The sequence below is a fragment of the Microbacterium sp. S1037 genome (assembly GCF_048381605.1).
GTDB classification, from domain to species: domain Bacteria; phylum Actinomycetota; class Actinomycetes; order Actinomycetales; family Microbacteriaceae; genus Microbacterium; species Microbacterium testaceum_B.
Window position 1 is genome coordinate 420637 of record NZ_JBLWIG010000001.1, and the last position, 57412, is coordinate 478048.

General features: G+C 70.6%; 52 protein-coding genes and 1 tRNA gene (2 of these 53 running past the window's edge). 26 read left to right on the forward strand and 27 right to left on the reverse strand.

Going from position 1 to position 57412, the window contains the following annotated elements:
* Positions 1–1164, reverse strand: partial view of an HAD-IC family P-type ATPase gene (locus ACMW4R_RS01790; protein WP_418298978.1) — the beginning only. It extends 1278 nt beyond the left edge of the window; the window shows 1164 of its 2442 coding nt (coding positions 1–1164); the start codon lies at positions 1162–1164; its stop codon lies beyond the left edge, outside the window.
* Positions 1165–1216: 52 nt separating this feature from the next.
* A complete protein-coding gene (locus tag ACMW4R_RS01795) occupies positions 1217–2164 on the reverse strand; it encodes an SDR family NAD(P)-dependent oxidoreductase (protein ID WP_058595265.1) in 948 nt (315 codons plus the stop codon).
* 192 nt (positions 2165–2356) lie between these two features.
* Between ACMW4R_RS01795 and ACMW4R_RS01800 the strand changes: the two genes are divergently transcribed.
* The 7 genes from ACMW4R_RS01800 (at position 2357) to ACMW4R_RS01830 (ending at position 8107) form a co-directional block, all read left to right on the forward strand.
* Positions 2357–2527, forward strand: a complete 171-nt coding sequence (locus ACMW4R_RS01800) for a CsbD family protein (RefSeq protein ID WP_058595264.1) — start codon at positions 2357–2359, stop codon at positions 2525–2527.
* A gap of 90 nt (positions 2528–2617) precedes the next feature.
* Positions 2618–3448 (forward strand): HAD-IIA family hydrolase, encoded by an 831-nt coding sequence (locus tag ACMW4R_RS01805; protein ID WP_058595263.1) that lies wholly within the window; start codon positions 2618–2620, stop codon positions 3446–3448.
* A 33-nt stretch (positions 3449–3481) separates the two neighbouring features.
* Positions 3482–3637, forward strand: coding sequence for a hypothetical protein (locus ACMW4R_RS01810; RefSeq protein WP_241490354.1), 156 nt, complete (start codon positions 3482–3484; stop codon positions 3635–3637).
* Entirely contained in the window at positions 3634–4701 is a 1068-nt protein-coding gene (locus ACMW4R_RS01815; RefSeq protein WP_058626189.1) for a LacI family DNA-binding transcriptional regulator, read from the forward strand. The genes ACMW4R_RS01810 and ACMW4R_RS01815 overlap by 4 nt, the downstream gene beginning before the upstream one ends.
* Before the next feature lie 104 nt (positions 4702–4805).
* A complete protein-coding gene (locus ACMW4R_RS01820) occupies positions 4806–6134 on the forward strand; it encodes an MFS transporter (RefSeq protein WP_058613678.1) in 1329 nt (442 codons plus the stop codon).
* Between the two features lie 15 nt (positions 6135–6149).
* Positions 6150–6926: an alpha/beta hydrolase family protein gene (locus ACMW4R_RS01825; protein ID WP_418298979.1), complete on the forward strand. Its 777-nt coding sequence runs from the start codon at positions 6150–6152 to the stop codon at positions 6924–6926.
* Entirely contained in the window at positions 6923–8107 is a 1185-nt protein-coding gene (locus tag ACMW4R_RS01830; RefSeq protein ID WP_418298980.1) for a GDSL-type esterase/lipase family protein, read from the forward strand. Before ACMW4R_RS01825 ends, ACMW4R_RS01830 begins: the two co-directional genes overlap by 4 nt.
* A 4-nt stretch (positions 8108–8111) precedes the next feature.
* Here the strand turns inward: ACMW4R_RS01830 and pyrE are convergent, their stop codons facing one another.
* Entirely contained in the window at positions 8112–8690 is a 579-nt protein-coding gene (pyrE, locus tag ACMW4R_RS01835) for an orotate phosphoribosyltransferase (protein ID WP_058595258.1), read from the reverse strand.
* Positions 8691–8955: 265 nt separating this feature from the next.
* Here pyrE and ACMW4R_RS01840 point away from each other — a divergent pair, with 265 nt between their 5' ends.
* From ACMW4R_RS01840 to ACMW4R_RS01850, 3 genes are all read left to right on the forward strand, one after another.
* Positions 8956–9801: an exodeoxyribonuclease III gene (locus tag ACMW4R_RS01840; protein WP_058595256.1), complete on the forward strand. Its 846-nt coding sequence runs from the start codon at positions 8956–8958 to the stop codon at positions 9799–9801.
* Between the two features lie 412 nt (positions 9802–10213).
* Complete coding sequence (locus ACMW4R_RS01845) at positions 10214–10642, forward strand: YciI family protein (RefSeq protein ID WP_058595255.1); 429 nt, start codon at positions 10214–10216, stop codon at positions 10640–10642.
* Entirely contained in the window at positions 10639–11880 is a 1242-nt protein-coding gene (locus ACMW4R_RS01850) for an RNA polymerase sigma factor (RefSeq protein WP_418298981.1), read from the forward strand. Before ACMW4R_RS01845 ends, ACMW4R_RS01850 begins: the two co-directional genes overlap by 4 nt.
* Before the next feature lie 76 nt (positions 11881–11956).
* Here ACMW4R_RS01850 and ACMW4R_RS01855 read toward each other — a convergent pair whose 3' ends face one another.
* Entirely contained in the window at positions 11957–12529 is a 573-nt protein-coding gene (locus ACMW4R_RS01855) for an NADPH-dependent FMN reductase (protein ID WP_058595253.1), read from the reverse strand.
* Between the two features lie 142 nt (positions 12530–12671).
* Here ACMW4R_RS01855 and ACMW4R_RS01860 point away from each other — a divergent pair, with 142 nt between their 5' ends.
* The 5 genes from ACMW4R_RS01860 to ACMW4R_RS01880 all read left to right on the forward strand — a co-directional run bounded on the left by ACMW4R_RS01860 (position 12672) and on the right by ACMW4R_RS01880 (position 18023).
* Positions 12672–13955 carry a sensor histidine kinase gene (locus ACMW4R_RS01860; protein ID WP_418298982.1) on the forward strand — a complete coding sequence of 428 codons (1284 nt, stop codon included), beginning with the start codon at positions 12672–12674 and terminating at the stop codon, positions 13953–13955.
* A complete protein-coding gene (locus ACMW4R_RS01865; RefSeq protein ID WP_418298983.1) occupies positions 13948–14616 on the forward strand; it encodes a response regulator in 669 nt (222 codons plus the stop codon). The genes ACMW4R_RS01860 and ACMW4R_RS01865 overlap by 8 nt, the downstream gene beginning before the upstream one ends.
* Before the next feature lie 140 nt (positions 14617–14756).
* Positions 14757–15641, forward strand: coding sequence for an ABC transporter ATP-binding protein (locus ACMW4R_RS01870; RefSeq protein ID WP_058629710.1), 885 nt, complete (start codon positions 14757–14759; stop codon positions 15639–15641).
* Positions 15638–16756, forward strand: coding sequence for an ABC transporter permease (locus ACMW4R_RS01875; RefSeq protein ID WP_418298984.1), 1119 nt, complete (start codon positions 15638–15640; stop codon positions 16754–16756). Before ACMW4R_RS01870 ends, ACMW4R_RS01875 begins: the two co-directional genes overlap by 4 nt.
* A gap of 109 nt (positions 16757–16865) precedes the next feature.
* Complete coding sequence (locus ACMW4R_RS01880; RefSeq protein ID WP_418298985.1) at positions 16866–18023, forward strand: hypothetical protein; 1158 nt, start codon at positions 16866–16868, stop codon at positions 18021–18023.
* Between the two features lie 7 nt (positions 18024–18030).
* On the opposite strand, the gene ACMW4R_RS01885 is transcribed toward ACMW4R_RS01880, so the two are convergent.
* The 3 genes from ACMW4R_RS01885 to ACMW4R_RS01895 all read right to left on the reverse strand — a co-directional run bounded on the left by ACMW4R_RS01885 (position 18031) and on the right by ACMW4R_RS01895 (position 21063).
* Positions 18031–18411, reverse strand: coding sequence for a VOC family protein (locus tag ACMW4R_RS01885; protein WP_058629706.1), 381 nt, complete (start codon positions 18409–18411; stop codon positions 18031–18033).
* A gap of 14 nt (positions 18412–18425) precedes the next feature.
* A complete protein-coding gene (locus ACMW4R_RS01890; RefSeq protein WP_058595247.1) occupies positions 18426–19103 on the reverse strand; it encodes a hypothetical protein in 678 nt (225 codons plus the stop codon).
* Between the two features lie 187 nt (positions 19104–19290).
* Positions 19291–21063: a glycoside hydrolase family 15 protein gene (locus tag ACMW4R_RS01895; RefSeq protein ID WP_418298986.1), complete on the reverse strand. Its 1773-nt coding sequence runs from the start codon at positions 21061–21063 to the stop codon at positions 19291–19293.
* A gap of 113 nt (positions 21064–21176) precedes the next feature.
* Here ACMW4R_RS01895 and ACMW4R_RS01900 point away from each other — a divergent pair, with 113 nt between their 5' ends.
* The 3 genes from ACMW4R_RS01900 (at position 21177) to ACMW4R_RS01910 (ending at position 24345) form a co-directional block, all read left to right on the forward strand.
* A complete protein-coding gene (locus ACMW4R_RS01900) occupies positions 21177–22538 on the forward strand; it encodes a glucose-6-phosphate dehydrogenase (protein WP_418298987.1) in 1362 nt (453 codons plus the stop codon).
* Between the two features lie 395 nt (positions 22539–22933).
* Entirely contained in the window at positions 22934–23518 is a 585-nt protein-coding gene (locus ACMW4R_RS01905) for a nitroreductase family protein (protein ID WP_418298988.1), read from the forward strand.
* Positions 23519–23712: 194 nt separating this feature from the next.
* Complete coding sequence (locus ACMW4R_RS01910; protein WP_418298989.1) at positions 23713–24345, forward strand: YdcF family protein; 633 nt, start codon at positions 23713–23715, stop codon at positions 24343–24345.
* Positions 24346–24521: 176 nt separating this feature from the next.
* On the opposite strand, the gene ACMW4R_RS01915 is transcribed toward ACMW4R_RS01910, so the two are convergent.
* The 11 genes from ACMW4R_RS01915 to ACMW4R_RS01965 all read right to left on the reverse strand — a co-directional run bounded on the left by ACMW4R_RS01915 (position 24522) and on the right by ACMW4R_RS01965 (position 41473).
* Positions 24522–26729, reverse strand: a complete 2208-nt coding sequence (locus tag ACMW4R_RS01915) for an ATP-dependent Clp protease ATP-binding subunit (RefSeq protein ID WP_418298990.1) — start codon at positions 26727–26729, stop codon at positions 24522–24524.
* A gap of 724 nt (positions 26730–27453) precedes the next feature.
* Positions 27454–28443: a GlxA family transcriptional regulator gene (locus tag ACMW4R_RS01920; protein WP_418298991.1), complete on the reverse strand. Its 990-nt coding sequence runs from the start codon at positions 28441–28443 to the stop codon at positions 27454–27456.
* A gap of 239 nt (positions 28444–28682) precedes the next feature.
* Positions 28683–30014 (reverse strand): glycosyltransferase, encoded by a 1332-nt coding sequence (locus tag ACMW4R_RS01925; protein WP_418298992.1) that lies wholly within the window; start codon positions 30012–30014, stop codon positions 28683–28685.
* 4 nt (positions 30015–30018) lie between these two features.
* Positions 30019–31263: a glycosyltransferase gene (locus ACMW4R_RS01930; RefSeq protein WP_058597018.1), complete on the reverse strand. Its 1245-nt coding sequence runs from the start codon at positions 31261–31263 to the stop codon at positions 30019–30021.
* A 192-nt stretch (positions 31264–31455) separates the two neighbouring features.
* The gene (locus ACMW4R_RS01935; RefSeq protein ID WP_058597017.1) at positions 31456–33486 is read right to left on the reverse strand and encodes an ABC transporter ATP-binding protein; all 2031 of its coding nucleotides are present in this window, start codon (positions 33484–33486) and stop codon (positions 31456–31458) included.
* Entirely contained in the window at positions 33483–35210 is a 1728-nt protein-coding gene (locus tag ACMW4R_RS01940; RefSeq protein ID WP_418298993.1) for an ABC transporter ATP-binding protein, read from the reverse strand. The genes ACMW4R_RS01935 and ACMW4R_RS01940 overlap by 4 nt, the downstream gene beginning before the upstream one ends.
* A 261-nt stretch (positions 35211–35471) precedes the next feature.
* Positions 35472–36614 carry an imidazolonepropionase gene (gene hutI / locus ACMW4R_RS01945; protein WP_418299881.1) on the reverse strand — a complete coding sequence of 381 codons (1143 nt, stop codon included), beginning with the start codon at positions 36612–36614 and terminating at the stop codon, positions 35472–35474.
* A gap of 29 nt (positions 36615–36643) precedes the next feature.
* A complete protein-coding gene (locus ACMW4R_RS01950; protein ID WP_418298994.1) occupies positions 36644–37960 on the reverse strand; it encodes a formimidoylglutamate deiminase in 1317 nt (438 codons plus the stop codon).
* Entirely contained in the window at positions 37957–39159 is a 1203-nt protein-coding gene (locus tag ACMW4R_RS01955; protein WP_418298995.1) for an allantoate amidohydrolase, read from the reverse strand. Before ACMW4R_RS01955 ends, ACMW4R_RS01950 begins: the two co-directional genes overlap by 4 nt.
* Positions 39156–40811: a urocanate hydratase gene (gene hutU / locus ACMW4R_RS01960; protein ID WP_058597014.1), complete on the reverse strand. Its 1656-nt coding sequence runs from the start codon at positions 40809–40811 to the stop codon at positions 39156–39158. The genes ACMW4R_RS01955 and hutU overlap by 4 nt, the downstream gene beginning before the upstream one ends.
* Entirely contained in the window at positions 40808–41473 is a 666-nt protein-coding gene (locus ACMW4R_RS01965; RefSeq protein WP_058597013.1) for an IclR family transcriptional regulator, read from the reverse strand. Before ACMW4R_RS01965 ends, hutU begins: the two co-directional genes overlap by 4 nt.
* A gap of 61 nt (positions 41474–41534) precedes the next feature.
* Here ACMW4R_RS01965 and ACMW4R_RS01970 point away from each other — a divergent pair, with 61 nt between their 5' ends.
* A complete protein-coding gene (locus ACMW4R_RS01970) occupies positions 41535–42128 on the forward strand; it encodes a hypothetical protein (RefSeq protein WP_058614171.1) in 594 nt (197 codons plus the stop codon).
* Between the two features lie 22 nt (positions 42129–42150).
* Here the strand turns inward: ACMW4R_RS01970 and ACMW4R_RS01975 are convergent, their stop codons facing one another.
* From ACMW4R_RS01975 to ACMW4R_RS01995, 5 genes are all read right to left on the reverse strand, one after another.
* A complete protein-coding gene (locus ACMW4R_RS01975; RefSeq protein ID WP_058597011.1) occupies positions 42151–42588 on the reverse strand; it encodes a heat shock protein transcriptional repressor HspR in 438 nt (145 codons plus the stop codon).
* Positions 42589–42665: 77 nt separating this feature from the next.
* Positions 42666–43655 (reverse strand): DnaJ C-terminal domain-containing protein, encoded by a 990-nt coding sequence (locus ACMW4R_RS01980; RefSeq protein ID WP_058597010.1) that lies wholly within the window; start codon positions 43653–43655, stop codon positions 42666–42668.
* A gap of 11 nt (positions 43656–43666) precedes the next feature.
* Positions 43667–44293: a nucleotide exchange factor GrpE gene (locus ACMW4R_RS01985; protein ID WP_058597009.1), complete on the reverse strand. Its 627-nt coding sequence runs from the start codon at positions 44291–44293 to the stop codon at positions 43667–43669.
* A 9-nt stretch (positions 44294–44302) separates the two neighbouring features.
* Positions 44303–46174 (reverse strand): molecular chaperone DnaK, encoded by a 1872-nt coding sequence (dnaK, locus tag ACMW4R_RS01990; RefSeq protein WP_058597008.1) that lies wholly within the window; start codon positions 46172–46174, stop codon positions 44303–44305.
* Positions 46175–46568: 394 nt separating this feature from the next.
* Positions 46569–48317 carry a DEAD/DEAH box helicase gene (locus ACMW4R_RS01995; RefSeq protein ID WP_058614173.1) on the reverse strand — a complete coding sequence of 583 codons (1749 nt, stop codon included), beginning with the start codon at positions 48315–48317 and terminating at the stop codon, positions 46569–46571.
* Positions 48318–48443: 126 nt separating this feature from the next.
* Between ACMW4R_RS01995 and ACMW4R_RS02000 the strand changes: the two genes are divergently transcribed.
* Positions 48444–49817 (forward strand): MFS transporter, encoded by a 1374-nt coding sequence (locus tag ACMW4R_RS02000; RefSeq protein WP_418298996.1) that lies wholly within the window; start codon positions 48444–48446, stop codon positions 49815–49817.
* Between the two features lie 206 nt (positions 49818–50023).
* On the opposite strand, the gene ACMW4R_RS02005 is transcribed toward ACMW4R_RS02000, so the two are convergent.
* Positions 50024–50530 (reverse strand): MarR family winged helix-turn-helix transcriptional regulator, encoded by a 507-nt coding sequence (locus ACMW4R_RS02005; RefSeq protein ID WP_418298997.1) that lies wholly within the window; start codon positions 50528–50530, stop codon positions 50024–50026.
* A 107-nt stretch (positions 50531–50637) separates the two neighbouring features.
* On the opposite strand from ACMW4R_RS02005, the gene ACMW4R_RS02010 reads away from it, so the two are divergent.
* Positions 50638–51468, forward strand: a complete 831-nt coding sequence (locus ACMW4R_RS02010) for a MarR family winged helix-turn-helix transcriptional regulator (protein ID WP_418298998.1) — start codon at positions 50638–50640, stop codon at positions 51466–51468.
* A gap of 137 nt (positions 51469–51605) precedes the next feature.
* On the opposite strand, the gene dcd is transcribed toward ACMW4R_RS02010, so the two are convergent.
* Positions 51606–52211: a dCTP deaminase gene (gene dcd / locus ACMW4R_RS02015; RefSeq protein WP_058597005.1), complete on the reverse strand. Its 606-nt coding sequence runs from the start codon at positions 52209–52211 to the stop codon at positions 51606–51608.
* A gap of 191 nt (positions 52212–52402) precedes the next feature.
* Between dcd and ACMW4R_RS02020 the strand changes: the two genes are divergently transcribed.
* The 3 genes from ACMW4R_RS02020 to ACMW4R_RS02030 all read left to right on the forward strand — a co-directional run bounded on the left by ACMW4R_RS02020 (position 52403) and on the right by ACMW4R_RS02030 (position 54111).
* Positions 52403–52473, forward strand: a tRNA-Gly gene (locus ACMW4R_RS02020).
* Between the two features lie 664 nt (positions 52474–53137).
* On the forward strand, positions 53138–53368 hold the full coding sequence (locus tag ACMW4R_RS02025) for a hypothetical protein (protein ID WP_418298999.1): 231 nt from the start codon (positions 53138–53140) through the stop codon (positions 53366–53368).
* A gap of 167 nt (positions 53369–53535) precedes the next feature.
* Complete coding sequence (locus ACMW4R_RS02030) at positions 53536–54111, forward strand: YdeI/OmpD-associated family protein (protein WP_418299000.1); 576 nt, start codon at positions 53536–53538, stop codon at positions 54109–54111.
* Positions 54112–54204: 93 nt separating this feature from the next.
* On the opposite strand, the gene ACMW4R_RS02035 is transcribed toward ACMW4R_RS02030, so the two are convergent.
* Positions 54205–54837, reverse strand: a complete 633-nt coding sequence (locus ACMW4R_RS02035; RefSeq protein WP_418299001.1) for a Pr6Pr family membrane protein — start codon at positions 54835–54837, stop codon at positions 54205–54207.
* A 212-nt stretch (positions 54838–55049) separates the two neighbouring features.
* A complete protein-coding gene (locus tag ACMW4R_RS02040; protein WP_418299002.1) occupies positions 55050–56039 on the reverse strand; it encodes a LacI family DNA-binding transcriptional regulator in 990 nt (329 codons plus the stop codon).
* A 99-nt stretch (positions 56040–56138) separates the two neighbouring features.
* Between ACMW4R_RS02040 and ACMW4R_RS02045 the strand changes: the two genes are divergently transcribed.
* Positions 56139–56846: a ThuA domain-containing protein gene (locus tag ACMW4R_RS02045; RefSeq protein ID WP_418299003.1), complete on the forward strand. Its 708-nt coding sequence runs from the start codon at positions 56139–56141 to the stop codon at positions 56844–56846.
* Positions 56819–57412: the 5' portion of a Gfo/Idh/MocA family protein gene (locus ACMW4R_RS02050; protein ID WP_418299004.1), read on the forward strand. Its footprint extends 495 nt past the window's final position; 594 of the gene's 1089 nt are visible here — the first part of the coding sequence; the start codon lies at positions 56819–56821; its stop codon lies off the right edge, out of view. Before ACMW4R_RS02045 ends, ACMW4R_RS02050 begins: the two co-directional genes overlap by 28 nt.

Below are 57412 nucleotides of genomic sequence, written 5' to 3' on the forward strand. Positions count from 1 at the left end.
GAACGACACCGCGCTCCACTTACGCGCCGACGAGAAGGGGATGCGGCGCGCGGGCTCGAGCGGGGAATCCACGGGGAAGGGGTCGCGCAGGCACCGCGCGGTCGCATTGGCGTCGTCGGCCGCGCCGTACCACCCGAGGGTCTCGCGCCAGCCGTCGCGCTCCGCGAGGGTCAGCGCATCGTCGAAACGGATCTCGCCCGCGGTCAGCGTTCCCGTCTTGTCGAGGCAGATCACGTCGACGCGAGCGAGTCCCTCGACGGCGGGCAGCTCGTTCACGAGCACCTTCTTGCCGGCGAGACGGGCCGCGCCGACCGCGAACGCGATCGAGGTCATGAGCACGAGGCCGAGCGGGATCATCGCCGTGAGCGAGGCGATCGTGTTGACCACCGCTTGTGACCACGTGCCCTGCCGGAAGGCCTCGGCCCACCCGCCGGCGACCATCATCTGCGCGTTCAGCACGAGCAGCCCCACGGGACCGATCCCCCACCCCACCCACTTCAGGACGCGGTCGATCGAAGTGCGCAGCTCGCTCGACACGAGCTGGAACTTCTTCGCCTCACTCGCGAAAGTGTTGGCGTACGACGCCGCGCCGACACGGGTCGCCCGCGCGGTGCCCTCTCCGCCGACGACGATCGAGCCCGAGAGCGCCTCGTCTCCGGGGCGCTTGTCGACGGCATCCGACTCGCCCGTCAGCATCGATTCGTCGATCTGCAGACCCTGCGAGGCGACCACGCTCGCGTCGGCGGGGACCTGGTCGCCCGCGCGCAGCACCAGCAGGTCGTCGCGGACGACGTCGCCGGGCGCGATCTCGGCGTCGGCGCCGTCTCGCCGCACGCGGGCGCGCGGCGCGTTCAGCAGTGCGAGACGGTCCAGGGCGGCCTTCGCGCGGAACTCCTGCACGCAGCCGATCACCGCGTTCGAGAGCGCGGCGATGCCGAACAGGGCGTCCTGCCACCGCCCGAGCAGGAGCAGCACGAGGAAGCACGCGGCGACGATCCCGTTGAACAGCGTGAAGACGTTGGCGCGGACGATGTTCCACGCGCTGCGACTCGTGTCGGCGGCGTACACGTTGGTCTGCCCGGCGGCGACCCGTTCGGCGACGGCGGCGGCGGTCAGACCGCGGACGTCGTCGGCGTCGATGCTCTCGGCGGTCGCCTGGTCCATTCGATCACTGTAGGGGTAGCCCCCAACACGGACACGTCGGATCCCGACGGATTCAGGATGCCGCGCGTCGCGCCCGGTCGAAGGGCCACCGCACGTGGGTCGCCGTCTCGCAGTGCTGCCAGAGGTCTGCACCGAGATCGGCCCCCCGCGACCGTCGCGACGGCGTCGCGGGGCGGGGCAGCCCGCGCGCGACGAGCGTGGGACCGTACATGGTGCCGCCCTCGGCCGTCGGATCGACGAGCGCGCGCACCAGCGACCACGCGCCCTGCTCTTTCGACTGGGTGATGGGTGCCTGGAGATTATCGACGAAACGCGACAGGCGGCTGGGTTCGTTGACACCCCGGATGCCACGCGTCCGACCGCTCGTGGAGTACCCGGGGTGGGCGATGAGACTCTCCACCGGCACACTGTGCGCGCGCAGGCGACGGTCGGCCTCGAGCCCGAGCGCGGTCGTCGCCGCCTTGGACTGCACGTACGCGCGCCACGGCGAGTATCCCTCGACGAGTTCGGGATCGGTGGGCACGTGGTTCCACAGCGAGGTCGACATGCTCCCCACCCAGACCATCCGGCCTCGCGCGGCGGCGAGCGGCTTGAGCATCTCGCCGGCGAGGGCGAAGTGTCCGAGCACGTTCGTGGCGAAGACCAGTTCGTGGCCACCGGCGGTCTCGCGCGTCTTCGGCGGGTGCACGATGCCCGCGTTCAGCAACAGGCCGTCGAGGCGCCCCCGGGCGCGAGCGGTCGCCGCGGCCGCCCGTACCGATCCGAGGTTGCTCGTGTCGAGCAGAAGCGTCTCGATCGAGGCATCCGGGTTCGTCCTCTTCACCGCCTCTTTCGCGGTCTGGAGCTTGTGCGGGCTGCGCCCGGTGAGCAGCACGTGCGCGCCGGCCGCGGCGATCTGCTCGCACGCGAAGAAGCCGAGCCCGCGCGTGGCGCCGGTGACGAGATAGGTCCGGCCCGAGAGGTCGGGCAGGTTCCGAGGGTCCCAGTCCGCGCGCGTCACCCTCCGACCCTAACGAGAGAAGTCGGCGGCGTCACGGGTGCATTCCCGATTCGGCATACCGGTGCGCGAGAAAAAGTTCGATGCGGGACGTGACGAATCCGTCGCTCGTTCCGTCTTCACTGTGAGCACACCCGCTCCGCCGCGAGAACGCAGGGTTCCGCGACGCCGACACACCCCGAGAGGAAATCGATCATGGGACTCGACGACAAGATCAAGAACGCCGCCCAGGACATCGTGGGCAAGGCGAAGGAAGCCATCGGCAACGCGACCGACAACGACCGGCTCGCGGCCGAGGGCAAGCTCGAGCAGACCGAGGCGCACGCCAAGAAGGCCGGCGAGGACGTCAAGGACGCGTTCAAGTAAGCCATGCGACCGACGGGAGGGCGCGGTGGCGGCCGCGCCCTCCCGTCGCCTGCCAGTGGCGCTGTCGGACGTCGCGGCTAGGCTGACCCCATGCGAACCCGTGCCGAGATCGAGTGCTGGCTCACCGACATGGACGGGGTCCTCGTCCATGAGAACACCCCCGTTCCCGGAGCAGCCGAGCTTTTGGCGCAGTGGCGCGCCGAGGGCACGCCGTTCCTCGTCCTCACGAACAACTCGATCTTCACGCCGCGCGACCTGAGCGCGCGGTTGCGGGCGTCGGGGCTCGTCGTCCCCGAGTCGTCGATCTGGACCTCCGCCCTCGCGACGGCCGACTTCTTGAAGTCGCAGATGCCCGGCGGCTCGGCTTTCGTCATCGGCGAGGCGGGCCTGACGACCGCGCTGCACGAGGCCGGTTTCATCATGACCGAGACGGCGCCCGACTACGTCGTGGTCGGCGAGACGCGCAACTACTCTTTCGAGGCGATCACCAAAGCGATCCGCTTCATCCGCGGCGGCTCGCGTTTCATCGCGACGAACCCGGATGCCACGGGCCCCTCGACCGAGGGCGTGCTGCCCGCGACGGGGGCGATCGCCGCGCTCATCACCAAGGCGACCGGACGCGAGCCGTACATCGTCGGCAAGCCGAACCCGATGATGTTCCGGTCGGCGCTGAACCGGATCGGTGCGCACAGCGAGAACACCGGCATGATCGGCGACCGCATGGACACCGACATCGTCGCGGGCATCGAGGCCGGACTCCACACTGTGCTGGTGATGACGGGAATCAGCGACGAGAGCGAGATCGAGCGGTACCCGTTCCGCCCCGATGAGATCCTCGGCTCCGTCGCCGAGCTCGTCCGCGACGAGCCGATCGAGAGCGACCTCGCCGACGGCGAGGACGGGCTCGCCGAGGGCCTCTGACCCACCCCACGCCCGCTCCGTCAGGATGGACGCATGGACGACCGCACCCTCTGGCTGATCACGGCCCTCATCATCACGGCGGGCAGCCTGGTCGCCCTCCTCGTTCAATGGCGACGCTCACGCCGTGGCGGTGGTCGGCGCGACCCGTTCGACGGACCGGGCGACGGCCACGGCGGCGGGCCGGCGTGACAGATTCGCCCCCGTCCGGCACCCGACGGGTGACGCTCTCGCAGGTCGCGGAACGGGCGGGCGTCTCGCGGTCGGCAGTGTCGTTCGTGATGAACGGCCGGACCGACCAGAGACTGTCGGCCGACGTGTTCGAGCGAGTGCGTCGCGCGGCGGAAGAGCTCGGCTACCGCCCCAACCAGACGGCGAAGACCCTGCGTACCGGCCGGTCGGGGACCATCGCGCTCGTGTCCGACTTCGTCAGCAGCACGTCGTACGCCAACGCGATGGTGCGCGGTGCCATGCGGGCTCTGCGCGAGCGCGACATCCTGCTCTTCACCGTCGACACCGAGGGCGACCCACAGGTCGAGGAGCGCCTGCTTCACAGCCTGTTCGGGCGGGACATCGACGGCGTCATCTACACCTCGATGTTCACGCGAATCGTCGACCCGCCGCCGCTCCTCGCGGCGACCCGCACCGTGCTGCTCAACTGCCGCGCGCGCGGCGAAGACGACGTGGCCGTCGTGCCCGACGAAGTCGAGGCCGGCCGCGAGGCAGCGCGCCTGCTCGTCGCGGCCGGGCACACCGACGGCATCTGGTTCGTGGGCGACCTGCCACCCGGACGGCGGGGAGGCCTGCTCTGGAACGAGTGGGGCCCACTGGCCCTTCCGGAGCGCCTCGAGGGGATCGAACGCGAACTCGCGTCGTCGGGCCTCTCGCTCGCGGGGCACGCGGCCGTCGACGACGACTGGGATGCCCCGAACGGGCAGCGCGCCGTGGAACGACTGCTGGAGGACGGAGCGCGGCCCTCCGCCCTCATCTGCGTGAACGACGCGGTCGCCGCGGGCGCCTATCGGGCCCTGCACGCGGCGGAATGGCGGATTCCCGACGACGTCTCGGTCATCGGATTCGACGGCAGCCCCCTCGCCGGAATGCTGGAACCGTCGCTCACCTCGATCTCGCTCCCCCACGAGGATCTCGGCCGCCGGGCGGCGACCCTCCTCCTGTCGGACGACGCGACGCCGCGCGTCGAGCGCGTCCGCATGCCCGTGCACCTCGGTGCGTCGGTCGGCTCCCCCACGCGCTGAACCCTCGACGATTCTGTGCTTTACTCCTGCTGCTATATCGGTATAGCATCCCTCTGCCGGCCACAGAGGGTCGGCCGCTGGCGTCATCGACAAAGGAGTGCGACATGACCCACACCCCCTCCCGTCTCTCGCGGGCTCCCCACGCCTGGTGGGTCGGCTTCGTCTGCGGAATGGCGACCTTCGTCGACACCGCGGCGACCACCGGCATCGCCGTCGCGCTCGTGCTGTTCCAATCCATGGCGCCCGGGGCACCCGGACTCACGCCGGATCAGATCGGGCTGCTCACCGGCGTGCTGACCGCGGGCGTCGCGGTGGGTTCGCTCGTCGGCGGCCGACTGGGCGACCGCCTCGGCCGACGCCGCGTATTCCTCGTGACCATGGCGCTCATCGTCGTCGGCTCGCTCACCCCGTTCTTCGGGGTCTCGTTCGAGATCCTCCTCCCCGGCATCGCGCTCATCGGCCTCGGAGTCGGCGCCGATCTGCCGGTCGCCCTCGCGACGATCTCCGAAGCGGCAACCGATCGGAACCGCGGGAAGATCCTGGTCTTCTCGAACCTCCTCGGGGGTTTCGGCATCCTGATGGCCGTTCTGATCGGCATCTTCTACGGCTCGCTGGGCCCCGTCGGCGGACAGATCATGTTCGGCGCCTTCGGCGGGATCGGACTCGTCGTGCTGGCACTTCGTCTGACCATCCCGGAGTCGGCGATCTGGCTCGCCGCCCGCGACGAGCGTCGCGCGGGAGTGCAGACCGTCCGGGCCGAGCGCACGCGCCTGCGGGACTTCGGTCGCACGCCCTACCGCCGCCCCTTCGTGACGCTGCTCGTCTACTACACGCTCGCCTCGCTCGCGATCAGCGTCGCGGGAAGCTTCGGCACCTTCGTCGCGGTCAACGTGGCCGGCATCCCGGTCAACGAGTACCAGGGCTGGACCCTGCTCGCGATGCCCGCCGCGATCGTCGGCGCCGTCTGGTTCATGAGCGTGGCCGACACCCGGTTCCGCATGAACTGGTTCGTGATCGGCGCCGTGGGCGTCGTCGTGGCCAACCTCGTTCCGGTCGTGTTCGGGTTCACGCTGCCCGCGCTGATCGTCTCGGTCGTCGGGTCGACGTTCGCCGGCGCGTTCTGCTTCGAGACGATCATGAAGGTGTGGACGCAGGAATCGTTCCCCACGATGATGCGCTCCACCGCGCAGGGCACGATCTACGCGGTCGCACGCTTCGCGACCGCCGGACTCAACGTCGTGACCCCCGCGCTGCTCGCCCTGAACCCGTCGGGCGTGTACGTCGGCGTCTCGATCGTCGCGGCCCTCGGCTTCCTGATCGGGTGGATCGGATTCCGGCGCGCCACGCGATCGTCCTTCGACGTCGAGAGTGAACTCGTCGCCGACGCGTCCGCGACCGACCGCCCCGCGCCCGCCACGCCGGCGACCGCCTGAACCCGAAAGACCCCGATGATCCTGCAGCCCTTCGACGTCTCCGTCCGTGGTCTTGCTCTGCGCGGCGTGCACTACCGACCCGATCGCGACGGCGACGCGCCCACCGTCGTGCTGTTCCACGGCTTCGGAGGCTCGCGGGTCGAGACGACCGGAGTGTTCGTCACCCTGGCCCGCGCCCTCACCGCGCGCGGGCTCGGGGTGATCGCCTACGATCGCGCCGGGCACGGCGAGAGCGACGGCGACTTCTTCGACACGACCGTCTCGGGAGACATCGCCGACGCCCACCTCGTGCTCGAGGCCGTGCGTCGGAGGGAAGGAGTGGATGCCGAGAACCTCCACCTCGTCGGAATGAGCCTCGGCTCAGTCGTGGCATCCGTCGTCGCCTCCGAGAACGAGCACGCCTTCCGCTGTCTCACGATGTGGTCCACCGCGGCGCTGTTCGTCGACGAGATCAGCGGCGGCACCCTGCAGGGACGCTCGCTCGAGGGCCTCGCCCGCGACGGCTTCTTCGACTTCCTGGGGATGCGACTGGGGCCGGCGCTGCGCGACGACGCCGTGACCTTCGACGTCTACGGTCGAGCGGCGGGCTACGACGGTCCGGTCCTGCTGCTGCACGGGACGGACGACTTCATCCCCGTCTCGTACGCCGAGCGCTACCTCGCGGCCGACGTCTTCGGCGATCGCGGCCAACTCGTCGTCGTCGACGGCGCCGATCACGGGTGGGCGCAGCTTCCGCAGCGCGACGACCTGATCGCGCGCACCGTCGCCTTCATCACGGCGAACGCCCGATGACCCCCCGGGGCGAGGTCGTCGCTCTCGACGGCGGCCGCGTGCGGATCGTCGGGCACCTCGACACGCTGCGCGACCGCGGCATCCGTCCGGTGCGCATCCCCGTCGCGGCGTGGCCGCACTTCCCGCCCGCCGGCGAGAACCTGCGCGCGGTGTCGATGCAGGCGAGCGGCGTGCGTATCGCGCTGGTCACCGCGGCGACCCGTGTCGAGCTGGACGTGGTGTGCACGCGCTTCCAGGTGCAGGACTTCCTCGGTGCGCGCAACGCGTTCGTCGCCGAGATCGACGGGAAGCCGCACGCACATGTCGAGTCGCCGGTGAACGGCATCCTCCACGTGCCGCTCAGCGCCGACGCGCAGCGCACCGAGGAGTTCTCGCCGTCGGCGGTCGTCGTGTTCGACGACCTCCCCGAGGGCGAGAAGACCGTGACGGTGTGGCTTCCCCAGGGCATGATCGTCGATCTCCTCGACGTGCGGGCGGATCGGCCGATCGAGGCTCCGGAGCCCTCGACGCGTCCGGTGTGGGTGCACCACGGCAGCTCGATCAGCCACGGAGTCGAGACGCCGCTGCCCACCGGCACCTGGCCCGTCGTCGCCGCCCGCACAGCCGACCTCGACGTGATCAACCTCGGGTTCGGGGGCCAGTGCATGCTCGACCCCTTCGTCGCCGACGCCATCGCGGCGACCCCCGCGGACGTCATCTCCCTCAAGGTCGGCGTGAACATCGTGGGCGCCCGGTCCATGGATCAGCGCACCTTCGCGCCGGCGCTGCACGGGTTCCTCGACCGGGTGCGGCGGGGGCATCCCGAGACGCCGATCGTCGTGGCATCCTCGATCCTCTGGCCCGAGAGCGACGAACGTCCCGGCCCCTCCGACGTGGAGTTCCTCGACGACGGCATCCGATGCTTCACCGCGGGAGACCCGGCCGACATCGCGAAGGGCGCGCTCACGCTCGCGGAGTCGCGGCGTCACATCGCGGGAGTCGTCCGCACCCGCGCGACCGCGGGCGAGGCGGTCCATTACCTCGACGGGCTGGCGCTCTACGGTCCGGACGACGTCGCCCGTTTCCCTCTCCCCGACGGGCTGCACCCCGACGAGGCGCTGTACCGCGAGATGGGCGCGCGCTTCGCGGCCCTGGCGTTCGGCCCCGACGGGCTCGTCCCGCGCGAGAGCCTCGGCGACTGAGCCGTTACTGCGGCTGGAGGCCCAGGTCGTCGAGATCGATGGATGCCAGCCACCGCAGGCCCTCCGCCTCGATCGCCGCCTGAGCGCCCGTCTTGCGGTCGACGATCACGGCGACGGCGACGACCTCGGCGCCCTCGCGGCGCAGGGCTTCGACGGCCTTGAGCGCGGACTGGCCGGTGGTGGAGGTGTCTTCGACCACGACGACGCGCTTGCCCTTGACGTCGGCGCCCTCGATCTGGCGGCCGCGGCCGTGGTCCTTCGGCTCCTTGCGCACGACGAACGCGTCGAGCGGGTGGCCGGCGTGCACCGACTCGTGCATGACGGCGTTCGCGATCGGGTCGGCACCGAGGGTCAGTCCGCCGACGGCGACGACACCGTCGAGGTCCTTCACGAGGTCGAGCACGAGGCGGCCGATCGCGGGGGCAGCGCGGTGGTCGAGCGTGAGCTTGCGCATGTCGACGTAGTACGTCGCCTTCTTGCCGCTCGAGAGGGTGAAGTCGCCGTGGAACACCGCCTCGGCTTTGATGAGGCCGATGAGGGCCTGGCGGTCGGCTTCGAGCTCGGGCGTTGAGGCGGCGGTCACGCGATCGATTCTATTGGCCGATGTCGGCGCGGCCGAGGGATGTCGCCGCGCGGGGTTCGGCATCCGCCCGGCCGTGTCGCGGCGCGGGGGTTCGGCATCCGTCCGGCGGAGTTCGTCCGCGACACGCCGCGGCCGCGCCGCCTCGAGCGGCGTGTCGGGCACGAACTCCGCTCGACGGCACGGGCCCGACGCGACGGCACGACAGCCCACCCCACCCACCCCCACGAGACCGACGATGCCCCCGCCCGAAAGTAGGCTGGATGCCATGCGCCTGGCCACCTGGAACGTCAACTCCATCCGCGCCCGCGTCACCCGCACCGTCGAGTTCTGCGTGCGCGAGCACATCGACGTGCTGGCGATGCAGGAGATCAAGTGCAAGACCGAGCAGTTCCCCTATGCGGCGTTCGAAGAGGCCGGGTACCACGTCGCCGCGCACGGACTGAACCAGTGGAACGGTGTCGCGATCGCGAGCCGCGAGCCGCTCGAAGACGTCGAGATCGGCTTTCCCGGCATGCCCGGCTTCGAGAAGGGCAAAGAGGGGCCCGACCTCCCGCAGGAGGCGCGCGCGATCGGCGCGACCGTCGACGGCGTGCGGGTGTGGAGCCTGTACGTTCCGAACGGTCGCGGACTCGATGACCCGCACTACACCTACAAGCTCGACTGGCTCGAGAAGCTCCGCCAGTACACGGCCGAGACGCTCGCAGAGAACCCCGACCTGCCGCTCGCGCTGACCGGCGATTTCAACATCGCCCCGACGGATGCCGACAACGGCGACCCCACGGTCGTCGAGGGCGCGACCACCCACGTCTCGCCACCCGAGCGTGCCGCCTTCGCCGCCTTCGAGACGGCCGGGCTGACCGACGTCGTCCGTCCGCTCATCCCCACCGGCTACACCTACTGGGATTACAAGCAGCTGCGCTTCCCCCGCAACGAGGGGCTGCGCATCGACTTCATCCTCGGGTCGCGCGCGTTCGCCGACGCGGTGCAGGGCGCCGAGATCCACCGCAACGAGCGGAAGGGTGAGGTCCCGAGCGATCACGTCCCCGTCGTCGCCGACCTCGACCTGACGGATGCCGGAGACGACGACGATCTGCCGATGATCTTCGGCTGAGCGCCGGGGTGTGGCATCCGACTGACGGCGCGCCGCGCCGACGCGCGCGCTCCGACCAGGGCACCGGAATCGGACCGGCGCGACAGAATCGGACGGATGCCGCCACGGCATCCGAATCCGATGTTCCCCTCCGATTCTGGTGAGGCGCCCGCAAGCAGCACGGCCCCCGGTAGGGCGCCCGCGCCTGCCGCGCACACTCCGCCAGCGACGACAGCAGAATCGGACCAGCGCCACAGAATCGGACGCACACCCCCATGGGATCCGAATCCGTTGCATCCCTCCGACTCTGCCGAACCGCCCGCACACGGGCCCCGGAATTTTTTCCCGGGGCCTGTCGATTCCGCCCGTCGCCGTTCGACGCGATAGTAGGGGCAGGCATCCGCAGCCCTCGAAGCAGAGGAGAGAACCCACCATGACGAAGTACATGCTGATCATGCGCGGCACCGACGAGGCATACGCGGCGTACAAGAAGATCCCGTTCGAGCAGATCATCAACGACATGGGCGCATACAACGAGTCCATGATCAACGCGGGCGTGCTCGTCGCCGGCGACGGCCTGGCCGAGGACATGAGCCAGAACTTCGTCGTCGAGTTCGGTGGCGAGGAGCCGGTGGTCACCGACGGCCCCTACGGCGAGACGCACGAGCTGTTCAACGGCTTCTGGATCATCGAGGTGTCCTCGCGCGACGAAGCGATCGAGTGGGCGCGCCGAGCACCCCTCATCGCCGGCAACAAGCTCGAGGTGCGCCGCGTGACCGACGAGACCGACTTCGCGGCGTTCGCCGACAACGAGTACATCCAGAAGGAGGAGGGCTGGCGCGAGGAGCAGGCCTCGCGGTGAGCTCCGACCCCGACCTCTCGCGCCGCGTCGCGGCGATCTGGCGCATCGAAGGTGCCCGGATCGTCGCGACGCTGGCCCGCGTGGTCGGCGATCTCGCGACGGCCGAGGATCTGGCTCAGGATGCCGTGGCCGAGGCGCTCGTGCAGTGGCCGCGCGACGGCATCCCGAACAATCCGGGGGCGTGGCTCACCGCGGTCGCCAAGCGCCGGGCGATCGACGGGTGGCGACGGCAGCGGAACCTCGACGAGAAGTACCGGCTCATGGGTGCCGATCTCGACGAGATCTCGGATGCCGAGTGGCAGCCGATCGACGACGACGTGCTGCGGCTCGTGTTCGCGGCGTGCCACCCCGTCTTGTCACGCGAGGCACAGGTCGCACTGACCCTGAAGGTCGTCGGCGGTCTCGACACGGAGGCGATCGCACGACTCTTCCTCGTTCCGGTGCCGACGATGCAGCAGCGGATCGTCCGGGCGAAGAAGGCGCTGACGGCCGCACGCGTGCCTTTCGCGGTCCCCGAGCCGGCGGAGTGGCCCGCGCGACGGGGCGCGGTGCTCAGCGTGATCTACCTGATCTTCACCGAGGGGTACGCCGCGAGCGGCGGCGACGCCGTGCTGCGCACCGAGCTCGCGCACGAAGCCGTGCGACTCGGACGCGTGGTCAATCGGCTGATGCCCCGCGAGCCCGAGGCACTGGGGCTGTCGGCGCTCATGGAGCTGCAGGCCTCGCGCTTCGCGTCACGCGTCGATGCGAGCGGGGATGCCGTGCTCCTCGCCGAACAGGACCGGCGGCGTTGGGATCACTCGGCGATCACGCGCGGGCGGGCGCTCCTCGATCGCGCGGACGCGATGGGGAAAGGTCGAGGGCCGTACCAGCTGCAAGCGGCGATCGCGCTGTGTCACGCCGAAGCGCCGAGCGTGGACGCGACGGATTGGGACCGCATCGTCCTGCTGTACGAGATGCTCGGCCGCGTGGCACCGAGTCCTGTGGTCGAGCTCAATCGCGCGGTCGCCGTGTCGATGGCATCCGGACCGCTCGAGGGGCTCGCGATCGTCGACGACCTCGCCGACGCCGGGGTCTTGAAAGGGTCGCACCTCATCCCGTCGGTGCGCGGAGAACTGTTGGCGCGGCTGGGGCGCCACGACGAGGCGCGGGCGCAGTTGCTCGAGGCCGCCGATCGCACCCGGAACGAGCGCGCCGCAGCGCTCCTACGGCGCAAGGCCGAGGCTCTGGGGCGCTGAACCGAAGGACGCGGGGGCGGCTGAGCGCGACGACGGCGGGGCCGAGGCGAACCCCGACCCCGCCGTTGCGCGAGCGTCAGACCGCGGGGACCTCGGCGGGAGCGGTGCGCTGGATGAGCGTCACCAGCGCCTCGATGATCGAGCGGAGGAACGCCGCGGTGCCCTCGTCGGTCACGGTGCCGTCCTCTTCGAAGAGGCCGGGGGTCGACTGGATGTAGCCCTCGGGCTGGCCCAGGACGAGGGCGTTGTAGTGCAGGAGCACGGAGCGGAGGTGCTGCTGGCCCGCAGCGGTGGCGATGCCGCCCTGCGAGGTGCCGATCACGGCGGTCGGCTTGTCGTTGAACGACGCCTCGCCGTAGGGACGCGCCGACCAGTCGAGCGCGTTCTTGAGTACGCCGGGGATCGAACGGCTGTACTCGGGGGTCACGACGAAGACGCCGTCGGCATCCTCGATCGCCTTCTTGAACTCCTTGGCGACCTCGGGGAAGTTCCCGTCGTAGTCGGGCGAGTAGAAGGGGAGGTCCTTGATCGGGATCTCCTTGAGCGTCACGCCCTCGGGCGCGACCTTCTCGAGGGCCTTCGCCAGGCGGCGGTTGATCGAGGTGCTGGAGATGCTTCCGACGATGTAGCCGATCGTGTAGTCGGTCACGGTGATCCTCTCTGGGGACGGAGGGCGGCGCGCGCCCGGGTACATTCACCTGCAAGCATCGACGGTGAACCTGTATTCCCCCTCCTCTTGACTCCGTCCCGAGGGGGATGCAGGTGGCTGAGGTCCCCCGTAGCGTGAGGGGATGCCACCGCTCACCCGCACGTTCACCCGTGAGCTCACCCCTACTCAGCGACGCAACGACATCGTGCTCGCGATCGTGCTGCTGCTCGGCGGGTTGCTCAGCGCCGTGCTGTCGGCGGTCTCGGGCCTCTACGGCGACAAACAGGCGTCGCTCGCCCTCGCCGTCGGATATGTCTTCGTGCTCGCCCTGCCCATCGCGGTGCGGCGGCGATGGCCGTCGGTCACCGCCGTCGTCGTGTCGGTCGCGTACTTCCTCGCGGTGACCCTGCGGATCCCCGAGATCTACGCCGGCAACATCGCGATGTTCATCGCGCTGTACACCGTGGGCGCGTGGGAGCAGAACCGGCGGCGCGCGACGATCGTGCGGATCGCGATCATCGTCGGCATGTTCACGTGGTTGTTCGTCGTGATGTTCCAAGACGCGACCCAGCCCGTCGATCCCTCCGTCGAGGGGGCGTTCTCACGCGCGGGCGCCTTCTCGCCGTTCGTCGCCTACCAGTTGCTCATGATCGGCGTGAACGCGCTGTTCTTCGGCGGGGCGTACTACTTCGGGAACCGCTCCCACCAGCAGATGAGCGAGCGCGCCGCACTCGAGGAGCGCACCGCGGAACTCGAAGCCGAACGCGAGGTCACCGCGGCGCAGGCCGTCGCGCTCGACCGTGTGCGCATCGCGCGCGAGCTGCACGACGTCGTCGCCCACCACGTATCGCTCATGGGCGTGCAGGCGGGCGTTGCGCGAGCGCTATCGACCAAGGACCCCGACCGAGCACGCGAGGTGCTCGCGGGCATCGAGGACTCCGCCCGGACGTCGCTCCACGAGCTGCGCCAGCTGCTCGAGACGCTCCGCGCCCCCGGTAGCGAGTCCGACCCCGACACCGCGCCGACCACGCACGGTCTGACCTCGATCGCGGCGCTCGTCGACGAGGCGACCGCCGCGGGCCTCCCCACCACCTTCACCGTGATCGGCGAACCCGCGCACGATCCGCCCCCGCTCGTGCAAGTCAACCTGTACCGCATCGCGCAAGAGGCCCTCACGAACGCGCGCCGGCACGCCGGTCCCGGTGCCACCGCCGACGTCCGTCTGCGATTCGATCCGGATGCCATCGAGCTCGAGGTCTCGAACACGGGCCGCGCGGGCTCGAGAACGCCGGGGCTCGGTCAGCTGGGCATGCGCGAACGCGCGGCCGTCTCGGGCGGCACGATCGAGATCGGACCGCGCTCCCGCGGCGGCTACCTCGTGCGCGTGCGCGTCCCGGCCGTGCAGAACGAGGTGGCCCATGTCTGAGCTGCGGGTCCTCCTGGTCGACGACCACGCGATGATGCGCGCGGGCTTCCGCACGATCCTCTCGCTCGAAGACGACATCACGGTCGTCGGCGAGGCCACGACCGGCCGCGAGGCCATCGCCGCGGCGGCGGAGCTGCGTCCCGACGTGATCTGCATGGACGTGCAGATGCCCGACATGGACGGCCTCGAGGCCACGCGACTCCTCACCGCCGACCCCGCCTCGGACGCCGCGATCCTCATCGTCACGACGTTCGACCGTGACGACTACCTCTTCGCCGCGCTGTCGGCCGGCGCGAGTGGATTCCTGCTGAAGAACGCCGGCCCGGAAGAGCTCGTCTCGGCCGTGCGCGTCGTCGGCGCCGGAGACGCTCTGCTCGCGCCCGAGGTCACCCGCCGCGTCATCGAGCGCTTCGCCTCGGGACGCTCGCCCGAGCCCGCGGCATCCGTCCCTCCCCCGCTCACGCTCGCGGAACCGCTGACCGAGCGTGAGTCGGAGGTTCTGAGACTCGTCGCCGAGGCCCTGAGCAACGCCGAGATCGCCGCGCGACTGTTCATCGGCGAGGCGACGGTGAAGACGCACGTGTCGAACGTGCTGCAGAAGCTCGGCGCACGCGACCGGGTGCAGGCTGTGGTGTTCGCACACCGGCACGGCCTGGCCTGACGGCGCCCGGCCCCTTCGACGAGCTCAGGGACCTCCGCTAGCCCTCCCCCGAGAGGCGGAGGCGACGACCCCACCCGCGGCGGAGGTGCCGTGGCATCCGGATCCCTAGCGTGGGAAGCATCGAGAAGAAGGGATGCACAGTGCTCCAGTTGGACGGCATCACCAAGAGCTACGGCGGTCGCCGCGTGCTCGACGACGTGAGCTTCACCGTCGCCCCCGGGCGGCTGACGGGGTTCGTCGGCGGCAACGGCGCCGGCAAGACCACGACCATGCGCATCGCCCTCGGCGTGCTCGGAAAGGACGCCGGTTCGGTCGTGCTGAACGGCTCGCCGGTCACCACGTCCGACCGCCGCCGCTTCGGGTACATGCCCGAGGAGCGCGGGCTGTACCCGAAGATGAAGGTCGCCGAGCACATCGCCTACTTCGCGCGGCTGCACGGCTTCGGCAAGGCCGAGGCCACCGCCAAGGCGACGGCCCTTCTCGAGCGCCTCGGACTCGGCGAGCGCCTCGGCGACCTCGTCGAGACGCTCTCGCTGGGCAACCAGCAGCGCGCGCAGATCGCGGCATCCCTCGTCCACGAGCCCGACGTGCTCATCCTCGACGAGCCGTTCTCGGGCCTCGACCCGCTCGCCGTCGACGTCGTCGCCGGGGTGCTGCAGGAGAAGGCGGCCGCGGGCGCCGCGGTGCTGTTCTCGTCGCATCAGCTCGACGTCGTCGAGCGGCTGTGCGACGACCTCGTCATCATCGCCGGCGGCACCATCCGCGCGGCCGGGACCCGCGAGGGTCTCCGGGCCGAGCACGCCACGCACCGCTACGAACTGGTGTCGCGCGGCGATGCCGGGTGGCTGCGCGACGAGCCGGGGGTGACGGTCCTCGACTTCGACGGCGGTTACGCCCTGTTCGACGCCGCCGACGACGCCTCGGCCCAGCGCGTTCTGCAGGGTGCCGTCTCGCGCGGCGACGTCGTGAGCTTCGCTCCGCAGAGACCTACCCTCGCCGAGATCTTCAAGGAGGTCATCCAGTGAGCACCACGACCCCGACCACGCACCGCGCCCCCAGCGACCTGCAGAGCATCTGGCTCGTCGCCGAGCGCGAGATCGGTTCGAAGCTGCGCAGCAAGGCGTTCGTCATCTCGACGATCATCCTCGTGCTCGCCGCTCTCGCCTCGGTCGTCTGGGGCGGTTTCGCCGCGAACAACCTCTCGGGAAGCGGCATCCCGGTCGCCGTCACGTCGCAGACGCAGGCGGCGGTCGAGGGACTCGACGGACTCGAGGTCACCGTCGCCGACAGCGACGACGCGGCCACGGCCCTCGTCGAGGAAGGGACGGTGGATGCCGCCCTGGTGTCGGGTTCGTCGGACGCCTCGTTCGACTACACCGTCGTCGTGAAGGACTCGGTGCCCTCGACCCTTCTGCAGATGCTCAGCGAGACGCCCCCCGTTCAGGAGCTCGAGCCGGGAGCCGGCGCGGCGAGCGCGCTGCGCTACTTCATCGCCCTCGCGTTCGGGCTCGTGTTCCTCATCGCAGCGTCGACCTTCGGCGGCACGATCGCGCAGAGCGTCGTGGAAGAGAAGCAGACACGGGTGGTCGAGATCCTCATCTCGGCAATCCCCGTGCGCGCACTGCTCGCCGGCAAGGTGCTCGGCAACACGGTGCTCGCGATGGCGCAGATCGTGTTGCTCGCCGCGGTCGCGGTGATCGGCCTCGCCGTGACGGATCAGGCCGGGGTGCTCAGCGCCCTGGGCGCCCCGATCGCCTGGTTCGCGATCTTCTTCCTCTTCGGGTTCGTGCTGCTGGCGTCGCTGTTCGCCGCCGCCGCCGCGATGGTCTCGCGCCAGGAGGACATCGGGGCCACCACGACCCCGATCACGATGCTGATCATGGCGCCGTACTTCCTCGTGATCTTCTTCAACGACAACCCGGTCGTGCTGACGATCATGTCGTACGTGCCGTTCTCGGCGCCGGTGGGGATGCCGCTGCGCATGTACCTCGGTGACGCGCAGTGGTGGGAGCCGGTGCTGTCGCTTCTCGTCCTCATCGCGTCGTGCGTCGCGGCGATCGCCATCGGCGCGCGGATCTACCAGAACTCCCTCCTGCGGATGGGGGCGCGCGTGAAGCTCGCGGAGGCGCTGAAGGGCTGAGGTCGGCGCGTCGCGGCGAGGAAGAGGGGAGGGATGCCAGGGCTTCGGCATCCCTCCCCTCTTCCCTCCCCTCCTCGCCGTGTTCTCACGGGGCGATTAGGCTCTTTCGGTGCTCCGCCTTCTTGCTTTCGCCGCGCTGGGGGCAGCGATCGGCGGTCTCGTCGTCTCGCTTCTGGGGAATCCGGACCCGGGGATGCTCATCTTCGGCATCGCCATCGGGGTCTGCATCGCCGCGACCACCGTCTCGCGGCTGGGCGGGGGGCTCGCTGCGGCGCTCCCCTCCCCTGCCGCTGTGCAGGAAGCCCGCGATGCCCGGCGTCTCGGACGCGCGCGCATCGACGCGGTGCGCCAGACCGGCACGTTCGTCAACGAGCAGCCCGTGTGCGACATCGACGTCACGGTGGTGTCGCTCGCGGGGGACGCGTGGGCGACGACCATCCGCAGGCTCGTGCCCCTGACCGAGCTGCCCGCCTACCAGGCCGGCCTCGAGCGCGACGTCGCGATCCTCCTCGAGGGCGGGCCCGAGATCGCCTTCGCCGACGGGGAACTCTCGCCCGCCGAGATCGCGCGCCTCGTCGTCCCGCCCCGTTCCGAGGTCGACGTCCGCCCGATTCCCCCCGGGACGCGCATCGACAAGGGTCGCCGCCGCGGACCGCTGATCGGCATCGGCCGCCGTGGACGGCCCCTGCGCCTGGCGGTGTTCACGCTCGTCGCCGTGCTCGCGGGCGCCGTCGTCGTGCTGCCCTTCCGCGAGGCGGTCGGGCTGACCCTCGACGCCTGGTCGGACGGCCGGTGGAGCGTCGACATGCGGCACCCCGACGCGCTCAAGACCGCCGAAGGGGCGCTCCAGGACGCGATCGGGCACGACCGGGTCGTGTCGATCACGGTGATCCCGGATGCCGTCATCGTCGACGCCCCGATCCGCGTCGGGGCCGTCGAAACCGACGAGTGGACCTACCGCGGCGGCGTCGTGAGCCACGACGGGGCGGCTCACAGTCAGCCCGAGCTCGCGGAGGAGCAGTTCTCGTGGTCGGACGTGACCCTCGACCGGCTCTGGCCCGCGATGGAGCAGGCGTCCGCCCAGAGCGGGCTTCCCACCGACGGTGCGTCGGCTCGCATCGAGCGCGCGACCGACGACGATGTCCAGAGCCCGACGTTCATCCGCAACGTCGGCGCGCCGGAGATGTCCTTCGGGCTACGCGACGACTACCGCGACGCGTTCTTCCGCCTCGACGCCACCGGCACCGACCTGCAGCCGGCGGGCTGACGCGGCGTCACTCCTCGAGGACCGCGAGCACGTTGCCCGCCGGGTCGCGGAACCACGCGATCAGCGGTCCGCCCTCGCGCATGATCCCGCGCGAGTCGGTGGGGAAGTCCGCGTCGTCGTAGATCTTCGTCTCGACGCCGCGCGCCCGCAGGTCGTCGACGGCCGCCTCGACATCCGCGACGGGGAAGTTCAGCACCGTGAACGACGCCGGCGTGTGGTTCGGCTTGCCGTAGACGAGCACGCTCCCGCCCGAGGCGAGCTGCAGAGACAGGAAGCCCGTGCCGGCCAGGACCTCCACGGTGAGGCCGAGCGTGTCCGCGTAGAACCGATGGGCGGCGTCGAGGTCGTCGACGGCGAAGCCCGGGAAGGCACCGGCGGGATCGAACATGGGATCTCTTTCGTTCAGCGCGCCACGAATGCCGTGACGCTGTCGGACAGACGGATCGGGATGCCATCGACCCCCGACGAGACGGGCTCGCCGATCGCGACGGTGAGTCGGTCGTCGATGCCGAAGACAGCGGCCCCGACCTGCGCTCCGCTCGCGCATCCGGCCGACCAGGGACGGTTCTCGGTGGAGGTGAAGGTCGCGATGCAGCGCCCGTCGCCGTCGTCCGGCCGGGCGAGGTAGATGCGGAAGTCGCTCACGGTTGCGATGTAGCGCGTACTCGCCGGGTCGATGCCGCTGTCGCTCAGGATCTCGGCCGAGATGACGTCTTCGGCCGTCTGCGGGAAGGTGAGCTCGGGCAGGCTCGCCTCGGCGGGATCGGCGGTGGCCGCGGTCGACGGCGGGGCCGCGAACGTGGAGCCGATCGCGACGCCGAGCCCGACGAGGGCGACGGCGGCCACCGCGCCGAGCGCCCAGCGGAGGGCCGGACGACGGGCGGCCGGTTCGGCGACCTCTGCCACGGGGGCCGGAGGTTCGGCATCCGGTGTCTCGGCGGGAGGATCTTCCGCGACCGTCGGACGTCGCGTGCTCTCCTCGAGCTCGGCGAGCCGGGCGATCATCGCCGGCGTGGCGGCGGCACCGTCGACGCCGTAGACCTGCTCGCGCAGGCGGCGCAGCTCGACGTCGTCGTCCATGCGATGACTCTAGGGCCGCGCGGTGGGGGCGAGGGCGGTCTCACCCGCCCCGTGCGCGAGGTCCTTGAGCCCGTCGAAGGGACCGGCGGCTTCGCGCGACCTTCCTCTGCTCACGCGCCAGGTCCTTGAGCCCGTCGAAGGGGCCGGAGGCCTCGACAGGCGCAGTCACCCGCGGCGGGGGGCGGGCTCAGCGCGGAGCCGTGGCATCCAGGGCGTCGGCCGCGCCCACGAGCGCGAGATGCGACAGGGCCTGGGGGGTGTTGCCGGCCTGCCGCTTCGTCGTGGGGTCGTACTCCTCCGACAGCAGACCGAGGTCGTTCGCGACCGCCGTGAGGCGCTTCATCAACCCCACGGCCTCGTCGCGCCGCCCGCTGTGCGCGTACTGCCCGACCAGCCAGAACGAGCACGCGAGGAAGGGATGCTCGTCGCCGCTGAGCCCGTCGACACCGGTGGTGCGGTAGCGCAGGAGCCACCCGTCGGGCATGAGCGTCTCTTCCATGCGCGCGACCGTGGCGAGCATGCGCGGATCGTCGTAGGCGCAGAAGCCCACCTGCGGCAGCACGAGCAGCGAGGCGTCGACCTCGTCGGTGTCGAAGTGCTGCGTGAACCAGCGGCCTTCGTGCACACCGCGGGCATCGATGTCGGCGCGCACACTGTCGCGCAGCGCGCGCCACGTGTCGACCTCGCCCTCACGACCGCCCTCTTCGACGGCCCGGATGCCACGGTCGAACGCCGCCCACACCATCGCCCGGGAGTGGGTGAAGTAGTGCGGCTCACCGCGCATCTCCCAGATGCCGAGGTCGGGCTTGTCGACCTCGCCCGCGAGCTGGTTCAGCAGGGCGCGCTGGAGCGACCACGAGAAGGTCGTCTCTTCGACGCCGGCGTTCCGCGCGGCCTCGAGGGCCACCATGACCTCGCCGATGACATCGGCCTGGTACTGCGTGACCGCCCCGTTGCCGATCCGCACGGGCGCGGCCCCGCCGTACCCCGGAAGACTCGCGATCTCGCGCTCGGGCAGATCGCGCTCCCCCGCGATGCCGTACATGATCTGCACGTCGGCGGGATCGCCCGCGATCGCCCGGAGCAGCCACGTGCGCCAGTGCTGGGCGGCATCCAGGTATCCGTGGTCGATGTAGGCGCTCAGCGTGAGCGCGGCGTCGCGCAGCCACACATAGCGGTAGTCCCAGTTACGGGCGCCGCCGAAGGCCTCGGGGAGCGACGTGGTCGCGGCCGCGACGATGCCGCCGGTCTCGGAGTGCGTGAGGGCGCGCAGCACCATGAGCGAGCGGGTGACGAGCGCCGCGTGCGTGCCGGCGGACTGCACGCGGTCGGCCCACGCGGCCCACCATTCGCGCGTGCGTTCGAGGGCCGCCTCGACGTTGAACGCCGCGGGGGCGGCCTGCCACGACGGGCCCCACGAGAGCACGGAATCGACGCTCTGGCCGGCCGCCGTCGTCCACCGGCCGCGATGGGCGGTGTCGACCGCGATCAGGCGCGGACCCCGGATGACGACGGCATCGGGACCCGCGACGGCGAGGATCGCGTGTTCGCCGCCCTGTCCGATCTGCTGGACCCACGGGACGGCTCGCGCGTAGTCGAAGCGCAGACGGACCTCGCTGACGAAATCGACCTCGCCCGACACACCGACCACGCGACGGATCACGGCTTCGACGCCCTCGTCTACCGGCATCGCGTCGTAGACGTCGGCGACACCGGTCGTCGTCTCCCAGCGCGTCACGAGGACGAAGGTGTCGCCGTCGTAGCGCCGGGTCGCCCGGGCCTCGGGATCGGCGGGGCGCAGCGACCACCGCCCGTGCGACTCGTCGCCGAGGAGGGCACCGAGCATCGACCCGCTGTCGTACCGCGGCAGGCAGAGCCAGTCGATGCTCCCATCGCGGGAGACCAGGGCTGCGGAGCGGCAGTTGCTGAGGACCGCGTAGTCCTCGATCGGAGTGGTCACCCTCGGATCATGGCAGGTGCCGCCGACATCGTGGCCGAACATCTCGATAGTGGCATCCATGCGCGCGCTGCAAGCATCCCGGCGATGTCGGAACCGAGCGCTACGGTTACCCCATGGCGGCGGACACGACCCTGATCATCCTGGGCGCCTCGGGCGACCTCACCTCTCGACTGCTGCTCCCGGCCCTCGGCCAGTTGCTCGCGCGCGAGCCGAAGCGCTCCATCCGCCTGCACGGCGCCGGCATGGACGACTGGACCGACGAGCACTGGCGCGAGGTCGTGAAGAAGGCCTTCCAGACGATGGATGCCGAGGCCGCCTTCGACCAGGTCTCGGCGACGACATATTCGCGAGCCGACATCACCAAGGCCGCCGACCTGCAGACGCTCCTGGACGACGCCGAAGGACGCCCGGCGCTGTACTTCGCCGTCCCCCCGGCCGTCACCGAGAAGTCGTGCCTCGCCCTCGCCGACGTCACGATCCCCGCGGGCACGATCCTCGCGCTCGAGAAGCCCTTCGGCACCGACGAAGCCAGCGCCCACAAGCTCAACCAGCAGCTCGCGACCCTCGTCCCCGAAGACCAGGTCTTCCGCATCGACCACTTCCTCGGTCGATCCACGGTGCTCAACCTGCTGGGCGTGCGCTTCGCCAACCGTCTCATCGAGAGCGTGTGGTCGGCCGACGACATCGCGACCATCACGGTCGACTTCCCCGAGAAGCTCGGCCTCGAAGGCCGCGCCGGGTACTACGACTCCGCGGGAGCCCTGGTCGACATGATCCAGAGCCACCTGCTGCAGGTCATGGCGTTCGTCACGATGGAGCCGCCGTCCTCTCTCGACCAGCTCGACCTGCGCGACGCGACGTCGGCCGTGCTGCGCGCAACGCACGTGCTCGACGACGACCCGGTCAAGAACTCCCGCCGCGCCCGCTACACCGCGGGCGAGGTGGGCGAGCGGCACTTCGTCTCGTACGTCGACGAGCCCGGCGTCGACCCGTCGCGCAACACCGAGACGCTCGCCGAGATGACCGTCGAGGTGCGCACCGCGCGCTGGCAGGGTGTGCCCATCACGCTCCGATCGGGCAAGGCTCTGGATGCCGGAGACCCGGCCGTCACCGTCACCTTCAAGCCTGTGCGGCACCTTCCGGGCGGATTCGTCGGCGAGAGCGACCCGTCGAAGCTCGTGTTCTCGCTCGGCCCCGACACGATGAGCCTCGAACTCAACGTCAACGGCGCCGACGACCCGCTCGAGCTCGAGCGCGTGACCCTCGACGCCGACCTCGGCGAGGGCGCGCTCAAGGCCTACGGCGAAGTGCTCTCGGGCATCCTCGACGGCGACGCGATGCTCGCCGTCCGCGGCGATGCGGCCGAGCAGTGCTGGCGCATCGTGCAGCCGGTGATCGACGCGTGGCGCCAGAACGAGGTGCCGCTCGACGAGTACGCGGCGGGGAGCGCCGGCCCGGCTTCCTGGACGGCCTGAGCGACCAGGCGTCGAGCCGGTGGCCGGGTGTCGATCCGGTGACGCTGTGTTGATCGGGTGACCAAGGGAGGGCCTGGGACGAAGGGAGGACCCTCGGGCCCGAGGCATCCTCCTCTCGTCCCTCACCCTCCGCTCGTCACGGACGCGTGCGTGACAGACGCGGCCACGAGGCCGGAGTCGGGGCGGCAGCGTTTGCGCGCTCGTCCTCCGCGGGTGGCACGGTTGCGGCGCGGTGCCGAGCCGTCGATCATCGACGCGCGCGGGGCGCGGCATCCTGAAATCTCTCTATGAGGGCGCGACGCACGACGTCACATGGGAACATCTCGTGCGCGCGTGGCGTTCACTGGTTCGGGTCAACGGCGTCCCGGCTCAGTTCCCTTTCCTCAGGAGGACCCATGTCTCTCGTTCTCGATCGCACCGCCCCCACTGACGCTCCCATCCTGGACGTGCTCGCCGAGCGCTGGAGCACCCGCGTCTTCGACCCCGAGACGCCCATCGACGAAGCCGCGCTGCGTTCAGCCCTGGAAGCCGCCCGCTGGGCACCGTCGGGCATGAACCACCAGCCGTGGCGCCTCATCGTCGCCCGTCGCGGCGGCGACGCGCACGCCCGCGTCGTGTCGGCCCTGATGGGCTTCAACCAGGCATGGGCTCCGGCCGCCGGCGCGCTGATCGTCGTCCTCGCCGAGACCGAGACCGCCGAGGGCGAGGCACGCCCCTGGGCACTGTACGACGCCGGTCAGGCCGCCGCGCACTTCACCGTGCAGGCGCACACCGAGGGTCTCGCGACGCACCAGATGGGCGGCTTCGAGGTCGATGCCCTCCGCGCGGCCTTCGACATCGAGCCCCGCTTCGTGCCGGTGACGGTCATCGCCGTGGGAGCCCTCGGCGACGTCGACGCGGCCGAAGAGGGCCTGCGCCAGCGCGAGCTCGCGCCGCGCGAGCGCCGCACGATCGAGGAGTCGCTGCTCGTCGACGCCTGACCACGACATCCCGCCGACGCTCGTTCGCCCCTGCACCCGAACCCGCGGTGCCGGGGCGAACGTGCTCGGCCCGACGGGCGGGGAGAATCGACGCGGACTCGGCATCCCGAGGCGATCGCGCGGGGTCGGTGGCGGGCCGCGCTCACCTGTCGTCGGCAATCTGGCGTTCACAAGGGCGGCTTACCATCGCCTACGTGACGACCTCTTCGCCCACCGAAGCCGGTGCACCGGAATCACAGCCCATCGCGATCGCGCAGGCTCGGCGCGGACGCGTACGGTGGCGACGCGTACGTCGGGTCAGCGTGGCACTCGCCGTCGCGATGGTGGCGATCGTGGTGGCGGGGCTCCCGCTCTACGTCTTCCCCCCGCAGGGCGATCCGACCGACGCGAACCTCGTCTACGTCATCGGACCGCCCCAGCAGCAGCGAATCGATCTCGGTGAGACCCTTCGCGACGCCGACAGCAACCTGCCGATGCTGATCTCCGTGTCGGGTTCCGCAAAGGGGCATGGGGACCGCGCCTTCGACGCCTCTCAGATCGACGCGTGTGGCGAGCCCGGGGTCACCTGCAAGCGGCCGGACCCGTTCACCACCGCCGGCGAGGCCAAACTCCTCACCGACTACGTTGCGAGCCATCCCAGCGACAAGACGGTCGTGATCACCTTCACCCCGCATGTCGCCCGCACGCGGTACATCTTCGAGAAGTGCTACGGGGGCGACGTCACCGTGATGGGTGTCGACACGAACATGTCGCTGTACGACTGGGCGTTCCAGTACGCGTACCAGACCGCGGCGTTCGTGAAGGCCTGGCTCACGCCCTGCCCGTGACGAAACGGGGCGACTGATGCAGGAGCCGCCGGGACAGCCGCACCCCATAAACGCGATCCGCTCACAAAAACGCGAGCACACCGCGTTTACGTGAGTGGATCGCGTTTATGCGCGGGGGCGCGCACACGGAAGGGGGATGCCACGCACACCGCGTGGCATCCCCCTCCCTGTTCGGCCTACTCGACGATCTCGGCCTCGATCACGTCGTCGTCGGAGTCGTCGCCGGGCTCCTCGGCAGCGGGGCCCGTGCTCACCAGCATGAGCGAGTCGCCGTCGCTGGCCACGTCGACGCGGACCACGTCGCCGTCGCGCACCGTGCCGGCGAGGATCGCCATGGCGAGGCGGTCCTGGATCTCGGACTGGATGAGTCGGCGCAGCGGACGCGCCCCGTACACCGGGTCGTATCCGCGCTCGGCGAGCCACGAGCGGGCGTCGGGCGTGACCGCGAGGGTCAGCCGGCGCTCGCGCAGGCGCTTGTGCAGCGCGTCGACCGCGAGCTCGACGATCTGGGCGAGGTCGTCCTGGCTGAGGGCCTGGAAGATCACGATGTCGTCGAGGCGGTTCACGAACTCCGGCTTGAAGGCCTGACGGACGAGGGCCTGAACCTGTTCCCGCTTGGCATCCATCGACAGCGTCGGATCGATGAGGATCGGCGAACCGAGGTTGGACGTCAGGATCAGGATGACGTTCGTGAAGTCCACCGTGCGGCCCTGGCCGTCGGTCAGCCGACCGTCGTCCATGACCTGCAGCAGCACGTCGAACACCTCGGGGTGGGCCTTCTCGACCTCGTCCAGCAGCACGACGCTGTACGGACGCCGACGCACGGCCTCGGTGAGCTGGCCGCCCGCCTCGTACCCGACGTACCCCGGAGGGGCACCGACCAGGCGCGAGACGGAGTGCTTCTCGCCGTACTCCGACATGTCGATGCGCACCATGGCGTGCTCGTCGTCGAAGAGGAAGTCGGCGAGCGACTTCGCGAGCTCCGTCTTGCCGACACCCGTGGGGCCCAGGAACAGGAACGAACCGACCGGGCGGTTCGGATCGCTGATGCCGGCCCGCGAGCGACGGACGGCGTCGGACACCGCCTTCACGGCATCCTTCTGTCCGATCAGGCGCTTGCCCAGCTCGCGCTCGAGGTGCAGCAGCTTCTCTGTCTCGCCCTGGAGCAGGCGTCCCACGGGGATGCCCGTCCAGGCGGCGATGACGGCCGCGATGTCTTCGTCGGTGACCTGCTCGTTGACCATGCGGTCACCCGCCGGCTCTTCGCGCTCGGCCTTCATCAACTCGCGCTCGAGCGCCGGGATCTCGGCGTACAGCAACCGCGACGCGCGCTCGAGGTTGCCCTCGCGCTGGGCGCGCTCGGCATCCACACGGGCGGCGTCGAGGCGCGTCTTGAGATCACCGACGCGGTTCAGCGAGGCGCGCTCGCGCTCCCACCGCGCCTGCAGCTCGTCGAGCTTGGCCTGCTCGGCGGCGAGGGTCTCGCGGAGAGTGGCGAGGCGCTCCTTCGAGGCGTCGTCCTTCTCCTTCTTGAGCGCGAGCTCTTCGAGCTTCAGGCGGTCGACGTGCCGGCGAAGCTCGTCGATCTCGAGCGGGGCGGAGTCGATCTCCATGCGCAGGCGCGACGCGGCCTCGTCGATCAGGTCGATGGCCTTGTCGGGCAGCTGGCGCGAGGGGATGTAGCGGTTGGAGAGGGATGCCGCTGCCACGAGCGCCGCGTCGGCGATCGCGACCTTGTGGTGCGCTTCGTACCGTTCCTTGAGGCCGCGGAGGATCGCCACGGTGTCCTCCACCGTCGGCTCGCCGACATAGACCTGCTGGAAACGGCGTTCCAGAGCGGCATCCTTCTCGATGAACTCGCGGTACTCGTCGAGCGTGGTCGCGCCGATCAGGCGCAGCTCACCGCGGGCGAGCATGGGCTTGAGCATGTTGCTGGCCGCGACCGACCCTTCGCCGCCGCCCGCGCCCATCAGCACGTGCAGCTCGTCGATGAACGTGATGATGCGTCCGTCGGACTCGGTGATCTCTTTGAGGACGCTCTTCAGCCGCTCCTCGAACTGTCCGCGATACATCGCGCCGGCGACCAGCGCCGAGATGTCGAGCGAGACCAGCTCTTTGTTCTTGAGGCTCTCGGCGACGTCGCCCGCAACGATGCGCTGAGCGAGCCCCTCGACGACGGCGGTCTTGCCGACGCCGGGCTCGCCGATGAGCACGGGGTTGTTCTTGGTGCGCCGGGTGAGCACCTGGCTGACGCGGCGGATCTCACCGTCGCGACCGATCACGGGGTCGAGCTTTCCCTGGCGGGCCCTGTCGGTGAGGTTGATGCCGAATTGCTCGAGGGCGCTGCGCGCGTCCTCCTGCCCCGGCTGTTGTGTGGCGTTCATGTCATCTCCTGAAAGTTCTCTCGCCTCACTCAAAGTTGAGTGGCGTTGACTCAAGTTTAGCACCGGCGTCCGCGGGGGGCAATGGGGACAGAGGGATGCCACGGTGTCGAGGCGCGGCATCCGGAATCCGTCCCGCGGGGCGAGGGGGACGGCGGGGGCCGAGGCATCCGGGGTCCGGCTCGCGCGGGGCCGATGGATGCCGCAGGGCGCCGGGGCACCGAGCCGCGGCATCCGGAATCCGTCCCGCGCGGGACCGGAGCAAGGCGGGGGGGGTGCCCCCTTCGCCGTCTGGCGGCGTCCGGGTTCCGGGCCGGCCCGTACCGCCACGCGGAGTCGCGGTGCGCGCCGGACCCGTACCGCCGCGCGGAGTTCGATTGCGACACGCCGCCCCGGCGACCAGCCGAACGGCGCGTCGCCCACGAACTCCGCGCGACGGCGCACGACCTTCCGCATCCACCCCGCGTACCGCCACGCGGAGTCCGGCCCCGACACGCCGCCCCAGCGACCAGCCGAACGGCGCGTCGCCCAAGAACTCCGCACGACGGCCCGGCGACACGGCCCCCACCCCGCCCGGGCACGCGCCACACGGCCCCGACCCCGCCCGGCACGCGCCGCCCGGCCCCGACCCCGCCCGGCAACGCGCCACCCGGCACGCGCCGCCCCCGCGGCACCCGGGGCAGCAACCGGAGAATCCCGGATGCCGAAGCCCGGGCCCTTGACGACGTCAGGCCGGCACGGCCTCGCGTGGCGCGGCGGGTACCTCATCCGCGCACGAGAAACGCGCACGGTACGCGGTGGGGGTCAGCCCCATCGTGCGGGCGAAGTTCTGGCGGAGCACCGCCGCCGAACCGAAACCGCACTCGGCGGCGATGCGGTCGAGACCGAGGTCGGTCTCCTCGAGGAGGCGCTGGGCGTGCAGGAGGCGCTGCCGCGCGAGCCACGCGGCCGGCGTCGCCCCGAGATCGGCCTTGAAGCGGCGGGCGAAGGTCCGCGGCGACATGTGCGCGCGCGAGGCGAGCTGATCGACGGAGAGTTCGGCATCCAGGTTCTGCAGCATCCACTCGGTCACCGGCGCGAGCGACATCGACGGCGCGACCGGCAGTGGCGACGCGATGAACTGGGCCTGCCCTCCGTCGCGCTGCGGCGCGACCACCATGCGGCGGGCGATGCGGTTGGTGAGTTCGGCGCCGAGTTCCTGACGCAGCAGGTGAAGGCACGCGTCGAGGCCTGCCGCGGTCCCCGCGCTCGTGATCACGCGACCGGACTGCACGTAGAGCACGTCGGGATCGACCTCGATCGAGGGGTACATGCGGGCCATGACATCGGCGTAGCGCCAGTGCGTGGTGGCACGCTGACCGTCGAGAACTCCGGATGCCGCGATCACGAACGCCCCGCTGCAGACGCTCAGCAACCATGCGCCACGAGCGTGCGCCGCACGCACGACCTCGATCACACGCGGATCCACCGACGCCCATTGCTCCCGCGGGATGGGCGAGAGAATGACGATGTCAGCGTCGGCCGCCGCATCGAGACCGCGCTCGACGTTGACCGAGAAGCCGATGTTCGAGGGCACGACGCCGGGATCCGGCGTCACGATGCGGAAGTCGAAGTTGGGAATCCCGTCGTCGGTGCGATCGAGGCCGAACGCCTCGCACGCGAGACCGAATTCGAACGGGGCGAAGCCCGGCTGGATCACGACGGCGACGGAACGCATGCGCACCTCTCGGAGTGGCAGAAATCGAACGAACAGCGTCCATCATGCCACTCGCGGCACAAAATCGCGATGCGTAGCTTTTCTGCCATGGCTTATCTCATCGCTCTCGCCGCCCTCGCCCTCGTCAGCGTGGTCGCGTCGGTGTGGCTCATCCGCACCGACGGCTACCGCGCGGTTCCGACCGACCCCGCGCGCGCCGCGCGCCGTCGGGAACCCGCCTCCCGCGACAAGACGCGCCGTCAGCGTCCGGCGGAGACGGCCCGCCCGTACACCGCGACCATCGCCGCCGTGCGCGACGACTGGCGGAACCGCTCCGCGATCGTCGGGTCGACCTCGACCGGCGTGCCCGCCGCGATGTCGTCGGCCGCACGGCGCAGCGACTCCGCGAGCGCGGGGATCGTGGCATCCGGAACCGTCCAGACGCCGGCGCCCAGCTCCGACGCGATGTCGGGGTCGCTGACGACGGCCGGCGTGCCGAGCGAGGCCGCCTCGAACACGGTCATCCCCTGCGTCTCGAAGCCGATCGAGGTCTGCACCACCGCATCGGCCGCCGCCAGCCGCGCGAGCGTCTCGGCGTAGCTCAAGCGTCCCGAGAAGACGACGGATGCCATGGGCCTCCGCTCCGCGACGAGCTTCTGCGCCGCGCGGAGTTGGGCCCCGCCCCCGATGATCTCGACCTCGGCCTCGATCCCCGAAGCCGCCACCGCCTCGAGGAACGGGAGGAGGCGCTTCTCGGGGCTCATGCGCCCGAGCCACACGAAGCGCGGGGGGCCGGGACGACGTGCCTCGGCGCCGCTCGCGAGGGCGGCGTCGAGGATGTCGTCGTCGATCCCGTTCCAGATGACGTCCACGCCGGCGCCGGCCTCGGCGGGCACGACACCGTGCTCCTGGAGACGCCGCGCGAAGTGGCCGGAGGGCGCGGTGATCGCGCGCGAGAGTCGCGCGAAGCGGCGGAGGTAGGCCCATCCGTCAGCCGGGCCGGCGCCCTGCGTGGCGTGCCCCGCGCGTGCGTCGGGCGCCGCGGGCGCAGCCGGCGCCACGCGCGCGGAACGCGCGGCATCCCGCGGATTCGCGCCCGGGGACGGCGGGGTCGCCGCGTTGCCTCGCGTCGCCGCCGCGCCGCGCAGCGCCCGCCGCGCCCACGCGTTCAGCACACGCAGGACGAGCGCCGGAAAGGGCGCGGTCGCTTGGATGCCGACGTCGACGCGATTGTGCATCGTGTGCACGACCGGGAGGCCGTGGCGGGCGGCGTAACGGTGCCCGATGAGCGCACCCCAGAAATCCGCCTGCACGTGCACGACGTCGACGGGAAGTCGCGCGCCGAGCTCGGCATCCACGAACCGATCCGTGCGCGCGCCAGGCCAGGTGAGCGCGTACTCGCGGTCGGGCGTGATCGGGATCGAGGGGAGGTCGATGTACGCCGCGTCGTCGGGGGCGGGCCGGTGCATCCGTGGCGCGACGACCGTCACGACGTGCCCCGCGCGCTCGAGGAAGCGCTTCTGCAGCCGCATCGACACCTGAGCACCGCCGAGGGACTCGAGATGCTGGTCGGCGAACATCACCACGTGCACGCGGTCACTCCGGGATCGGCCGTCCGCGGTACAGCGCCTCGAAGGTGTCGAGCGTTCGACCGATGTCGTGCACGATGACGCCGTCGAGCGAGGCCTGCTGCATGCGTCGTCGCTCGTCGGGATCAGCGGTGAGGACGTCGGTCAGGCGCGCCGCCAGCTCTTCGGCGTTGCCGGGCTCGAAGAGGTAGCCGTTCTCGCCGTCGTGCACGAGGTGCGGGAGGGCGACGGCGTCGGCAGCGACCACCGGGAGTCCGGATGCCATGGCCTCCATCGTCGCGATCGACTGCAGTTCGGCGATCGAGGCGATAGCGAAGACACTCGCCCGGGTGTAGAGCGCGCGCAGCTCTTCTTCGGAGGTGTGACCGTGGAACGTCACGCGCGCCGAGAGGCCGAGCTGCTCGGCGAGCTGCTCGAGGTTGCGGCGCTGGTCGCCCCCTCCGACGATGTCGAAGGTGACGTCGAGGGCGGGGTCGAGCAGCTTGAGCGCGCGCAGGACGACGTCGATCCCCTTCTCGGTCGTGAGGCGGCCGACGAACAGGATGCGGTTCGCGTCGCGCGGCTCGAGATCGGGCGTGTAGTTCGACCGGTCGATGCCGCACGAGATCGGGATGACACCCTGGATGCCGATCGTCGACTCGAGGAAGTCCGCCGCGCGACGCGTCGGGGTCGTCACCGCGCGGGTCATCGCGAACGTGCGGGCGGCATCGGCCCAGGCGAGCTTGACGAAGATGCGGTCGAGGGAGTCGGGGAGCGTCGTGAAGTCGAGGATGTTCTCTGCCATCACGTGGTTGGTGGCGACGACCGGGATGCCGCGCTTGCGCGCCTCTCTCGTGAGACCGCGGCCGATCACGATGTGCGACTGGATGTGGACGACGTCGGGCTTCACCTGGTCGAGCACCTTGCGCGCGTAGTGCTTCGCCCGCCACGGCAGCACGAAGGTGAGCCAGTCATGCGGGAGGAAGCGGTACGCCGGCAGGCGGTGCATCGTCATGGGCTCGCCCTCGATCACCTCGGTGAAGGTGCCGGCGTGGCTGTGGCCCACGCTCGGAGCCGCCACGTGAACGTCGTGACCGCGGGCGACGAGCCCCGCGGCGAGGCGCTCGGCGAATCGGGCGGCACCGTTCACGTGGGGAAGGAAGGTGTCGGCTCCGATGAGGACGGTGAGGGGACGGTCGGCCGGTGCGTCGGCGGGCGTGTCGGTGGGACTGCCGTCGGGCGTCGGGTCGGAGGGCGTCGCAGGAGTGGTCACGGGTGGTGAGGCCTATCTGTGCGGCGGTAAGGGCACGCGGGCGGGTTCGCGGGGCGGCTCCACTGTACCGGAGGGGGTTTTGCGCCCCCGAACGTGGTCGCGCGTGTGACAGCTTCGTCGAGCGGTCGCGGAGCGCCCCTGACGGGACGGCGCCGCGCGGGCGGCAGGTGTTCCGTCCGCGCGGCGCGCTCCTCAGGACTCCACGCCGCGCACGACCTCCGCCTCGGCCGCGTCGAGGCCCGAGGACGCGTTCTGGAACTGGGACTGGTACAGGCGCCAGTACGCGCCGTGCTGGGCGATCAGCTCGTCGTGGGTTCCCTGCTCGACGATGTCGCCGTGCTCCATGACGAGGATGAGGTCGGCGTCGCGGATCGTCGAGAGCCGGTGCGCGATCACGAACGAGGTGCGCCCCTCGCGAAGCGCTGCCATCGCCTGCTGCAGCAACAGCTCGGTTCGGGTGTCGACCGACGAGGTCGCCTCGTCGAGGATCAGCACCGAGGGACGCGCGACGAAGGCCCGGGCGATCGTGATGAGCTGCTTCTCGCCGGCGGAGACGTTCGCCGCGTCCTCGTCGAGGACTGTGTCGTATCCCTCGGGGAGAGAGTGCACGAACTGATCGACGCGCGTCGCGACGGCGGCCTCGACGATCTCTTCGTCGGTCGCGCTCTCGCGGCCGTAGCGGATGTTGTCGCGGATCGTCCCGGCGAACAGCCACGGGTCTTGCAGCACCATCCCCGTGCGCGAACGGACGTCGTCGCGGCGGAGATCGGCGATGTTCTGACCATCGAGCAGTATCCGCCCGCCGTCGAGCTCGTAGAACCGCATGATGAGGTTGACCAGCGTGGTCTTGCCCGCGCCTGTGGGCCCCACAATCGCGACCGTCTGACCGGGCTCGACGCGGAACGACAGGTCGCTGATGAGAGGGCGCTCGGGGGTGTAGGCGAAGGCGACGTTCTCGAACTCGATGACGCCGCGTCCGTCGACCGGTTCGGGGGCGTCGGCGGCGTCGGGCTCCTGCTCGTCGGCGTCGAGCAGCGCGAAGACGCGTTCGGCCGAGGCGGTGCCCGACTGCACGACGGCCGCCATGCCGCCCAGCTGCGACAGCGGCTGCGTGAACTGCTGCGAGTACTGGATGAAGGCCTGCACGTCTCCGAGGCGGATCTGCCCGCCGGCGACCATGAGCCCACCGAGCACCGCGATACCGACATAGGTGAGGTTCCCGACGAACATCATGCCGGGCATGATCATGCCCGAGAGGAACTGGGCCTTGAAGCTCGCCTGGTAGAGCTCTTCGTTCTCGACCTCGAACTTCTCGCGCGCGTCTTTCTCGCGACCGTAGACCTTGACGAGCGCGTGGCCGGAGAAGGACTCCTCGACGCGGGCGTTGAGGCGCCCGACCTTCTTCCACTGCGTACCGAAGGCCTTCTGCGACTTCGGCCCGATCACGCCGAAGATGATCGCCATGAGCGGCAGCGAGACGAGGGCGACGAGCGCGAGCTGCCACGAGATCGTGAACATCATGATGAGCACGCCCACGACGGTCAGCACCGACGTCAGCGCGCTCGAGAGCGACTGCTGCATCGTCTGCGTGATGTTGTCGATGTCGTTGGTCACGCGGGAGATGAGTTCTCCGCGTTGCACCTTGTCGAAGTACGACAGCGGCAGGCGGTTGACCTTGGCCTCGACGTCTTCGCGGAGGCGCCACATCGTCCGCACCATGATCACGTTGATGACGTAGCCCTGGATCCACGACAGCAGCGACGACCCGACGTAGATCGCGAGCACCGCGACGATCACCAGGCGGAGGGCGTCGAAGTCGACTCCCGCGCCGACCTGGAACGTGTTCATCGCGCCGACGATGTTCGCGAAGTCGTTCTGACCGCTCGCGCGGAGAGCCTCGACGGCATCGGCCTGCGAGGTGCCGGCGGGGAACTGGGTCGCCAGGCCCTTCGAGACCACACCCTCGAAGATGATGTTCGTCGCGTCACCCAGGACGCGCGGGGCGAGAACGGCGAGGACCACACCGATCGCACCGAGCACCGACACGAAGGCGAAGGCGACGGCGTGCGGGCGCAGGAGCCCGATCAGGCGGCGGAAGCTCGGGCCGAAGTTCGCGGCTTTGCCGGGGGCCACGCTGTCCCAGTCGCCCGAGTTCAGGCGTGCCTGCTCGGCGAGTTCGAGCTCGGCGCGCTCTTCTTCGGTCAGGGCGTCGGGGGTGCTCATGCTTCCACCCCCAGCTGCGACTCGACGATCTCGCGGTAGGTCGCGCTCGTCTCGAGCAGCTCCTCGTGCGTGCCGAGACCGACCATGCGACCGTCTTCGAGCACCACGATGCGGTCGGCACCCGTGATGGTGGACACGCGCTGGGCGACCACGATCTTGGTCACCTCGGGCAACTCGTCCCAGAGGGCCTGTCTCAGCCGTGCATCGGTACTGAGGTCGAGCGCCGAGAAGGAGTCGTCGAAGACCAGCACCGACGGGCGGTGCACGATCGCGCGGGCGATGGCCAGACGCTGACGCTGCCCGCCGGAGACGTTCGTCCCGCCCTGGGCGATACGCGCCTCGAGCCCGCCGTCCATCGCCTCGACGAAGTCGCGCCCCTGGGCGATCTCGAGCGCACGCCAGAGCTCGTCGTCGGTGGCCTCCTCGCGCCCGAAGCGGAGGTTGGAGGCGACCGTGCCGCTGAACAGGAACGGGCGCTGCGGGACGAGGCCGATCCCCTTCCACAGTCCGTCGAGGTCGGCCTCGCGCACGTCGACGCCGCCGACGCGCACGGCGCCGGCGGTCACGTCGAACAGACGCGGGATCAGCGACACGAGCGTGGTCTTGCCCGCACCGGTGGATCCGACGATCGCGACCGTCTCGCCCGGGCGGGCGGCGAAGCTCACGCCGGACACGACAGGGGACTCGGCCCCCGGGTACGCGAAGGCGACGTCGTCGAACTCGATCGCGCCCGGCTCGGGGAACGCGGTGATCGGGTTCGCCGGGCGCTCGAGGGTGGAGTGGCTGTCGAGCACCTCGCCGATGCGCTCGGCCGAAACGGCGGCGCGCGGGATCATGACGGTCATGAAGCTGGCCATCAGCACCCCCATGAGGATCTGGGCGACGTACTGCATGAAGGCGAACAGTGTGCCGATCTCGACCGCTCCGCTGTCGACCTGTATGCCGCCGAACCAGATGACCCCGACGACGGTGACGTTGAGCACGAGCATCGCGAGGGGGAACAGCAGCACGAAAAGAGAGCCGACCTTGCGACCGACGACCATGATGTCGGTGTTGGCCGCGCGGAAGCGCTCTTCTTCGATGCGTTCGCGCACGAAGGCGCGCACGACACGGACGCCCGTTAATTGCTCACGCATGATGCGGTTCACGGCGTCGAGCTTGGACTGGTAGCTGCGGAACAGCGGCACCATGCGGGCGATGATGAGTCCCGCGGCGACCAGGAGAGCGGGAACCGCCACGGCGATCAGCCAGCTCAGGCCCACATCTTGCTGCAGCGCCATGAAGATGCCGCCGAGGGCGAGCAGCGGGGCGCTGACGAGCATGGTCGCCCCCATCATCGCCAGCATCTGCACCTGCTGCACGTCGTTGGTGTTGCGCGTGATCAGGGAGCCGGCACCGAACTGCGACAGCTCGCGCTCGCTGAACCCGCTGACCTTCTCGAACACGTCTCGGCGGATGTCGCGACCGGCCGCCATCGCGGCGCGGGCGGCGAAGTAGGTCGCGATGATCGACGCCGTGATCTGCCCGAGGGAGATGACGAGCATGATCATTCCGCGCGACCAGATGAAGTTCGTGTCGCCGCGAGCCACGCCCTGATCGATGATGTCGGCATTCAGACGCGGCAGGTACAGGGATGCCATGGCCGCGGCGAACTGGAAGATCAGCAGCGCGAGCAGCAGCCAGCGGTACGGCCTGAGGTAACGGATGAGGAGTTTGGCGAGCACGGAGCCCTCCGGAATCACTGGATCACGGTCGCCATGACCGCCATCTCAGCCTGGCACGGACCTCCGACATCGGCACTCCCCCGTCAGCGAAACCGGTCGCCCGCGAAGGCATGTCCCCATTTGTGCAACGCGAGGGGCCCAAATCTGCACATTTCGGGACATGGATGCCAGGGAGCAGGGCCACGGCACCGGCGCGCCATCGCGCCAACGGGCCTGCGCCAGACGCCAGACCCCAGCACCACGCCGCCGGCGCGCGAGATCTCAGCGCGCGACGAGCGGCGCCGCCACCCGGCGCCCGTCCTTCCACACACCCGCGGTCAGCGGCATCCCGGGTCGGTAGGCGAGGTGCGTCGCGGACGGTGCGTCGAGCAGGTGAAGGTCGGCGCGATTCCCCACGGCGATCGATCCCACGGCGCCGTCACCGGAGGCACGACCGAGCGAGATCGCCCCGCCGCGCGTGGCCGCTCGCACCGCCTCGGCGACGCTCAGCCCCATCTGCAGCACGGCGGTCGCGACGCAGAACGGCATCGAGGTCGTGTACGACGTACCCGGATTGCCGTTCGACGCGATCGCGACCTCGACCCCGGCGTCGAGCAGTCGCCGGGCCGGAGCGAGAGGAGCGCGCGTCGACAGGTCGCAAGCCGGGAGCACCGTCGCGACGGTCGACCCTCCCGCGAGCGCATCGAGGTCGGCATCCGAGACGAAATTGCAGTGGTCGACGCTCGCCGCCCCCAGCTCGACCGCGAGCAGGATCCCGTCGCCGTGGCCGAGCTGATTGCCGTGCACGCGCAGCCCGAGTCCCGCCGCCCGCGCGGCGGTCAGCACCTCGCGCGACTGCTCGGGGGTGAACGCCCCGCGCTCGCAGAACACGTCGGCCCACGACACGTACGGACGCACGGCGTCGAGCATCGGACCGCACACCTCGCGCACGTAGTCGTCGGCGTCGCGCCCGGCGGGCACCAGATGAGCGCCGAGGAAGGTCACGTCGTCGACGCCGGCCGCGGCAATCCGCGCGCTGCGCTCCTCGCTCGCGATGTCGAGCCCGTAGCCGGTCTTCGTCTCGATCCACGTGGTCCCCTGCGCGCGCGCCGCGCGGACGCGCCCCGCGAGGAGCCCGGCGAGGCGGTCGTCCGACGCCTCGCGGGTGGCATCCCGGGTCACGGCGATGCCTCCCGCGGCGTAGCTCTGCCCCGCCATGCGGGCCTCGAACTCCGCCGTGCGGTCGCCGTCGAAGACGAGGTGGGTGTGCGAGTCGACCCAGCCGGGCAGGAGCGCTCGGCCGTCGGCATCCACCCTCTCGTCTGCCGCTGGGGCGTCGGAGGCGGAGCCGATCCACGCGATCCGGTCGCCGTCGATGACCACGGCGGCGTCACGGAGCACGCGGTCCTCGTCGTCGACGGTCATCAGCTCACCGATGCGGGTGATGAGGGTGCTCACGATGTCATCGCCTTTCGCAGCAGGTCGCCGACCGGGCCGAGGTCGGTGTGCACGCCGTCTGCGGCACGCTCGCGTCCCCCGATGATCACACGCGTCACGTCGTGCGCGGTCGCGCTCAGCACGAGCTGCCCGGGGTCGCTCCCGGCGGTTCGGGCGCTGTTCTCGTCGACCACGAGGAGATCGCACGGCTGTCCGACCGCGATCGCGCCCACGCCACGACCGACCGCGGGCGCGCCCCCGCGGGTGAGCGCGGCGACGAGCTCGGTGGGAGCGAATCGTCCACGCCGACCCGAGGCGAGCCGCTCTCCGTGCTCGAGCGCGCGGGCTTCGAGCAGCGGGTCGACGACGGCGTGCTGATCGGTTCCGAGCGCGAGGCGCGCCCCCGCGTCGGCCAGGCGGCGGGCGGGACCGACGCCGTCGCCGAGGTCGGCCTCGGTGGTCGGGCACATCACGATCGTCGCGCGAGCGGCGCCGAGCGCCGCGATGTCGTCGTCGGTGAGGTGCGTGGCGTGCACGGCCGAGAGCCGCGGCGAGAGCAGGCCGCTGCGGGCCAGGAGGGCCGTGGGGGTGAGACCGGTCGCCTCGAGGCACGCCTCGTTCTCGGCCGGCTGCTCCGACAGGTGCACGTGCAGCGGGATCGCCGGATCGAGCTCGGCGCCGATCCGCTCGAGAGCGTCGACCGGGACAGCACGCACCGAGTGCGCGGCCGCACCGACAACGACCTCGGGGAACTCGTCGGCGAACGACGCGCGCAGCGCCGACAGCCGTGCGAGCCAGGCGGCGGCATCCGGATCCCCGAAGCGCCGCTGTGCGGGTTCGAGAGGTTCCCCGAAGCCGCGGGAGAGGTAACACGTGTCGAGAAGGGTGAGACGGATGCCACTGGCCCGGGCCGCGCGCGCAAGCGCGCGCTCCATCGCGTGAGCAGGCGCGTACGGCGAGGCGTCCGGCGCGTGGTGCACGTAGTGGAACTCGGCGACCGAGGTCCAGCCGGCGGCGACCATCTCGGCGTAGACCGCGGTCGCGATGCGTTCGTACGACTCGGGGTCGAGGCGGCCCGCTTCGCGGTACATCAGCTCACGCCACGTCCAGAAGCTGCCGCCGTCGCCGTGCGTGCGCCCGCGCAGCAGCCGGTGGAAGGCGTGCGAGTGCGCGTTGACTGCGCCCGGCAGCACGAGTCCGTCGAGGCGGTGGTCGTCGGCATCCGGAATTGTCCCGGTCGCGACGGAGTCGATGAGACCCTCGGATGCCGTGATGCGCACGCCCGATGCCACGGCATCGCCGATCCACGCCCGCAGGGCCCAGAAGGTCGTCACGACAACAGGTCCTGGAGGACGTCGGCGAGCGCCGTGGCGGACGCGTCGGCGTCCGCGTCGACGACGTGCTCTTCGGGCGAATGCGAGATCCCCGAGGGATTGCGGACGAACAGCATCCCGGTGGGAACGGCGCTTGAGAGGATCCCCGCGTCGTGACCGGCGCCCGTACGCAGGTGCGGGGCATCGCCGAGCGCCGAGCCGAGGCGGCGCGCGAGCGACGGATCGAAGCCGACCGTGGGACTCCACGATTCCTCGACGAGCACCGCCTCGCACCCGCGCGCGGCCGCGAGCTCGACGCACATGCGGTCGATGTCGGCGACGAGACGACGGGTGACGGCATCGTCGGGATGCCGAGCGTCGATCCAGAAGTCGACGGACGACGCGATGACGTTCGTGCCGCCGGGGACCGGCTCGAACCGGCCGACGGTGGCGCGCGCGTCGTCGACGGCCCCGGCCAACTCGGCGATGCGCCCGACCATTCCGGCGGCGGCGACGAGCGGATCGCGGCGGTCGGCCATGAGGGTCGTCCCGGCGTGGTTGCCCTCGCCGCGCACCGACACCTTGAACCGTCCGTGGCCGAGGATCGACTCCGCGACCGCGAAAGGACGGTCGAGGTCGATGAGGCCACGGCCCTGTTCGACGTGGAGTTCGACGAAGACGCCGATGCGCGCGAGCGTCTCGGGGTCGGGGCCGATCCCCGCCGGGTCGATGCCCCCGGCCGCGAAGACGTCGGCGAGCGTGTCGCCGTCACGGTCGGTGAGGCGGCGCGCGGCATCCGGAGACAACGCCCCCGTCAGCAGGCGCGAACCGAGGCACGCGACGCCGAACCGCGAGCCCTCCTCCTCGGGGAAGACCGCGATCGCGAGCGGCTTCGCCGGCGTCACCCCGCGCGAGCGCAGCACGTCGACCGCGGCGAGCGCCGCCGCGATCCCGAGCGGGCCGTCGAACGCCCCGCCACCGGGCACCGAGTCGAGGTGGCTCCCCGTGACGACGGCGCCGGGTCCCGGCATCCCCCACCAGGCCCACAGGATGCCGTTGCGGTCGACCTCGACGTCGAGTCCACGGGCCTCGGCCTCGGCGACGAACCACGCGCGGAGGTCACGCTCCGCGGTGGAGAAGACCGGGCGGGCGTAGCCGCCGCTGCGGGGCTCGCGGCCGATGCCCGAGATGGCGTCGAGGAGGGTTGTGACGGGGGTCATGAGTCGAGCATCGGGACGCGCACCCCGCGCTCGCGGGCGACCTCGATCGCGCGGTCGTAGCCTGCGTCGACGTGGCGGATCACACCCATGCCGGGGTCGTTCGTCAGCAGGCGCTGGAGCTTCTCGGCGGCGAGCGGGGTGCCGTCGGCGACCGAGACCTGGCCCGCGTGGATGGAACGACCGATGCCGACGCCACCGCCGTGGTGCAACGACACCCAGGTGGCGCCGGAGGCGGTGTTGATGAGCGCGTTCAGGAGGGGCCAGTCGGCGATGGCATCCGATCCGTCGGCCATCGCCTCGGTCTCGCGGTAGGGCGAGGCCACCGATCCCGAGTCGAGGTGGTCACGACCGATGACGATCGGGGCCGAGATCTTGCCCTCGGCGACGAGCTCGTTGAACCGGACGGCGGCCTTGGCGCGGTCGCCGTAGCCGAGCCAGCAGATGCGGGCGGGTAGCCCCTCGAACTCGACGTGCTCCTGCGCCGCCGTGATCCAGCGCTTCAGCCCCTCGTTCTCGGGGAAGAGCTCGAGGATCGCCTGGTCGGTGACGGCGATGTCGGCCGGGTCACCCGACAGCGCGACCCAGCGGAACGGGCCGAGACCCTCGCAGAACAGCGGCCGGATGTACGCCGGCACGAAGCCGGGGAAGGCGAACGCGTCGGCGTAGCCGCCCTGACGCGCCTCGTCGCGGATCGAGTTGCCGTAGTCGAACACCTCGGCCCCGCGCTTCTGGAACTCGACCATCGCCTCGACGTGGCGGGCCATCGAAGCGCGCGAGCGGGCGGTGAAGCCCTCGGGGTCGCGGGCCGACTCGGTGCGCCAGTCCTCGAACGCGATGCCCGCGGGGAGGTAGGCGAGGGGATCGTGGGCGGAGGTCTGGTCGGTCACGATGTCGACCGGCACCTCGCGGCGCAGCAGTTCCGGCAGCACCTCGGCGCTGTTGCCCACGAGACCGACCGAGAGGGCGCGTCCCTCGGCCTTCGCGGCGAGCACACGCTCGAGAGCATCGTCGAGGTCGGTGGTGACCTCGTCGAGGTAGCGCTTGCCCTGGCGACGGCGAAGGCGCGTCTCATCGACGTCGACGATGAGCACGACACCGCCGTTGAGCGTGACCGACAGAGGCTGGGCGCCGCCCATGCCACCGCAGCCGCCGGTGACGGTCAGGGTTCCCGCGAGGGTGCCTCCGAAGCGCTTGCGGGCAACGGCCGCGAAGGTCTCGTAGGTGCCCTGGAGGATGCCCTGCGTGCCGATGTAGATCCACGACCCGGCCGTCATCTGGCCGTACATCATGAGCCCCTCGGCCTCGAGACGGCGGAACTCGGGCCAGGTGGCCCAGTCGCCGACGAGGTTCGAGTTGGCCAGAAGGACGCGCGGTGCCCACACGTTCGTGCGGAACACCCCCACGGGCTTGCCCGACTGCACCAGCAGCGTCTCATCGTCGTCGAGGTCGGCGAGGGTGGCGACGATCGCGTCGTAGCTCGCCCAGTTGCGGGCGGCCTTCCCGGTGCCGCCGTAGACGATGAGGTCTTCGGGACGTTCGGCGACCTCGGGGTCGAGGTTGTTCATGAGCATCCGCAGCGGGGCCTCGGTCTGCCAGCTCTTGGCCGTCAGCGACGTCCCTCGCGGGGCGCGGATCTCGCGGTTTCCGGTCATGGTGTTCTCTCTCCTTCGACGTCTGACGACGCTCCGATCGTGCCGCTCTCGCGGACGAGGATGCGCCCGATCTCGGCGGTCTTGGCTTCGGTGGTGCGATAGCTGGGGACGACGACGGACAGGGATGCCACGACCCGCCCTCCCACGACGATGGGGGCGGCAATGGCGGTGACGTCGTCTTCCACACCCTGGGTGACGACGACGTATTCATCCCGCGCGACCTCACCGCCGAGCACGGCCCCGGCCGCGGAACCCTCGCGCGGAATGGTGCGACCGACCCAGCTGGAGTGGCGGATCGAGTGCGTGCCCTCGATGATCGCGATGTAGAGCGCGGTGTCGCCGGGACCGCGCACCGCGAGGTAACTCGACTCGCCTGTCTCGGCGACGACCCGCGAGAGGGCGGGCTCGGCGAGCGACACGAGGGCGTCGTTCGACAGCGCCCGCGCGCCGAGCTGGATCATGCGCACACCGGCCGCGTAACGACCGTCGTCGACGCGCCGGACGAACTCCTGCGCTTCGAGCGTGCGGAGCAGGCGCAGCGCGGTACTCGCCGAGAGGCCGACCGCCCGAGCGGCGTCCGCGAGAGTCAGGGGGCCGTCGTCGCAGACGGTCGCGAGCAGCGTCAGCGCCCGGTCGACGGTGCGTGTGGAGGCATCAGCCATGTCGTCTAGTGAAACGCACTTTCCATCGAATGGCAAGCGTGGAGGGTTCTAGGCTGGACCCATGTCCCGACTGCAGGCCGACGCTCCCGCCGACCGCTGGGTGCCCGTGACGGGCTCCCTCGGATTCCGCGGCCGCCGCCACCGCAAGGCCGCCATCGGCATGCTGCTGAACCAGGCGAACACCGCCGCGGGCTCGACGCCCCGGCCCGGGGGCGGAGCTTTCGCGTGGATCCTCAGCCAGGCCGCTCCGCTGCTCATGCGGCGCGCGGCCGGACGCGTGCTCGTGTGGGTGTGGAAGAGCGACCCCGAGCTGCTCGTCGTGATGGCGCAGCTGCAGGAGGCGACGCCGCAGCTGCGCACGGCGCGCGCGATGATGCCGATGGAGTACGACGACACCGAGTCGTTCCGGAACCCCTTCCTCGGCGTCGGCGAGAAGCTCGCGATGCCCCTGCCGAGCGACCCGAAGACGCCGCCGTTCGCGACCTACACGTGGGACACGGGCTCGCACTTCGTGACGGTCACCGCGGTCTGCTCCGACCGCGAGCGTTTCGGCACGGTCATCGGCGCTGTGGACGACATCGCCCGGACGGTGCGCATCGTCGACGACCTGAAACTGGGCGAGTCACCGACCGTTCTGCGACTCGATCCGGCGTGAGCCGGCGGCGCCTGCGGGAGCGTCAGTCGCCGTGCGCGTCGCGCGGACGCCACAGCACGATGTCGGTCGCGCGACGCACGCGCGCACCGTGGCGCAGGGTCACGACCGACCCGGTCGCCCCCGCCGCGAACACGCGCGCGCCCGGGCGGGACTCGCGCTCGGCGATGAGCTGACGCTCGAGCTCGCTCACGCGGCGCGACAGGTCGTGCACCTGCTGCTCGAGTGTCAACAGGCGCGCGATCGCGGGGAGACTCATGCCCTCGCTCGACAGGCGCGCGACCTCGCGCAGCTGCTGCACGTGCCGGCTCGAGTACCGGCGCGACCCACCCTGGGTGCGCGCGGGGACGACAAGGCCGAGCCGGTCGTACTGCCGCAGGGTCTGCGGGTGCATGTTCGACAGCTCGGCGGCGACGGCGATGGCGAAGATGGGGGAATCCTCATCGATCTCTCGGTCGGCCACGTCTTCTCCTCTCGCTCGTGCCGTTCGCCGGGTCCCGGCATCCGTGATCCCGGATGCCGAGCCCCGGCGTGGTGGTGTTATCGCGCCTTGGCCATCAGGTCGGCGCGGGGATTCTCTTTCGGTTCGAGCTCGTGGAAACGCTCGAGGGCCTCGCGGGCGGCGTCGTCGAGGTGCGCGGGGACCGCGACCTGGACTTCGGCGAGCAGGTCGCCGGTGCCCTTGGAGGTCTGGATGCCACGCCCCTTGACGCGCAGCACGCGCCCCGACGGAGTGCCCGGGGCGACACGCAGCCGCACCGGGTCGCCGCCGAGGGTGGGCACCTCGATGGTCGCGCCGAGAGCCGCCTCGGTGAAGGTCACGGGGACCGTCAGCCGCAGGTTGAGGCCGTCACGGGTGAACACCGGGTGCGGACGCACCGCGACGGTCACGACGATGTCGCCGCTCTCGCCGCCGTCCGGGGAAGGACGACCACGACCACGCAGGCGGATCTTCTGCCCGTCCGAGACGCCGGCCGGGATCTTCACCTTGAAGGGCTTGTTGTCCTCGCCCTGCAGCGTGATGGTCTCGCCCTTGGCCGCGGTGACGAAGTCGATCGTCGTGCGCGCCGTGACGTCGGCCCCGCGCTGGGGGCCGCCGAAGCCGCGGTATCCGCCCGTCGTCTGACCGAAGCGTCCGGAGCCGAAGCCCCCTCCGCCCTGGTCGAACATCGAGAAGAAGTCCTCGAAGCCGGCGGGACCGCCCGTGGTTCCCCCGCGCTGCTGACCGAAACGGCTGAACACGTCATCGAAACCGCCGCCGGCACCCGTCCCCGGAGCCGAGAAGCGCGCCCCCGAGCCCATGGCCCGGATCTGGTCGTACTCCTCGCGCTGCTCGGGATCGTTGAGCACCGAGTAGGCCTCGCTGATCTCCTTGAACTTGGCCTCCGCTTTCGCGTCGCCCGGGTTCGAGTCGGGGTGGTACTGGCGCGCCAGCTTGCGGTAGGTCTTCTTCAGATCGGCCGCGCTCACGCCCTTGTCGACACCGAGGACCTTGTAGAAGTCCTTGTCGAACCAGTCCTGACTCGCCATGTGTCCTCCTCTTAGGCCGGCACGGCGACGACGACCTTCGCCGGTCGCAGTTCGACCGAGCCGAGGCGGTAGCCGACCTCGACGACCTCGAGGATCGTCGTCTCCGTCGCACCCGGGGTCGGAGCCTGGAAGATCGCCTCGTGCTGCTGCGGGTCGAACACCTCGCCGACGGCGCCGTACGAGACCACACCGAGGCGCTCGGCCACGGCGCGGACCTTCTCGCCGATGGCGGCGAGCGGGCTGCCCTCGACGAGGTCGCCGTGCTTGGCGGCGCGGTCGAGGTCGTCCATGACGGGCAGCAGGCCCTTCACGGCCTCGCCCTTGGCGCGCTCGATCTCGCGCTCGCGCTGCTCCTCGGTCCGTCGACGGTAGTTCGCGTACTCGGCCTGCAGACGCTTGAGGTCGATCAGCAGCGACGCCTCCTTGTCGGAGGAAGCGCCCTCTGCGGCTGCCTCGGGAGTCTGCTCGGCGCCGAGGATGTCGTCGATGGTCAGGCCCTCGGCATCCGGGGTCTGGCCTGCGTCCTGCGTCTCGGACTGCTCGCCCGACGGCGCGGGGCCGGAGGTGTTCTCCTCCGGCCCCGTCTCGTCAGGACCGGCGCCCGAGCCCGTGGGCTGTTCGTCGTCCTTGTGTGCCATGTTCTCTGCTTACTTCTTCTCGTCGGGGTTCTCGTCGTCGACGACCTCGGCGTCGATGACGTCTTCCTCGGGGTTCGGCGTCTCGCCGTTGCCGGGCTGGCCCACGTTGGGGTCAGCGGGCTCGCCCGCAGCCTGCGACGAGGCGTAGATCGCCTCGCCGAGCTTGCCCTGGCTGGCGTTCAGCTTGTCGAACGCGGTCTTGACCGCGTCGTCGTCGTCACCGGCGAGAGCCGTCTTGAGCGCGTCGACGTCGCCCTGCACCTCGGTCTTGACCTCGGCGGGGAGCTTGTCCTCGTTCTCCTTGATCAGCTTCTCGATCGAGTACGAGAGCGTCTCGGCCTGGTTGCGGGTCTCGGCGGACTCGCGGCGCTTCTTGTCCTCCGCGGCGTTCTCCTCGGCCTCGCGGACCATGCGCTCGATGTCTTCCTTCGGGAGCGACGAGCCGCCCGTGATGGTCATCGACTGCTCCTTGCCGGTGCCCTTGTCCTTCGCGGACACGTGCACGATGCCGTTCGCGTCGATGTCGAAGGTGACCTCGACCTGCGGGATGCCACGGGGAGCCGGAGCGATACCGGTGAGCTCGAAGGTGCCCAGCGGCTTGTTGTCGCGGGTGAACTCGCGCTCGCCCTGGAAGACCTGGATCGCGACCGACGGCTGGTTGTCGTCGGCGGTGGTGAAGGTTTCGCTGCGCTTGGTGGGGATGGCCGTGTTGCGCTCGATGAGCTTCGTCATGATGCCGCCCTTGGTCTCGATGCCGAGGCTCAGGGGGGTGACGTCGATGAGCAGCACGTCCTTGCGCTCACCCTTGAGGACACCGGCCTGGAGGGCTGCACCGACGGCCACGACCTCGTCGGGGTTCACGCCCTTGTTGGCGTCCTTACCCGTCTCCTTCTTGACCAGCTCGGCGACCGCGGGCATGCGGGTCGAGCCACCGACGAGCACCACGTGGGCGATGTCGTCGACCTTGACGCCGGCCTCGCGGATGACGTCGGAGAAGGGCTTGCGGGTGCGGTCGAGGAGGTCCTTGGTGAGGTCCTCGAACTTGGCGCGCGTGATCGTCTCGCTCAGCGACACGGGGCCGGAGTCGGTCAGCGACAGGTAGGGCAGGTTGATCGAGGTCGAGGTCGAGCTCGACAGCTCCTTCTTGGCCTGCTCGGCCGCTTCCTTCAGACGCTGGAGGGCGATCTTGTCACCCGAGACGTCGACACCGGTGGTGTCCTTGAACTGCTTGATGAGGTACTCGACGAGGCGCTGGTCCCAGTCGTCACCACCGAGACGGTTGTCACCGGCGGTCGCGCGCACCTGGATGGTCGAGAAGTCGTCGTCCTTGCCCACCTCGAGCAGCGAGACGTCGAACGTTCCACCACCGAGGTCGAACACGAGGATGAGCTCGTCCTCCTTGCCCTTGTCGAGGCCGTAGGCCAGGGCGGCCGCGGTGGGCTCGTTGATGATGCGCAGGACGTTGAGGCCCGCGATCTCACCGGCCTCCTTGGTGGCCTGACGCTCGGCGTCGTTGAAGTACGCGGGGACCGTGATGACGGCATCCGTCACGCTGTCGCCCAGGTACTCCTCGGCGTCGCGCTTGAGCTTCTGCAGGATGCGGGCGGAGATCTCCTGCGGCGTCCACTTCTTGCCGTCGACGTCGAAGGTCCAGGTCGTGCCCATGTGGCGCTTGACGCTCGAGATGGTGCGGTCGACGTTGGTCACGGCCTGGCGCTTGGCGGTCTCGCCGACGAGCACCTCGCCGTCCTTCGTGAACGCGACGACCGAGGGGGTCGTGCGGAAACCCTCGGCGTTGGCGATGACCTTGGGCTCGCCACCCTCGAGGACACTCACGACGGAGTTGGTCGTACCGAGGTCGATTCCCACTGCACGTGGCATATGTGTCTCCTTGCTTGTGAGCCCGACCGGTGCCGAGCTCGTGGTTCTGATGAAGTCTTCTCACGGGTTGAGCCGCGATGACTCAAGGTTATCGCAGCCCCCGCGAGGCGTCAAGGAGACTTGATATGAATTGGCTCAACTTCGGGACGGCTGGGCGAGCCTGCCAACAGGGGGTTGTCCCACTTCTGGCGGTTCATGTCCCACTTATGGCCAGTCCAGGGGCGCTCAAGCGGCCATAAGTGGGACGAGGTGGCTCCGGAGGGGAGCGACGAGACGACGACGCCCCCGAACCGAAGGGGTACGGGGGCGTCGATGGATGCCGAACCTCGGGCCGCGACGAGCGCGGGGCACGGGGACGGATGCCGCGGACCCGGCGCAGCGGCCGCGCGGAGGCTCAGTCGCGGTCGCGGTCGAACGAACGGCGCTGCGGTCGGTCGCTGCGCTTCGCGGAGCGCCCGCCCTGGTCGAGGCGCAGGTCGATCAGCTGGCCCGAGATGCGGGTGTCGGCGAGACGGTCGATCGTGTCGCGCGAGAGGTCGGCGGGGAGCTCGACGAGCGAGAAGTCCTGGCGGATCTGGATCGCCCCGAAGTCGTTGCGACGAAGGCCGCCCTCGTTGGCGAGGGCCCCGACGATCTGACGAGGTTCGACGCGCTGGCGACGCCCCACCGCGATGCGGTACGTCGCGAAGCGGCCACCGCTGCTGCGGCGGTCTCCTCCCTCGCGCGGCTCGCGCGCCGGGCGGTCCGCGCGGTCGCGGTCGAACCGCGGCTGTTGGATCGTCTCCTCCTCGAGCAGCAGCGGGGTGTCGCCCTGCGCGACCACGGCGAGCGCCGCGGCCACGTCGGCCTCGGGCACGTCGTGGTGCGCGACGTAGTGCGCGACGACGTCGCGGAAGGTCGCGATCGCCGCCGTGTCTTCGAGGGCGGCGGTGATCGCGTCGTCGAAGCGGGTCAGGCGCGTGGCGTTGACGTCGTCGACGCTCGGCAGCGACATCTCGGTCAGCGGCTGGCGCGTGGCCTTCTCGATCGCGGTGAGCATGCGGCGCTCGCGCGGGGTGACGAAGCTGATGGCATCCCCGGTCCGACCCGCGCGGCCGGTACGACCGATACGGTGCACGTACGACTCGGTGTCGATCGGCAGGTCGTAGTTCACGACGTGGCTGATGCGGTCGACGTCGAGGCCGCGCGCGGCGACGTCGGTGGCGACGAGGATGTCGAGCTTGCCCGACTTCAGCTGATTGACCGTGCGCTCGCGCTGCACCTGGGCGATGTCGCCGTTGATCGCGGCGGCGGTGTATCCGCGGGCGCGCAGCTTCTCGGCGACGGTCTCGGTCTCGTTCTTCGTGCGGGTGAACACGATCATGCCCTCGAAGTTCTCGACCTCGAGGATGCGCGTGAGGGCGTCGATCTTCTGCTGGTACGACACCACGAGGTAGCGCTGCGTGATGTTCGCCGAGGTCGTGGTCTTGGTCTTGACCGTGATCTCTTCGGGGTCGTTGAGGTACTGCGCCGAGATGCGGCGGATCTGCGCCGGCATCGTCGCGGAGAAGAGCGCGACCTGCTTGGTCGAGGGGGTGTCGGCGAGGATCGTCTCGACGTCTTCGGCGAAGCCCATCTTGAGCATCTCGTCGGCCTCGTCGAGCACGAGGAACTTCAGCTCGCTCAGGTCGAGCGTGCCCTTGTCGAGGTGGTCCATGATGCGACCGGGGGTGCCGACGATCACGTCGACGCCGCGGCGCAGCGCCGACAGCTGCTGGCCGTAGCCCTGGCCGCCGTAGACGGGCAGCACCGAGACGCCCTTGATGTGCGCGGCGTACTTCTCGAACGCCTCGCAGACCTGCAGCGCGAGCTCTCGCGTGGGCGCGAGCACGAGGGCCTGCGGGTTCTTGTGCCCGGTCTCCATCTGCGACAGCACCGGCAGCGCGAAGGCCGCGGTCTTGCCGGTTCCGGTCTGGGCGAGGCCGACGACGTCGCGCCCCTGCAGCAGCACGGGGATCGTGGCGGCCTGGATAGCCGACGGAGTCTCGTAGCCCACGTCTTTCAGGGCCTTGAGCACGGCGGCATCCAGTCCCAGATCGGCGAAGGTGAGCTTCTCGGGGGTGGTCTCAGCCTCAGCGGAGTCGACGGGGGTTTCGGATGCCATGACTCCACGGTAGTCCGCTCCGCTGTCGCGCGCGGGCCTGAGGATAACCTGAACGCGCGCGCCGATGCCGGCGCGGCTGTCTCCCGGCGCACCGGGCGTTCACCGAAGGACCCTAGCGTGACCGACATGCCTTCCCCCGGGACCGCCGCCTCACGGAACGTCTCGACCCGACGCCCGGTCATCGCCTGGGCCCTCTGGGACTGGGGCTCGGCCGCCTTCAACGCCGTCGTGACGACGTTCGTGTTCAGCACGTACCTCGCGAGCGAACTCTTCGTCGACCCGGCGATCGTGGCCGCCGCGAACGGGAACGACGACGACCCCGCGCTCGTGCACGCCCTCGCCGAGAACGCCAGCATCGTCGGTCTGGCACTGATGTTCGCCGGCATCGTGGTCGCGCTGGTGGCCCCGGTGCTCGGCCAACGCTCCGACGGCACCGGACGCCGCAAGCTCTGGCTCGGCGTGAACACGGGTCTCGTGGTGCTGGCGATGGCCGCCATGGTGTTCGTCGAAGGCACACCCGCGTACCTCATCCTCGGCGCGACGCTCATCGCCGTCGGGAACGTCTTCTTCGAGTTCGCCAGCGTCAACTACTACGCGATGCTCACGCAGGTCTCGACGCGCGAGAACATCGGCCGCGTCTCGGGCTTCGGCTGGGGCATGGGATACGTCGGCGGAATCGTGCTGCTCGTCCTGCTGCTCGTGCTGTTCATCCAGAGCTTCGGGAATCCGGATGCCGGTGGCCTCCTCGCCGTGTCGAAGGACGGTGGCCTGAACATCCGGCTCGCGATCCTGGCATCCGCCCTCTGGTACGCCGTGTTCGCGATCCCGGTGCTGGTGCGCGTGCCCGAGATCCCGGCGCAGCGGCGCGAGGTGCGGGTGGGATTCTTCCGCTCGTACGTCGTGCTGTGGAATACGCTGCGGTCCCTCTGGCGCGACAGCCGGCAGGCACTGCTGTTCCTCGTCGCGAGCGCGGTTTTCCGCGACGGCCTGACGGGCGTGTTCACGTTCGGCGCGATCATCGCGGCGCAGGTGTTCGGCTTCAGCTCGACCGAGGTGCTTTACTTCGCCGTCGCGGCGAACGTCGTGGCGGGGGTGAGCACGTTCGCGGCGGGACGCTTCGACGACCGCTTCGGGCCGAAACGCGTGATCGCCGCCTCGCTGATCTGCCTGATCGTGCTCGGCGCGGCGATGCTCTTCATCGGAACGTCGCAGACCGGGTTCTGGATCGTGGGCCTCGGCCTGTGCGCCTTCGTCGGTCCGGTGCAGTCGGCGAGCCGGTCGTTCCTCGCGCGCGTCGCACCGGAGGGCCGCGAGGGCGAGATCTTCGGCCTCTACGCGACCACCGGACGAGCGGTGTCGTTCCTCGCCCCCGGCCTGTTCGCCCTGTTCGTCGGGCTGACGGGCGACACGCGCCTCGGCATCCTGGGGATCGTGCTCATCCTCGCCGTCGGCCTGGCGCTGCTGCTCCCGGTGAAGGCGAAGCCGGCCGCGATCGTCTGAGCCGCCGCGCTCGCTTCGTGTGTAGCGGCGTGGAGCCCCCGCGTTGCGGTCGGGCGCCGCACGGGGTCGAGGCGCGCGTGCGAAACTCCTGACTTTCCGCGCCGCCGCCCCGAACGCCCCCGTGACCTCACGGCGGGCGTCCCCCTCGCACGCGACTTCTCAGGAGTTTCGCCCGCGCGGCGCGGACGATCCCGGATGCCACGGACTCAGTCCCGCGGCCACGCCTCCGCGAATTTGGCCAGCAGACGCGCGAGATCGGCGCGCTCGGCCTCGGTGAACGACTCGAGCGCGGAGCGCACGGCATCCCGTCGCCTTCCGCGGAAACTCGAGATGAGCTTCTCGCCCTCGGGAGTGAGGCGCACGCGGGTGCGGCGGGCGTCGTCGGGGTCGGGCTCGCGTGCGACGAGACCCATCTGCGTCGCCTGCTGCACGAGGCGCGAAGCGCGCGGCTGATCCACACCCACCGCTTCGGCGATCTCGCTGACGGACAGGGCATCGGATGCCGCGACCAGCGCATCCAGCATGCGCAGGCGTGCGGGTCCGCCGAAGCGTCCGTGCGAGGGATCCGCCCACGGCGGCGCTCCGCGGCCCCACGGCCCGCCGTGGGAGTGGGGGTGGTGGTGATGCTCGTCCGGACCGAACGGGGGACGCGGGCGTCGCCCGCGCAGCTTCGCGAGAGCGGCGGCGATGTCGTCGGCGGGATCGGAGGTCACGAGGGAATTTTACATGTCGCTTGACAAGCATTCGGAATACATGTCACAGTACATTCGTTGTCACATGACATACATCGGCGGATTCCCCGCCCACGAAAGGACACCCCATGAACACCTCTTCTTCTTCTCTTGATGCCCGCAGCCTCGCCCATCGCCTGAGCGCCGTGAGCCATGCGCTGCACCACCGCCTGTTCGAGCTGCTCCGTGAGAGCGACCTCGACCCGCGGACCATCGCGATCCTCAGCGTCATCGACGGTCGCCTCGACGCCCCCTGGGTGAGCGACCGCATCGCCCGCGGCGGAAAGCGCGTCGCGGCTCTCGCCGAGCGCGGCTGGATCGTCCGCAGCGACGACGTCTGGGCGCTCACCGACGAGGGTCGCGCGATCCTCGACCGGGTCGACGCCGATCGCGCGTCGATCCTCGCCGATCTCCCGGCCGACGAGCTGGCCCAGCTCAGCGCCTCACTCGATGCCGTCGCGGACGCCCTCGGGGTGGATGCCACGGTCTCCGGGCCCCGTGGATTCCGCGGGGGTCGCGGGGGCTTCGGTCCCGGGTTCGGCCCTGCGTTCGGGCCCGCATTCGGTCCCGGTGCCGGCCGGGGCTTCGGACGCGGCTTCGGTCCCGGATTCCGCGGGCACGGCGACCACGCGGGGTTCGAGCACGGCGAGCACGCCGAGCGCGGCCACCGCAACGGGTCGGAGCGTGCGGAGCACGGTGAGCACGGCCACGGTCGACACAGCCACCGCGACGGTTTCGGGCGCGGCGAGCGCAGCTTCGGCGGACACGGTTACGGTGCGGACCACGACGGCGAGCACCGTCACGGCGGTTCGCACCGCGCCCACCGTGCGGCGCAGCGCGCCTTCGAGCGCGGCTTCGACGCCGGGTTCGTCCGCGGCCGCGAGGCTTCGGCATCCGGTGCGCCCTCGGCATCCGAATGATCAGCGATAAACGCTCTCCGCGACCGGAAACACGAGCACATCGTGTTTCTGTGCGTGGATCGCGTTTATGGCGTGGCACGCGCCGCGCAGCGAACAGCCCCACCGAGCTCGACTCGATGGGGCTGTTCGCGTGGTGCTCAGCGTCCGGCGGAGCCCGCGTCGGTCGCGCCGACGTCGGTCCGGTGGAAGTTCAGCGCGGAGCGCGAGGCCGTCGGCCCGCGCTGGCCCTGGTACCGGTTGCCATAGGGCCCCGAACCGTACGGGCTCTCGGCGGGCGAGGTCAGGCGGAAGTAGCAGACCTGGCCGATCTTCATCCCGGGCCAGAGCTTGATGGGCAGCGTGGCGACGTTCGAGAGCTCGAGCGTGACGTGGCCGGAGAATCCGGGGTCGATGAACCCGGCGGTCGAGTGGGTCAGCAGGCCGAGACGACCGAGCGACGACTTGCCCTCGAGGCGCGCCGCGACGTCGTCGGGCAACGAGACCCGCTCGAAGGTCGAGCCGAGCGCGAACTCGCCCGGGTGGAGGATGAACGGCTCGTCGGGGTCGACCTCGATCAGACGGGTCAACTCGGGCTGGTCTTCGGCCGGGTCGATGAAGGGGTACTTGTGGTTGTCGAACAGCCGGAAGTAGCGGTCGAGCCGGACGTCGACGCTCGACGGCTGCACCATGGCCGGATCGAAGGGGTCGAGCCCCAGGCGTCCGGAGGCGAGTTCGGCTCGGATGTCGCGATCGGAGAGCAGCACGAGGCCAGCCTAGAGCGCGGGGTCCGGCCGTGTCGTCGCGTGACGTGACGGCTTCGGCCGAGACCACACGCGTGGGGCCGCGGTCGTGCGCGACCTCGCGAATCACCTGCGGTTCGGGGAGGGATGCCGTACGCCGCCGCCGGCGCGCGACGCAGACGCTGTTATGCTGGCCGGGTTGCCGCATGGCATCCGGGGCTGTAGTTCAATGGCAGAACTTCTGCTTCCCAAGCAGACAGCGCGGGTTCGATTCCCGTCAGCCCCTCAAAAGGCCCGACTCACCGCCGCAGGCGGTGTGGCGGGCCTTTCGCGTGGGTGCCGTAGGAACCGAATCCCGCAGCGGGTGGGCCCCTGCCGCCGGAGGCTCCGCGCGCCGCGCAGCGGCGCGTGGAGGGGCGGTAGGGACGATTCCCGTCAGCCCCTCAAAGCCCTCACGGGCGGCCGCAGGCCGTTCGGGAGGGCTTTCGTGTTGCCGCGAATCGAAGCCTTGGGTGGGCCCACGCCGCCGGAGGCTCCGCGGGCCGACGTAGTCGGGCCGTGGAGGGGCGGTGGGGACGATTCCCCTCAGCTACGGCACGATAGTGGCCCAGCAGGAGCCGCCAGCGGCCGGCTCGAGCACCTCCGCGGCACGCCTCGCTTGCTCGGCCATGAGCGGGAGGCCGCGAAGTACCCCTTCGAATGCTCGTGCGCAAACGTTCGTCGCCCGTCTGGGGGACATCTCGTGCATGCCCGGTGGATGTTCCCTGGACGCTTCCTGAGCTCAGTGGATGTTTTCGGGGTTCGCGGTGACCATCGCCAACGAATACGTCGCGGGCAACGGGTTCTGCCCCGGTGATGAACTGTGGGTGTACTTCACGGACGGGCTTACCGGACCGGCGTACAGCCAGGTAATCTGCCGACCTGTCTCGCACCCCGGAGGGGGATGAATCATGACTCGCACGCATCGCAACCGGCTGCTTCTCGTCGCGACTCTCGTCCTCGTCGGCATCGGCTTCGCCGTGAGCCCCACGTTCGCGAACGAGGGACTGTGGGCCGGGATCGGGCTGTTCTTGCTGTCCGCCCTCGCGCCCGCCGCCATCCTCGGCGTCGTCGCCTATGTCTGGTCCGCCAACGACCGCGAGGCGGCGAAGCTCACCGGCAGAGCACCCGCGCAGCGCTGACGCGATGATTCGGCCCCGCCCACACCGGGCGGGGCCGTTTCGCGTTCAAACGATTCTCGAGCGACTCCAGCGCCCGCCAAGGCGATCGCGAGTACATCGTGCCCCCGTCGGCGCCATGTCGGACGCCCGCACTACTCTCCGAAGACACCCCGCACGAGGAGGCGCCCGTGGCCGACCCACCCGAACTCACCGTCGCCGATGTCGCGCGCTGGCGCGCGTGGCTCGACGCGAACGAGAGCACGAGCGACGGTGTCTGGCTCGTCCTCGCGAAGAAGGGCACGACCGAGCCGACCTCGCTCACCTACGCCGAGGCCCTCGACGAGGCTCTCTGCAGCGGATGGATCGACGGGCGCAAACAGTCTCGGGATGCCGCGACCTTCCGCCAGCACTTCACTCCGCGCCGCGCGCGATCGATGTGGTCCACGCGCAACGTCGACATCGTGGCGCGCCTGATCGAGGAGGGGCGCATGCGCCCGCGCGGCGCCGACGAGATCGCCCGTGCCCAGGCCGACGGGCGGTGGGACCGCGCGTACGCGGGGTCCGCCACGATCCAGGTCCCGCCCGACCTGCAGGCGGCGCTGGATGCCGAGCCCGCGGCCGCTCGTGCGTTCGAGGCGCTGAACAAGAGCGAGAGGTACTCCGTGCTGCACCCGGTGGTCACCGCGACGAGCGACGCCCTGCGGGCGAAGCGGATCGCCGCGCACGTCGCCCGGCTCGCGGCATCCGTCGGTCCGACGAGCTGAGGCCGTCGACGCACCGCCCGATACGTGGGGCTCGCGGCCCCCGCACCGACCCGCGTCGCACAGAAGCCGCCCACGACGGCGGCGCGCAGAAGATCAGGCGCGCGACACCGGCTCGCGCGCGTGAGCTCGAGAACGCCACCGACTCAGCCCCCACACGCCCGTCGCCGCGAGCATCAACAGCGCCAGGATGCCGATCACGTGCGCCGCGAGCGAGACCGGGCCGCGCTCGGGCAGGAGGAAACCGTAGGGCACCCAGCCATCCGTCTGCCCGCGCACGAGGACGACGGCGAGCCAGAGGCACGGGTAGGGAAGCACCCACCACAGCGCTCGCCAGCGCAGGCGCGGGCGATCGGATGCCGAGGCGAAGTCGGCCACGACGAACACCGGGAACACGATGTGGAGGATCGCGCTGACCCACGGCGGGGCCGACCCCGCTCCGGGCACGAGGGTGTTGTAGACGACCGCGACGACGACGAGGCAGGCGGTCCCGACGCCCCAGGCGACGGCGAGAGCCTCGGGGACCCCGCGCCCACGGAGCTGACGGAGCGCCACCGCCATCAGCACCAGTGCGGTCAGACTGCTCGTCTGGTTCGTGAAGTATCCGAAGAAGTCGAAGGGATTGCCGTCGCCCACGGCGATACGGAGTCCGTACGCGATGAGCACGACGACGAGCGCGATGCTCGCGGAGACGAGCCGCGTGATCGCACGAGCACGCCGCGAGGTCACTCCGCGACCCTAGCGCGCGACGGCGCGGCGGCCCGTGACGCGCGGAAGTCCAGGGACGAGCGGAGGATGAATCGCGCCACCGGATCCTCCGGCGCACCCCCGTCCTCCGTCCGTCACACGGATGCCCGTGGCGACCGGGGCGTCCCCAGGTCGACCTGTGCGTCCACGGCATCCCCGGACGCGAGACCGTCCGCGATCGACGCGGCCGCGCCTCACCCCGTCGACCCCCGCACCATCAACCGCGTCGGCAGCTCGATCGTCGTGGGCGCCCCCGCCAGCGGCGGCTGCACGAGCAGCTCCACCGCGGCGGCAGCCATCTCGCGGATCGGCTGCCGCACCGTCGTCAGCGCGGGGCGCAGCCACCGGGCACCGCGGACGTCGTCGAAGCCCACCACGAGCACGTCGTCCGGGATGCCGAGCCCCAGATCGGCCGCCGCCGCGTACACGCCGGCGGCCATCTCGTCCGAGCACGCGAAGACCCCGACGGAACCGTCGCCCGGCAGCTCCGGAAGGACCGCTCGGACCACACGCCGGGCTCCGCTCGCGCTCCACCCGGTCGCGACGCGGCGGAGCACGGCATCCGGAACGATCTCCGCGAGCGCCGCACCGAAGCCCTCGACACGCGCCCGACCCCACCGGTACGAGGGGGCGCCGTCGACCACGACGAAGCGACGCGCGCCGCGGTCGAGCAGGTGCCGCGCGGCGTCCGCGCCGCCCGCGCGGTCGGTCGTGCGGACGTTCGGGAGCGGAACGCGCGACTCCGACGAGGGCTCGAACAGCACGAGCGGGATCGCCGCGGCCTCGAGCCTCGCGAGCTGCCGGGCCGTCGGGACGTTCAGGCCCAGCACGACGCCGCCCGAGCCGCGCGCGGCGATGCGCGCGGGCCAGTCGTCGGCGGGGTCGTCCCGCTCGGCGGTGAGGACGAGGTCGTACCCGAGACGCGTCGCGGCCTCGCGCGCGCCGACGACCACCTCTTCGCTGTACGGACCGTCGTACCGCCCCATCACGAGGTCGATGAGCCGCGCAGTCCCCGCGCGCGGACGCCCCCGTCCGCCCGCGCCGTATCCGAGCGCGTCAGCCGCGTCTCGCACGCGGGCACGCGTTGTCGGCGAGATCTCGCCGCGCTCGCGCAGCACCCGCGACACCGTCGCGATGCTCACGCCCGCGGCGTCCGCGACCTGGGCGAGCGTGGGGCGGGACACGATCTCAGTGTGCCGGATGCCGCGGACTTTTGCGCAAAGCTTCGCGTCCCGCCGCGAGGGCCGTGGGAGGGTGGCATCCATCCACGACGAGGAGGACGCATGAGCCATCGACGAGCGCTGGTCGTGCGCGGAGGGTGGGACGGCCACCATCCGGTCGAGGCGACCGAGCTGTTCCTGCCGTTCCTGCGCGACAACGGCTTCGACGTCCGCGTCAGCGAGTCGAACGAGGTGTACGCCGACGCCGACGAGATGGCCGCGACCGACCTCGTGCTGCAGTGCGTCACGATGTCGGAGATCTCTCGCGAGGCTCTCGCGGGGCTGCGCACCGCCGTCGCGAACGGCACGGGACTGACCGGATGGCACGGAGGTATCGCCGACTCCTACCGCGCGTCGTCGGACTACCTGCAGCTCGTCGGCGGGCAGTTCGCCACGCATCCGGGTCGTCATCCCGATGAGCGACCCGGCACCGAGGAAGACAACTACCTCCCGTACCGCGTCGAGATCACCGACCTCGGCCGCACGCACGAGATCACCGCGGGCCTCGACGACTTCGACCTCGACACCGAGCAGTACTGGGTGCTGACCGACGATCTGAACGACGTCCTCGCCACGACCACCCACCCCGTGCAGCCGTATCACCCGTGGCATCGCCCGATCGTGTCGCCGGCGGTGTGGACCCGCACGTGGGGCGCGGGACGCGTCTTCGTCGCCACCCCGGGGCACACCCCCGACGTCCTGCGGGAGCCGTCGGTGCGCACCATCATCGAAAGGGGACTGCTGTGGGCCAGCCGCACGGTATCGGAATAGTCGGCCTCGGCGTCATCTCGGCGCAGTACCTCGCCACCCTCGGCGACCACCCCGACGTACGGATCGTCGCGACCGCCGACCTCGACCACGCGCGCGCCGAAGAGATCGCGAACGGGATCGACGGATGCCGTGCCCTCAGCGTCGACGACCTCGTCGCCGACCCGGCGGTGCAGACCGTCCTGAACCTCACCGTTCCCGCCGCGCACGCCGAGATCGCCTCGAAAGCCCTCGCCGCCGGCAAGGACGTCTTCGGGGAGAAGCCGCTCGCGGCGACGCTCGCGGACGCCCGCCGGATCGTCGGCGAACGCGACGCGTCGTGGCTCGGCTGCGCCCCCGACACCGTGCTCGGCACGGGCGTCCAGACCGCGCGCGCCGCTCTCGCGGCCGGTACCATCGGTCGCCCCCTCGCCGCCACGGCGACGTGGGTGTCCGCGGGCCACGAGGCGTGGCATCCGCACCCCGATTTCTACTACCGCGAGGGCGGCGGGCCGCTGCTCGACATGGGCCCGTACTACCTCACGACACTGTTCCACCTCCTCGGACCCGTCGCCCGGGTGTCGGGAGCG

Bases quoted from the DNA above. Each gene is read 5' to 3' on its own strand.
- ACMW4R_RS01800 (WP_058595264.1), top strand. From the start codon at position 2,357: ATGGGACTCGACGACAAGATCAAGAACGCCGCCCAGGACATCGTGGGC.
- ACMW4R_RS01805 (WP_058595263.1), top strand. From the start codon at position 2,618: ATGCGAACCCGTGCCGAGATCGAGTGCTGGCTCACCGACATGGACGGG.
- ACMW4R_RS01810 (WP_241490354.1), top strand. From the start codon at position 3,482: ATGGACGACCGCACCCTCTGGCTGATCACGGCCCTCATCATCACGGCG.
- ACMW4R_RS01820 (WP_058613678.1), top strand. From the start codon at position 4,806: ATGACCCACACCCCCTCCCGTCTCTCGCGGGCTCCCCACGCCTGGTGG.
- ACMW4R_RS01825 (WP_418298979.1), top strand. From the start codon at position 6,150: ATGATCCTGCAGCCCTTCGACGTCTCCGTCCGTGGTCTTGCTCTGCGC.
- ACMW4R_RS01830 (WP_418298980.1), top strand. From the start codon at position 6,923: ATGACCCCCCGGGGCGAGGTCGTCGCTCTCGACGGCGGCCGCGTGCGG.
- ACMW4R_RS01840 (WP_058595256.1), top strand. From the start codon at position 8,956: ATGCGCCTGGCCACCTGGAACGTCAACTCCATCCGCGCCCGCGTCACC.
- ACMW4R_RS01845 (WP_058595255.1), top strand. From the start codon at position 10,214: ATGACGAAGTACATGCTGATCATGCGCGGCACCGACGAGGCATACGCG.
- ACMW4R_RS01860 (WP_418298982.1), top strand. From the start codon at position 12,672: ATGCCACCGCTCACCCGCACGTTCACCCGTGAGCTCACCCCTACTCAG.
- ACMW4R_RS01865 (WP_418298983.1), top strand. From the start codon at position 13,948: ATGTCTGAGCTGCGGGTCCTCCTGGTCGACGACCACGCGATGATGCGC.
- ACMW4R_RS01885 (WP_058629706.1), bottom strand. From the start codon at position 18,411: ATGTTCGATCCCGCCGGTGCCTTCCCGGGCTTCGCCGTCGACGACCTC.
- ACMW4R_RS01890 (WP_058595247.1), bottom strand. From the start codon at position 19,103: ATGGACGACGACGTCGAGCTGCGCCGCCTGCGCGAGCAGGTCTACGGC.
- ACMW4R_RS01900 (WP_418298987.1), top strand. From the start codon at position 21,177: ATGGCGGCGGACACGACCCTGATCATCCTGGGCGCCTCGGGCGACCTC.
- ACMW4R_RS01905 (WP_418298988.1), top strand. From the start codon at position 22,934: ATGTCTCTCGTTCTCGATCGCACCGCCCCCACTGACGCTCCCATCCTG.
- ACMW4R_RS01915 (WP_418298990.1), bottom strand. From the start codon at position 26,729: ATGAACGCCACACAACAGCCGGGGCAGGAGGACGCGCGCAGCGCCCTC.
- ACMW4R_RS01920 (WP_418298991.1), bottom strand. From the start codon at position 28,443: ATGCGTTCCGTCGCCGTCGTGATCCAGCCGGGCTTCGCCCCGTTCGAA.
- ACMW4R_RS01935 (WP_058597017.1), bottom strand. From the start codon at position 33,486: ATGAGCACCCCCGACGCCCTGACCGAAGAAGAGCGCGCCGAGCTCGAA.
- hutI (WP_418299881.1), bottom strand. From the start codon at position 36,614: ATGACCGTCGACGACGAGGACCGCGTGCTCCGTGACGCCGCCGTGGTC.
- ACMW4R_RS01955 (WP_418298995.1), bottom strand. From the start codon at position 39,159: ATGACCCCCGTCACAACCCTCCTCGACGCCATCTCGGGCATCGGCCGC.
- hutU (WP_058597014.1), bottom strand. From the start codon at position 40,811: ATGACCGGAAACCGCGAGATCCGCGCCCCGCGAGGGACGTCGCTGACG.
- ACMW4R_RS01965 (WP_058597013.1), bottom strand. From the start codon at position 41,473: ATGGCTGATGCCTCCACACGCACCGTCGACCGGGCGCTGACGCTGCTC.
- ACMW4R_RS01970 (WP_058614171.1), top strand. From the start codon at position 41,535: ATGTCCCGACTGCAGGCCGACGCTCCCGCCGACCGCTGGGTGCCCGTG.
- ACMW4R_RS01980 (WP_058597010.1), bottom strand. From the start codon at position 43,655: ATGGCGAGTCAGGACTGGTTCGACAAGGACTTCTACAAGGTCCTCGGT.
- ACMW4R_RS01985 (WP_058597009.1), bottom strand. From the start codon at position 44,293: ATGGCACACAAGGACGACGAACAGCCCACGGGCTCGGGCGCCGGTCCT.
- dnaK (WP_058597008.1), bottom strand. From the start codon at position 46,174: ATGCCACGTGCAGTGGGAATCGACCTCGGTACGACCAACTCCGTCGTG.
- ACMW4R_RS01995 (WP_058614173.1), bottom strand. From the start codon at position 48,317: ATGGCATCCGAAACCCCCGTCGACTCCGCTGAGGCTGAGACCACCCCC.
- ACMW4R_RS02000 (WP_418298996.1), top strand. From the start codon at position 48,444: ATGCCTTCCCCCGGGACCGCCGCCTCACGGAACGTCTCGACCCGACGC.
- ACMW4R_RS02010 (WP_418298998.1), top strand. From the start codon at position 50,638: ATGAACACCTCTTCTTCTTCTCTTGATGCCCGCAGCCTCGCCCATCGC.
- ACMW4R_RS02025 (WP_418298999.1), top strand. From the start codon at position 53,138: ATGACTCGCACGCATCGCAACCGGCTGCTTCTCGTCGCGACTCTCGTC.
- ACMW4R_RS02045 (WP_418299003.1), top strand. From the start codon at position 56,139: ATGAGCCATCGACGAGCGCTGGTCGTGCGCGGAGGGTGGGACGGCCAC.